This window comes from Pseudomonas sp. 21615526 (assembly GCF_013386245.1).
GTDB lineage: Bacteria > Pseudomonadota > Gammaproteobacteria > Pseudomonadales > Pseudomonadaceae > Aquipseudomonas.
In genome coordinates this window covers 1-56459 of the sequence record NZ_JACAOM010000072.1, presented here as the reverse complement: position 1 = coordinate 56459, position 56459 = coordinate 1, and the positions used below count along the sequence as shown (strand labels likewise).

The window sequence follows — 56459 nt, the reverse complement described above, 5'->3', positions numbered from 1 at the left end:
TAGCTCTTCAGGCCCTGGTTGAACACCTGTACGTGGCACGGGCAGTTCATCGGCTTGATGGCGTAGTCGCGGTTTTCCGACTGGGTGGTGAACATGTTGTCGGCGTAGTTGGCCCAGTGCCCGGATTTCTCCCACAGGCTGCGGTCAACGACTTGCGGCGTCTTGATCTCCAGGTAGCCGTTGTCGCGCTGAACCTTGCGCATGTACTGCTCGAGCACCTGGTACAGGGTCCAGCCGTTCGGGTGCCAGAACACCATGCCCGGCGCTTCTTCCTGGAGGTGGAACAGGTTCAGGCGCTTGCCGATCTTGCGATGGTCGCGTTTTTCGGCTTCTTCGATGCGCTGGATGTAGGCCGCCAGCTGCTTCTTGTCAGCCCAGGCAGTGCCGTAGATCCGCTGCAGTTGTTCGTTCTTCGCGTCACCGCGCCAGTAGGCACCGGACAGCTTGGTCAGCTTGAACGACTTGAGGAAGCGTGTGTTCGGCACGTGCGGGCCACGGCACATGTCGACATATTCTTCGTGGTAATACAGGCCCATGGCCTGCTCGTCCGGCATGTCTTCCACCAGGCGCAGCTTGTAGTCTTCGCCGCGGGCGGTGAACACGTCGATCACTTCGGCACGCGGAGTGACTTTCTTGATGACGTCGTAATCTTTTTCGATCAGCGCGTGCATGCGCTGCTCGATGGCCGCCAGGTCGTCCGGGGTGAAAGGACGCTCGTAGGCGATGTCGTAATAGAAGCCTTCGTCGATGACCGGGCCGATGACCATCTTCGCGGTTGGGTACAGTTGCTTGACCGCATGGCCAATCAGGTGCGCGCAAGAGTGGCGAATGATCTCCAGCCCCTCTTGATCCTTGGGCGTAATGATTTGCAGGCTGGCATCGCCGGTGATCAGGTCGCTGGCGTCAACCAGCTTGCCGTCGACCTTGCCGGCCACGGTGGCCTTGGCCAGGCCGGCACCAATGGATGCGGCGACCTCGGCTACGGAAACCGAATGATCGAATGAACGTTGACTGCCGTCGGGAAGAGTAATAGTTGGCATGGCGCCTCCTCTCCTAGTGGTGACCCCTACCAAAGGTCACGTGGGTTGGGATGAGCCAGTACAAGATCCAATACCAGGCCGTTCAGTGATGAACGCCTGCCTTACAGCGGCAGGAGCCTTTCGGCCAACCGATAATCGAACCAGAGTGACTGGAGTTAAACAAAAAAGACCTTGGCAAGGCGGCATAGGGCGCGCCGGAAAATAGCCAAGCGAAAGATGCTAGCACAGATGAACGGTCATGGCGCCGAAGCCGCTTCACGAAATGAAAATTCCCGGCTTTTAAGGGCAAAAGTGAACTTGAACTGTACGGCAACCCTCAAACACACCGAGAATCGCCGTTCGTCCACGACTCCAGGAGCATTTGATTATGCGTTTTACCTCGACTTTCGCCCTTGCTGCATCCCTGACCCTCATGTCCCTGGGTGCGCACGCCGCAGCCCCGTCGAACTGGCCTGCCGGTGCGCGGGACAGCTTCATCAAGGATTGCAGCGCAGCCGCCCAGCAAAGTGTTGATGCCAAAACCGCCAAAGACCATTGTGAATGTGGCGCGGACAAAATCAATGCCGAATTGAGCAGTGCCGAAATCAAGGAACTCATGACCAACCAGAACGCAGATCCCGCGCTCAAGACCAAAGCTGTGACGGCTATTTCGTCCTGCAAAGTCGTGAAGAAAAAGTAATTTTTACACCCTGCCAGACCGGCTGAAGGACCAGAAATCGCCATGAAAACTGCCATTTCTCACAAATTACGCAGCTTTTACGGCTTTTTTTAACAGCTGATATTTCGCCTGAAAGCCCCGTAGATCGGGGCTTTCAGCCAGCCAAGGCATGAAACACAACGCGATTGATTAGCAAACAATGCCTTGGGGGGGCTCCCAAGCCGAACATTTCGACTATGATAGCTCGGTGTGCCCAGTTGGCCTGAGCAGCACAGCACTACTGAAAATATATGTTTCTTGGAGATACACCATGTCTAATCGCCAAACCGGCACCGTTAAATGGTTCAACGATGAAAAAGGCTTCGGCTTCATCACTCCTCAAGGTGGCGGTGACGACCTGTTCGTACACTTCAAAGCTATCGAAAGCGACGGTTTCAAAAGCCTGAAAGAAGGCCAAACCGTTTCCTTCGTGGCTGAGAAAGGCCAAAAGGGTATGCAAGCTGCACAGGTTCGCCCAGAGTAATTCTGCGCCGAACTAAAAAAACCCCGTCCATGTGACGGGGTTTTTTATGGCCTGGAGAAAAGCGCTGGAGCAATCAGCCGCAATTGACCCGATTGATCACAAGATTGTCATCGGTATTGAGGTTCAGGCGATCGGAGCGGTATTCCAGCGTGACCATGTCATCTGGCTTGAGAATGCGTGCGTTCTGCGCTCCGGCGCGGCTACGGGCCTGTTCCAGCAATTGTGGCGAAGCTTTCTGGCCGATTGCGAACTCGGCAGCCTTCGCCTCACAGCGGCTATGACCAGCATCGGTCACAGCAGTGTCTTTGGCTGGCTCAGAGGTACCCGGGGTGCTGCAACCCGACAAGGCGAGCGCAGCCAACAAAGTACCGAATGATGCGAGCTTCCAAGGCATGAAGCCTCCTTTGAGAAAAAATGGACAGAGATCGTGCGACCGTGGTTTGGCCGATTGGTTTCAGAATTGTCACAATTGGCTGTGGGCCAGTCTGCCTGAGTCGACACCGGGCGCTGGCGAATCAATCGTCACCAGATATGAACGCACTCAGTAGATGTCGATGTAATCAAACGGCGGGGTTGGCCAATTCTGCTTGAGCGCGTTGAAAATCTGCATCACCCACACCTCGTCGCTGGCTGCGACGTTGCCGACATAACCCGAACCCGCCGCCCAGGTCTCCAGGCGAAACAGAAGGCCGTCGATATCGACGCCACCCACCACGCCCGAAGAAATGTAGGCAATGCCGGCCTTGGTAACGCGCAATTGGGTGTGAACGTTGTCACTGGCGGACGCAAGCAGCTGCCGCACAGCGTCCAGCGTCAGGTTGACGGGGTTGTTCAAGTCGATCTGCACGCGGTTTGCCCTGGCAATTAAACAAGCGGACAGTGTCGCACAGCCCTCCCCTCATGCCTAAGTAGCAGTGCCAAACACGGCGCAAAATGGTTAACTCCACACGCAGAACGCACTAACCGCCTTTCAGCCTCGCGAGACACCCATGACCATCGTCACGATCCACGCCGACATCAAAGCCAAGTGGCCCCAAGGGCAAAGCTCCTATAGCCCGGGCAGCCCGGAGGAGTTGGCAATCATCGGTATCGACCTGCTGGTCAAGGAACTGGGCACACAGGCCGCGCAGGCATTCATCGGCCAGGTATTCGAGAAATACCCGGCCGATCACATGGGGGCGCCAGACCCCGAGCGCGAATAAGACCCGGCCGACGAACGTCGACCGGCAGGCTGTTTACTTCAGGCGACCAAGGCGTTCGGTCAGCAGATCGAAGAAGCCCTGGGCATCGCCATTTTCAACCCAGAACGCGTTCTTCGGTTGTTTCAGGCCATCGTACCAGTCGACGATGGTCTGGCCGAAGGTCGGGCCTTCACGGCTGTCCACCACCACGTTGACCTCACGGCCGCTGAACAGCGCAGGCTTGAGCAGGTAGGCAATGACGGTAGCGTCATGCACCGGGCCGCCCGGGATGCCGTAGTGCTCCATGTCGCCCTTGACGTATTCATTGAGAATATCGCCCACCACCTTGCTCGCGTTGTTGTTCAGCGCAGCGATTTGCTTCAGGCGTGCGTCGCTGGTCAGGACCTTGTGGGTCACGTCCAACGGCAGGTAGGTCAGCTTGACGCCGCTCTTGAGCACGATCTCGGCCGCGATCGGGTCGGCGAACAGGTTGAACTCGGCCACCGGCGTGATATTGCCGCCGTTGAAGTGCGCGCCGCCCATCACCACCACTTCCTTGATGCCTTGAGTGATCTCCGGCGCCTGGGTCAATGCCAGCGCCAGGTTGGTCTGCGGACCGAGCATGGCGATGGTGATGCTGTGGGGCTTGGCGGTGCTGAGGGTCTTGATCAGGTAATCAACGGCATTGCCTTCGGCCAGGCCTTTTTTCGGCTCATGCACGGTGACGCCGGAGATGCCTTCCTTGCCATGGATGTTTTCAGCGTAGATCGGCGTGCGCAGCATCGGTTTCGGTGCACCGGCATATACCGGGATGTCCTCGCGCCCTGCCCATTCGCGGGCCAGGCGTGCGTTGCGGGAGGTCTTGTCGAGGCGCACGTTACCGGCAACGGTGGTCAGCGCGCGGATCTGCAGTTCATCGGGCGAAGCCATGGCGAACAGCAAGGCAACCACGTCGTCGGCACCGGGGTCGGTGTCGATGATCAGGTCGATTTTTTCCGCCGCGTGGGCGCTTGCAGCAGTTAGCACGGACAAAAGCAGCACACTCCGGAACAGGTGTCGCAGGGTTTGGGTACCACGTTGCATGACGCACTCCTTGTCGTTGGGGAATTCTAGAACGTTACGCCGGAAACCAGCGCGATATTGCAGTAGGGCTGGCACTCGCCGGTGCGCACCACCGCCCTCGCCTTGCGGCTGAGCTGCTTGAACTCTTCATGGCTGACCAGGCGGCGCTCGCCGAGGGCGGCCTGTTCGGTCAGGGTATTGAGATCCGCCAGGGCCGGCGGTTGCTTGAGCAGGATTTCTTCCGCGAGCACGTGGCTTTCCACCTGCATCTCGCTGAGGACGATGCGCAAGGTACTGACGAAATCCGGAATGCCTTTGGTCAGCGCCAGGTCGATCAGCTCGACACCCGGCGGCACCGGCAAGCCGGCATCACCGATCACCAGAATGTCGCCATGGCCAAGGGATGCGATCACCCGCGACAGCGCGATATTGAGCAAGGGAGTCTTTTTCATGAGGGCACAAAACCTTGGACGTCATGCAATGTGGGAATAGAGGGTTGCGCACCCGCGCGGGTCACGGACAGCGCGGCGGCTACCTGGCCGAAACGAATGGCCTCGGCCTCGCTCCTGCCGTTGGCCAGCGCGGCTGCGAAACCGCCGACGAAGGTGTCACCGGCAGCCGTGGTATCGACCGCCTTGACCTTGGGCGCGACCAGGTGCTCGAAGCCTTGGCCATCGGCAAACAACGCGCCTTCGGAGCCGAGGGTAATGATCACTTTGCCAGCACCGGCCTTGATCAGGCGTGTGGCGGCGGCCTTGGCGCTGTCCAGCGAGTCGACCACCACGCCGCTCAAGGCCGAGGCTTCGCTTTCATTGGGAATCAGGTAGTCGATGGCGGCGTACCAATCCTCGGGCAGCGGACCACTGGCCGGCGCCGGGTTCAGGATCACCGTCTTGCCCAGCTCGCGACCGCGCTTGAGGGCATGGCCGACAGTCTCCATCGGCGTTTCCAGCTGGCAGACAATCACGTCGGCAGCCTGCAGCACACTGTCAAATGCCTGTAATTTGGCTGGGGTCAGCTCGCCATTGCTACCGGCGACAATAACGATCGCATTCTGGCTGCTGTCATCCACCACGATCAGCGCCACGCCGCTGGAACCGTCGACGGTGCTGACGGCCTGGCAATCAATGCCCTCCACCAGCAACGCGTCGCGCAATTGCGCGCCATAGGCATCGGTGCCCACGCAGCCGACCATGGCGACCTCAGCCCCGAGGCGCGCCGAAGCGACCGCCTGGTTCGCGCCCTTGCCGCCGGGAACGGTGGAAAACGATTGGCCGATCAGGGTTTCACCGGCGCGGGGCAGCCGACTGGCCCGGGTGACCAGGTCCATGTTCAGGCTGCCTATTACCACTACTTTTGCTGGCATACATCAGTACTCATCAATTCGGTTCAGCGGTATTGGGCAAACACACCGGCCAACGGCGCCGTCGACTCGCGCAGGACAATACTCGGCGTCACGATGCGTTGATCGATCGGCAATTGGGGTGTCGCAATTCGTCGCAGTAAAAGCTCGGCCGCCATCTCTCCCAGCTGCAGGATCGACTGGCCCACGGTGGTCAGCGCCGGGTACACGTACTGGCTCATCTGGATATCATCAAACCCGATCACCGACAGCTCACCGGGCACCCGGATATTACGTTCGGCAGCGGCGCGCAAGACGCCGAAGCCAATCATGTCGTTGCCGGCAAAAATCGCGCTGGGGGGATTATCCGCCAGCAATTGCGCCGCGGCCGCGTAACCACCGGTACTGGTGAAATCACTTTCCAGCACACGGCCGGCCGGCACTTCGAGCCCCGCCTCGGCCAAGGCGCGGTAGTAGCCCGCCATCCGCATTTGCGCCACGCGGGTATGACTCGGGCCACCAATGCAGGCAATGTCGCGATGACCCAGATCGAGCAAGTGCCGGGTCGCCAGGTAAGCACCCTGTTCGTGGTCGATGCGCACCAGGTCGACATCGATCCCGTCCAGTGCACGGTCGACGATGACCATCGGCGTGCGCACCGCCTTGAGGCCTGTCGCCAGGCCGCTGTCGTCGCCGCCCACCGAGGTCACGATCAAGCCGTCGATGCGTTTTTCCAGCAGCACCCTCAGGTAGCTGCGCTGCTTTTCGGCATTATCGTCGGAGTTGCAGAGGATCACGCAATAGCCGTTACGCTCGCAGTAATCCTCGATGCCCCGGGCCAGTTCCGCAAAATACGGGTTGAGGCTGTTGGGCACCAACAGGCCGATGGTGGCTGTGGTCTTGGCCTTCAGCGAGCGCGCGACCGCACTGGGCACATAGTCGAGCTGCTTGATGGCCGCCTCGACCTTGATCCGTACCGGCTCGCTGACCGGGCGCGTCTTGTTCACCACATGAGACACCGTGGTGTAGGAAATCCCCGCCAGCGCGGCCACATCCTTGATCGTTGCCATGGCTCAGGCTCGCCGACTGGCGCGCTGGCTGCGGTAAGTATCGAGCACCACCGCGATCACGATCACGGCACCGGTGATGATACGTTTGGTCGGCTCGGTGGCGCCAATCTGCGCCAGCCCTGCCGCCAGTACCGAGATGATCAGCACGCCGAAGAAGGTACTGATGACCGAGCCACGCCCGCCCATCAGGCTGGTGCCGCCGATCACTACCGCAGCGATCACTTGCAGCTCCAGGCCGGAACCGGCGTTGGGATCGGCCGCTTCCAGGCGCGAAATCTGGAACAGCGCCGCCACACCCGCCAGCAGGCCCATCAGGCTGAACACCAGGATCTTGTAGGGCTTGGGATTGATACCCGCCAGGCGCACGGCCTCTTCGTTGGTGCCGATGCCGATCAGGTAGCGACCGAACACGGTACGGGTCAGCACCAGCTGCGCGGCGATGATCACCAGCAACGCGATGATGAACGAAGGTGAAATGCCGAAGGCCACCGGGTTGGACAGCCAGGCAAACGAATCACCGATGTATGCGGTACGCGAGCCGGTCATCTGGTACGCCACGCCGCGCGCCATTTCCAGCACGCCGAGGGACACGATGAACGACGGGATCCGCCAGGCCACTGTGATCGAACCGGTAATGGTCCCGGCCAACGCGGCGCAGCCCATGCCCAGTACGGCTGCCGGCAACACACTCCAGCCCCAGCCGAGAATCGCCACGCTGACGGCCGATGCGGCCAGGGCCAGCACGGAGCCTACCGACAGGTCGATGCCGCCGATGATCAGCACGAAGGTCATGCCGACTGCCAACACCATCAGGTCGGGAATCTGGTTGGCCAGGGTGCTGAAGGTGTCGTACGAGAGGAAGTGGTCGCTCAGGAACGAGAACAGCGCAATCATCGCCAGCAAGGCGCCGGCCAGGCCCAGGTAGGTGCCCAGGCCATAGAAGTTGCCGCCACGTTTTGCGGGGGAGGAAGTGGTTTTCATGGGGTATTCCTAGGCGCTGCGTCGTTGAGCAGCGCATCACGTTTCTGATAGCCGGCAAAAGCAGCGGCAAGCAATTCGTCCTGGGTCCAGCTGTCGCGCTCGAAGGTCTCGATCAGGCGCCCGGCGGAAAGTACGCCGATGCGGTCGCAGATAAGCATCAACTCACGCAGGTCGCTGGACACCACCACCAGCGCCTTGCCCTGGCGGGTCAGGTCGCCGAGCAACGCATAGATATCGAATTTGGCGCCGACGTCGATGCCTCGGGTCGGTTCATCGAACAGCATCACCGCGCAATCGCGCTCCAGCCAGCGGCCAATCACCACCTTCTGCTGGTTGCCACCCGACAGCTCGGACACCAGCTGCGCCGGACTGGAACTGCGGATACGCATGGCGTCGACCTGGCGCTTGGCCAAGGCCGTTTCGTCACGACTGTTCACCAGGCCACCGCTGGACACCTTCGGCATGTTGCCCAAGGCAATGTTGGCGCCGATGGATTGGGTCAGCAGCAGGCCTTCGCCCTTGCGGTCTTCGGTGATCAGGGCGATGCCATGGCCAACCGCGTCGACGGGCGAGCGAATGCTGACGACTTGCGCAGGTGTGCCCAGGGCAACGGTGCCGCTGTCGGCCAGGTCGGCGCCGAAGATCAGGCGCAGCAACTCCGTACGGCCCGCACCGATCAGGCCGGAGATGCCGTAGATTTCGCCGGCACGCACTTCAAACGACACGTCGCGGACCTTGTCCGAGCGGGTCAGGCCTTTTACCGTCAACAGCGGCGCGCCGATGGTGCGCGGGCCCAGGTCGATTTTCTCGCCCAGTTCGCGGCCCACCATCAGCGTGACCAGTTGCTCACTGTTGTAGTTGGCCATCGGCTCGACACACACCAGCTTGCCGTCACGCAGCACCGCAATGCGCTGGGCAACCCGGGCCAGTTCTTCGAGCCGGTGGGAAATATAGATAATCGCCACGCCCCGGGCCTGCAGGCGGGTGATTTGTTCGAACAGCATCTCGACTTCACGGGCGGTCAGCATCGCCGTAGGTTCATCGAGGATCAGTACGTGGCAGTCGCCAATCAGGTTGCGGGCGATCTCGACCATCTGTTGGTGGCCGATGCCGAGGCTGCCGACCAGGGTGTCCGGGTCGATAGCGTCCAGGCCGACCTGGGCCATGGCTTCAATGGCGGCCTTGCGCAGTTGCTTGCGGCTGATCCAGCCACCGTGGCTGGGCAGGTTATCGAGGAACAGGTTTTCAGCGACCGTCAGGGTTGGCAGCAGGTTAAGCTCCTGCATGACCATGCGGATGCCCTGCTCTTCAGCCTGGGTCCGGCTGCCTGGCGTGTAGGCCTGGCCATTGAACTGCATCTGGCCGTCGGTCGGGGTGACCAGCCCGCCGATGATTTTCGACAGGGTGCTTTTCCCCGCGCCATTCTCACCGGTAAGCGCCAACACTTCCCCACGATTGAGCGTCAGGGTGATGTCGGACAGAACCGGTTGGGCATAGGTCTTGCCGATACCGCTGACCGAGAGGACAGCGTTCGGTGCGGAAGATGACATAGGAACGTCTCCAGGCGTCCGCTCGGGTGAGCGGACGCTGTTTTGTGCTGCCGGGGAATTACTTCTTGAGGATGAGTTCGACCGGGGTTTCGATCATGCCATCCACGGCATCGACTTTTTCACCCTTGACCAGCTTCAGAGCGTTCTGGATACCGAAAACGGCTTGCTGGGCAGCAGCCTGGTCGGCGGTGGCCAGGACACGGCCGTCCTGCAGCATCGGCTTGATGGCCTCGATGTTGTCGTAGCCTACGACCAGCACCTTGCCAGCCTTGCCGGCGCCACGTACGGCGGATACTGCGCCCAGTGCCATGTTGTCGTTACCGGCCAGCAGTGCCTTGATGTTCGGGTTTGCCTGGAGCATGGCAGCGGCAATCGCGTTGCCCTTGTCGATTTCCCACTCACCGGATTGGGTGGAGACGATCTTCATGCCGGCGGCATCCATCGCGTCCTTGAAGCCAGCGGTACGCTGCTGGGCGTTGGTGGTGGTGGACACACCTTCGATGATGCCAACCTGGTCACCCTTGGTGAGGTGCTTGGCCAGTTCTTCACCGACCAGGCGCGCGCCCTTGCGGTTGTCTGGACCTACGAACGGGATATCAAGGTTTTTGCTTTTCAGTACATCCACATCAAGACGGTTGTCGATGTTGACGATCTTGATGCCTTTGTCGGAGGCCTTTTTCAGCACGGTGACCAGGGCTTTCGAATCGGCGGGAGCAATGACGATCGCGTCAACCTTGGACAGGATCATCTGATTGACGATATCGATCTGTGCACTGGTATCGGTTTCGTTCTTGATCCCGTTGGTGATCATGTCGAAATCGGCGGCGTGGGCCTTCTGGTATTCCTTGGCACCGTCCTGCATGGTGACGAAGAATTCGTTGGCGAGGGATTTCATGACCAGGCCGACCTTGGGTTTGGCGGCGGTCTCGGCAGCAAATGCAGAGGAAAGAGGCAGGGCAGCGGATGCGGCAGCAAGCACAGCGACAGCAAGAAGACGTCCAGCAAATGGCAGCTTCATGGGTTCACTCCGATCTTATGATTATTGTGAGCAACGCTTGCACCGAAGAACGCTTCGGCAGCCAACCCACCCGGGCGGCTGATACGAGCTTTCACGACACTCGAGGAGCACCCCGTGAAACATCTCGCAAACGTTTGCGTTAGGTCAAACTATGAGAAGCTTGTCGAGATTTGTCAACGGGAGAAAACAGCCTTTTGGTGAATCCGCTTTACGCCCTGCCCTCGAAGCCATCCGGTCCCCCCTTTAAACATCCGCGTTGCTGGATCGTTCTCTGAAACGACAGGTCGCGGCGTGCCTCCTGCGTTTAAAACCAAACTTTTCCGTCATCCTTTTCGGACAACCGAACACCCGTGCACCGCTTTGTTCGGAAAGCCGGACAGAAGACCAAGCCATTTACTTACAAATCAAACAAATATAGATATAAATCAATAGGTTAAATTCTATTGCCAAACAAAATCCCGCTGGTACAAATCCTGCTCTTACTCAGCACCTCGTGGCGCTCAGAACCGCCCGGGTGTTTCTAGATGAACCTGCATCAGCACTCATCAAAACTAGAGAGAAGAATAATGAAATCTGCGTTGAAAACTTTCGTACCGGGCGCGTTAGCCCTCCTGCTGTTGTTCCCCGTTGCCGCTCAGGCAAAAGAAGCTGAAACCCAGCAAAAACTGTCCAACGTGGTGATCCTTGCCACCGGCGGCACCATCGCCGGCGCCGGCGCCAGCGCGGCCAACAGTGCGACCTACCAGGCCGCCAAGGTCGGCATCGAACAATTGATCGCCGGTGTTCCTGAGCTTAGCCAGATCGCCAATGTCCGCGGCGAACAAGTATTGCAAATTGCCTCCGAAAGCATCACCAACGAAAACCTCCTGCAACTGGGTCGTCGTGTCGCCGAACTGGCCGACAGCAAGGACGTCGACGGCATCGTGATCACCCACGGTACCGACACCCTGGAAGAGACTGCCTACTTCCTCAACCTGGTGGAAAAGACCGACAAGCCAATCGTCGTGGTCGGCTCGATGCGCCCAGGCACTGCCATGTCGGCTGATGGCATGCTCAACCTGTACAACGCCGTTGCCGTCGCCGGCAGCAAGGACGCCCGCGGCAAAGGCGTACTGGTGACCATGAACGACGAGATCCAGTCGGGTCGCGACGTCAGCAAGATGATCAACATCAAGACTGAAGCGTTCAAGAGCCCATGGGGCCCGCTGGGCATGGTGGTAGAAGGCAAATCCTACTGGTTCCGCCTGCCAGCCAAGCGTCACACCATGAACTCGGAATTCGACATCAAGACCATCAAAAGCCTGCCGGACGTCGAAATCGCCTATTCCTATGGCAACGTAAGCGACACCGCCTACAAGGCCCTGGCCCAGGCCGGCGCGAAAGCCATCATCCACGCCGGTACCGGCAATGGTTCGGTGTCGTCCAAGGTGGTGCCTGCCCTGCAGGAACTGCGCAAGCAAGGCGTACAGATCATTCGCTCTTCCCACGTGAATGCCGGTGGTTTCGTTCTGCGTAACGCCGAACAACCAGACGACAAATACGACTGGGTAGTTGCCCATGACCTGAACCCGCAGAAAGCCCGCATCCTGGCCATGGTCGCCCTGACCAAGACCCAGGACAGCAAGGAACTGCAACGGATGTTCTGGGAATATTGATCGCTCCCGGGCCCGGCCGGCAACGGTTGGGCCATCCCGCTCGTGGCGTACCGCGAGCGGGTCTGATTTCCCCCGCTTTATCCCCCGCGCAAAAAAACCTTTGAAAAACAAAGCGTTCCTACACCAAATCGGCAAAACCACTGTCAGAGGAACTTCTTGAATTTTAAGCAGTTGCGAAATTGCCCACAGTTAAATACTGTATGCACGTACAGCCTAATAAGGAATACTCCGTGGCAAAGCCTTCTTCCGCAGCACCCGCAGCGCCTGACGCCTATCAACGCCTGGCCGTTCGCGTGCAAAAAATCATCAATTCCACCAACGCCCAGAAGAACAAGGCGGCGTTGATCTTCCGTTTGCCGGAGGAACCGGAAGACGAGTGGGCACGACTACTGGAGGAGATCGCAGAAAACGACAACGTCACCCTCGCCTATCGCGATGACGGCGGCGTGCAGATTTTCTGGGTTGTGCCGAAGGAAGATTGAGTCAATGAGTGTCCGTTTTATCAGTCTGTTGTGTGTGTTTTTTGCTGTTACCGCTCAAGCCCAAGCCCCCAGGACGTTCAGCGAAGCCAAGAAAATCGCCTGGAAACTGTATGAACCGCAATCCACAGAGTTCTATTGCGGCTGCAAATACAACGGCAACCGGGTAGACCTGAAAGCCTGCGGCTATATCCCGCGCAAAAACGCCAACCGGGCGGCACGTATTGAATGGGAACACATTGTTCCGGCCTGGCAGATCGGCCATCAGCGCCAGTGCTGGCAGGATGGCGGGCGCAAGAACTGCACCCGCAAGGACGCGGTCTACAAGCGGGCCGAAGCCGACCTGCACAACCTGGTGCCGAGCATCGGCGAGGTGAATGGCGACCGAAACAATTTCAGTTTTGGCTGGCTGCCGGTACAAAGCGGCCAATATGGATCATGCCTGACCCAGGTGGACTTCAAGGCCAAGAAGGTCATGCCCCGCCCTTCCATTCGCGGCATGATCGCCCGAACGTATTTCTATATGAGTAAGCAGTATGGCCTGCGCCTGTCGAAACAGGATCGCCAGCTGTATGAAGCCTGGAACAAGACCTACCCGGTACAGCCCTGGGAACGCCAGCGCAATCAAACCGTGGCGTGCGTGATGGGGCGCGGCAATGAATTTGTCGGCCCGGTGAACTTGAAAGCCTGCGGCTGAACGAAAAAAGCGGGAGCGCCATGGCCTCCCGCTTGTCGACTCTTTACTGCGCAACCTTGTGTTCGATGACCTCGGACACCGTGTCATTCTTCTTCGCAGTGGCCAGTTTCTCGGTCAACTGCGCTTGTTTCGCCTCGGCCTCGGCCTTGGTGCTGAATGGGCCCAGCAGCACCTGGTCCTTACCGTCTTCCTTCGCCAGATAGAAACTGAAGCCGTGTTCCAGCAACCACGCGGTCAGGTCAGTCATCGCCTGCAGCTTGTGATCCGGCGGCCCCACCCATACATCCCATTCTTGAGAGGCGATCGCGCCGACCGCAGGTTGCGCCTGGGCGGGCGCCTCGGCAACGGCAGGCCTGGCCTTGGGGGCGTCGACACTTTTACCTTCACCGCAACCGGCCAATGCCAACACCGCAATTGCCATCGCTACTTTACGCACTACCCTGCTCCTTAGAGGATCAAAGAGGCGACTTTATCATTCACTGTCTATTCTGGCCGTCATAAACGTTGGCTTAAACAATGCGAATGATGTATCGCAGACCTGTATGATGGCGGCATGGGAATTAATGCCGCCTCTATGCGTCCTAAAAGAGGCAGCCACAGGGAAGCGCTTCGCAGTAAGCTACACACATCCGACATCTGCCCTGTCTGAAACATGTGTCCTTCAAAGCAATCAAGGAGAAGTCCATGCTGATACTCACCCGCAAAGTCGGTGAAAGCATAAACATCGGTGATGACATCACGATCACCATCCTGGGCGTTAGCGGCCAGCAAGTAAGAATCGGCATCAATGCTCCAAAGGACGTTGCCGTGCATCGCGAGGAGATCTACCAACGTATCCAGGCGGGCCTGACGGCTCCGGATAAAAACCAGACACCTTGAAGCGCCTCCAGTAGCCAGCCCTTTCGTTCACTGTAACGGCTGGCGAAAACCTCTTTCAGCCTGTTCGCGGCTTCCCGCGGCCAGCGCGCCCTATTCCCTTGTTCCAGCGTCAGGCCAGCGTCATCCCAGGCCGACACCGCGTGCCATGCCACTCGCTGCAATCATCATCAGCACCAGCAGTAACGCCTGCACATGGCTGATGCGCGCAAAAAGACCTGCCTTGTGCAAATCGAGGCGCGTGCCACGCGCCAACGCGATGCGCCATTTGATAAAGCGAATCATCGGCGCGAGCTCCAGTAACAAAATTAATACAAGCAGCGTCATCTTCACGTGAAACAACGGCTGGTGCAGGTAATAATCACTGCCCTTTTCGTAGCCGCCGAAGGCCCGCAGGCCACCGGTTACCAATAACACCAGGGCACTGATTCCCCAGATGTTGTCCGCGATCAATACGCGGCGCAGGGTGGATGGGTCACTATCAGATACACCGCGCAATGCCTTGCCACGCGCAAGCACGGCCGACAAAGCCATGGCGAATGCCAGTAAATGGACTGCTGCAAGAAACCACTGAACCAACATAAGGCGTACTCCCTTTTGTATGACACATGGCAGGAACACTTCTCAGTAATAGTCGCTGGCTGCGTTCAACGCATGAAACAGCCTGCAAACAAAGGGAACTTGTGGAGTTTTCCAGGGCCGAATCTCGTGACAAATCCCCTACAGTCTGCAGCGCGCCAAGGAGCACGTTGATGAGGCGTACCGTTAAACAGCCTTACTTATCCAAGTCTTGGTTGATTGTCACGCTGATCAGCGTGGCGTTTGTGGCGCTGGAGTATGGCCTCAAGTTCGAAATCGAAGGCTCCTCCGACAAAGCCTACTCATGGCTGGACCTGACGCTGTTCCTGAGCGCGTACTTGTTTTTCTTCTGCCTCAAGCCCATTCAGGTCGCCGTCCATCGCAGACTGTGCCGGCGCGCGCCTCACAGTGATCGCCGCAAAGCCTCATCCTGACGGCTTTGGGTTTCATCTTGAAGTTCGTTGCCCCAGCGCGGTGTATCCCGCAAGCGGGTTGAAACCGCCGCCGCAGTTGCTATCAGATCGCCGGTATTTACAGCTGCGCGACACAACCTATGCTTGGGCATGCACGGTCGGTGAAAGGTTGTAGCGCTGATGGACACACTGAGTAAAAGCGAAATCGAATCAGCACTGGCAGCGCGCCTGCCGAGCTACAAAATCGTCTGCACCCTGCATGCCGATGGCACGCTTTCCGCGATTCTCAGCGGCCCGGAAGCTGATCACTTTGCGGTGACCGGCATCGTCCGCGCACACCATCGAGGGCCGGAGGCGATTGCCAGGCTTGCCAGCGAAATCCTCAAGGAAATGGTCTTGTCCCGCCAGGGGCTCAAGGGCAACCGCCTGCAGACGCTGACTGGAAACAGCTCCAACGTTGAACCGCCCCTTTACGAAGAAGGCCGATCCGGGTAACCGGGTCGGCCTTTTTTTTACGCCAGGCGCTGTAGATGCAACAGCCCGGCTTCGTCCCGCTGAACCTGTAGACGCTCATACCCGTCAATCGACGGATGCGCGGTGACCATGGGCACAAGGTGGGTCGACGTCACCACCATCACATCGGCCCCCGCCGCCTCGCCGGCGCGAATCCCGACGCTGGCATCCTCAAACACCAGGCAGTCCTGTACCGGTACTCCCAGCCGTTGCGCACCGAGCACATAACAGGCCGGATCCGGCTTGCCGCTGGCGACATCCTCCGCGGTGACCAGCACCGCCGGCGGGTTGATCCCGGCCGCCTGCATACGGCGCAGAGCCAGTGCCTTGGGGGCAGACGTAACCAGCGCCCATTGATCGCCGGGCAATGCGTTGAGGAATTCCACCGCGCCCGCAATCGCCACCACCCCTTCCACATCCTCAAGTTCAGCCTCGGTAATCCACTGCGCCTCAGCCTGCGCGTCCACACCGGGCAACGCCTGGCGGGTGATGGTATCGATGGCCCGGGCACCATGGATGGTCTTCAGAAAAGCCTCGACATCCAGCCCATGGCGTTCAGCCCAGGTGGCCCATACGCGCTCGGCGGCGGCAATGGAGTTCAGGAGTGTGCCATCCATATCGAACAGAAAGGCGCGGTAACGGTGGGCGAATACAGCTGAATCGCGGGTGGACACTGCTCGGCTTCCTCTTGCTTTCGTCACCCGGTCTTGGGTGCTGACGAACCACTTGCCTGGTGCAATCTACGGATCGGCCCAAACGCTGTAAACCTTCCCGTGGTTTGTATCGGACTGTATGGGAACCCCGCCTGGATACGCGAACCCGCATTTCGCCACGCCTGGGCACACATGGCAGATACACCCCGGCGATTAACTACGACCACCAGCCAATCCGGCTGACTCACGCGTAGGAGCCTCATCATGTTCAATCTCTCGAAAGCTTCGTCCCTGGTACTCGGCCTGACTGTCATCGCGAGCCTCGGGCTGTCATCCATGGCGTCGGCCGACACCCACGCTGGCGCGGTCAAAGACCAGTCATCCCACCTGCTCGCCGAGGGCGGCGCAGATCGCCTGCACGAACGCGGCCTGGCGGAAGGCGGCGCTGAACGCCTGCAAGCAGCCCGTACTGTCTGATGGGTCACCGTCCAACCAGGGCAGCCTTCCGGCTGCCCATTGCATTACAAACTTGTCATCAAGCTGTCAGTGTTGCCCGCACCCTCACTTCATACAGTGAAGTCGTCAGTCACCCACAGCGGGTGACCCAACTTCCCACTGAAAATGAAGCGAGCCCGCCCATGAAACCTGCAAGCAAACTCTGCCTGATCGCCGCCAGCCTGTTGATGCTGGGGACCGGCGCCGCCGTGGCCGGCCCGATTGCACCGGTGAAAGCCAATAACGTAGTGCTGGTACACGGCTCCTGGGCCGACGGTTCCAGCTGGTCCGAAGTGATTACCCGCCTGCAGGCCGCCGGCTTGCATGTAACCGCCGTGCAAAACCCGCTGACCTCGGTGGCGGATGACGTCGCTGCCACCAATCGCGTACTCGATCAACAGGACGGTCCTACCGTGCTGGTCGGCCATTCCTACGCCGGCACCGTGGTCAGCGACGCCGGGGCCAACCCCAAGGTCAGCTCCCTGGTATACGTCGCCGCCCGCGCTCCGGACGCCAACGAAGACTTCGTCGCCCTGTCCGCCAAGTACCCAAGCACTCCCGTGCGGGCCGGTGTGGTGGAGCACGACGGTTACCTGACCCTGAACCAGGACGCCTTCCTCAAGTACTTTGCCGCCGACGTACCCCACGCCAAGGCCATGGAGCTGTACGCCGTGCAACAACCGATCGCCAAGACCCTGTTCAGCGGTCGCACCGTCAACGCCGCGTGGCACACCAAGCCGTCCTGGTATGCGGTGTCCAGCAATGACCAGACCATCAACCCGGACCTGGAACGCTTTCTCGCCAAGCGCATGAACGCCACCACCATCGAGGTGCCATCGAGCCACTTGTCCCTGGTTTCCCACGCCAAGGAAATCACCGACCTGATCCTCGAAGCGTCCGGCCGCCAGCCTTAAGCCCTTCATTACGATCTTGTCATCATCCTGTTGGCTGGCTGTTTGTGTCGCCTGGTTACTGTGAACTCACTGCCGGATACCGGCAGCCAACCTTTAAAGAGAGATACCGCCATGAAACTGTTTATCCTCGGCTTTGCTGCCCTCCTCGCCACCGGCTCGGCCTTTGCCGATACCACCGCCACCACCTCGGTGATCCATGACACCCCCGGCTTCTTCATGCACATGGACGTGGCCAAAGTACTGTCGAGCACCGATACCTACGGCCAGTGCGGCATTGTCCCTGCGCGCCTCGACTACCTCGACAGCCAGGGCCGCGAACACGTGCTGGACTATCAAGTACAGGGCATCGGCTGCCCCAATGACAATTGATCGGGCTACACTTGCGCCACGCAAGAACTGCACATCACCAGGGCGAATCCCATGAATATCCTCGTAGTCGAAGACGAGCCCAAGGCGGGCAACTACCTGCTTAACGGCCTGCAGGAACTGGGTTACTCCGTGAGCCTTGCCCGCGATGGCGTGGACGGTTTGCACCAGGCCCTGGAAACCCCGTTCGACGTGATCGTGCTGGACGTGATGATGCCGAAGATGGACGGCTGGGAAGTGCTGCGTCGCCTGCGCAAGGAAGCCGACACGCCGGTGCTGTTCCTGACCGCCCGGGACGATATTGCCGACCGCATCAAGGGCCTGGAACTGGGCGCCGACGATTACCTGATCAAGCCGTTTTCCTTCGCCGAACTGGTGGCGCGCCTGCGCACCCTGACCCGGCGCGGGCCAAGCCGTGAAGAAGAACACTTGCAGATCGCCGACCTGCAGATCGACGTGCTCAAGCGCCGCGTCAGCCGTGGCGGCGTGCGCATCACCCTGACCAACAAGGAGTTCGCCTTGTTGCACTTGTTCGCCACCCATCAGGACCAGGTACTCTCGCGCTCGCTGATTGCCTCAAGGGTGTGGGACATGAACTTCGACAGCGACACCAATGTGGTCGACGTGGCCGTGCGCCGCCTGCGCCTGAAAATCGACGACCCGTTCCAGCTCAAGCTGATCCATAGCGTGCGCGGCATCGGCTATCGCTTCGATACGCAACCATGAGCAAGCCCCGGCATTACTCCCTGACGCTGCGCCTGGCGCTGATCTTCGCCCTGCTGGCGTTCGCCCTGCTGGCGACCCTCGGCGTGGCGCTGTACCGCGACCTTGAGCGCGAACTGATCCACCGCGACGACGCTGCGCTGATCTACCGCGTCGACCAACTGCGCAACCTGCTGAACGACAGCAACACCCTGGACCTGATCAAGACCAAGCCCGAACTGTTCCAGAACATGCTCGGCAACCGCGAATCGGTGCTGAGCATCGCCGCACCCGGGCAGAAACCGCTGCTGGAAGTGAACCCCGGCAACATCGACATGCCCGACGTTGCACCGGTGCCCCGGGACCACGCCCTGGAATTCGCCGACGTGCAGCATTTACCCGGCGTCAATGGCGTCCCCTTCTCCACCCTCGCCGCGACCATCGATTCAGGCGACCTGGGCAGCCTGCAAGTCACTACCGGGCGGTTGATGACCGAGCGCACCGCAGTGCTCGCCAGCTACCGGCTGAGTGTCTATATCCTCGCCAGCATCGCGGCATTGGTACTGGCGGTGGTCGGTTACCTGATGGTGCATCGCGGCCTGCTGCCATTGCGGCGCCTGGCCGTGCATGCCCAGGGCATCGGCGTCGGCAACCTCGCCGCGCGCCTCGACAGCCACGGCGCCCCCAAAGAACTGCTGCCGATGATTGATTCGTTCAACACCATGCTCGAACGCCTGGCCAAGGGTTTTGTGCAACTGGGCCAGGTCTCCACCGACATGGCCCACGAACTGCGCACGCCGATCAATAACTTGCTCGGGGAAACCCAGGTGGCGCTGCAGCAACACCGTAGCATCGAAGCCTACCAGCAACTGCTGGCCTCCAACGTCGAAGAACTCGAACGCCTGGCGCGCATGCTCGACAACATGCTGTTCCTAGCCCGCACCGACCCGGCCAGTGCGCTGCGCCAGCGCCAGGAACTGGACGCGGCCGACGAAGTGGAACGCATGGCCGACTACTTCGAAGGCCTGGCGGGCGATGTCGACATCAGCATCCTCGCCCAGGGCGCCGGTGTGATCTGGGCCGAGCCGATGCTGCTGCGCCGTGCCCTGGCCAACCTGTGCGCCAACGCCATCAAATATGGTGCGCCCGCCTCTGAACTGCTGATCCAGGCCACACCCTGCGCCGAAGGCATCAACCTGACAGTGACCAACCACGGCGCGACCATCCCGGCGGAGCACTTGCCCAGGTTGTTCGAGCGGTTTTATCGCGTGGATGAATCACGGGAGCGTTCGGCGCATTCCAATGGATTGGGGCTGTCGATTGTCGCGACCATCATGCAGTTGCATAACGGCCGATACAGCGTGAGCAGCGAGAACGGTGTGACCTGCTTCGCGTTGTTTTTCCCGGGACGCGAAGCCGAAAACCTCAGCTGACTTGCCCACCCGTTTCAGTGATATCCACCAGGGTATTCCAGGCCGTCAGCAGCGCAATCCGCAAGCCCTCGACCTGCATCGGCAACGCCATCGAGGCCGGCTCGGGTATTCGGCCCACCACCTGCTCGGGCAGCCACGGCACATGGATGAAACCGCTGCGTACCCCTGACCCGGCGAGCGCGTGCTGCAACAGATAGAACACCTGGTTGCATACGAAAGTGCCAGCGGTTTGCGACACGCTGGCCCCAATGCCGGCCTCGCGCACGGCCCTCACCATGGCCTTGCTCGGCAAGGTGCCGAAGTAGGCCGCAGGGCCGCCGGGCAGCACTTCCGTGTCGACAGGTTGCTCACCCAGGTTGTCCGGGATCCGCGCGTCGTTGAGGTTGATCGCGACCCGCTCGATGGAAATATCACTGCGCCCGGGGCCCAGCCCGACAGCAATGACCATCTGCGGGCGGTGTTCGGCCAACAGCTGAGCCAGGCGCTCGCCCGCCGTGGCAAAGGCACAGGGTAACTGCCGCGCGACAATCCGCACATCAGCGCCCAGCTGCACACCCTCCAACAGGCGTACCGCCTCCCAGGACGGGTTGACAAGGTCTTGGTCAAACGGTTCGAAACCCGTCAGCAATACAGTGCGCATTACAGCCTCACATCAGCAGGTAGAGCAGGACAATATTGACCACCAGCATCATCAACGCGGTCGGCATCTGTGCCTTGATGACCGCGTTTTTATCCGGCAGCTCCAGCAACGCTGCCGGGACAATATTAAAGTTGGCCGCCATGGGTGTCATCAGCGTACCGCAGTAACCGGAGAACATGCCGATGGCAGCCATCACCGCCGGGTTGCCGCCGTAGATGCCTACCAGCACCGGTACGCCAACGCCGCCGGTCATCACCGGGAAGGCGGCAAAGCCATTGCCCATGATCACGGTAAACAGTGCCATGCCCAACACATACACCATCACCGCTACCAGCTTGTAATCCAGGTTGATATAGGTGGTGGTGATGTGCGCCACCGCTGTGCCCACGCCCGCTTCGTTGAACAACAGCCCGAGCATCGCCAGCATCTGCGGCAGCACCATCGCCCAGCCCAGTGCTTCGGTGAGGCGCCGGGATTCGCGAAGGGCTTGCACCGGGGTGTCCCGCGTCAGCCAGCAGGCCAGTGCCAGTGCAATCAGGCAGCCGATACCCAGGGAAACAAAGGTGGTGTTCTTCGGGTCCAGCAGCGGCACGCCGCCGATCTCGGTGTGTTTGAGCAATACCGAGCCGATCACTGTGGTCAACGGAATGGCCAATGCCGGGATAAACAATTTATGCCCCAGGCGACCAGCGCTGGCCCGTGCGGCCTTGTCATGCAACTGGGCATGCGCGCCGCGGCCTACGCCGCCCAGGCCCGCGATGAGTGCCATCACCACCACGCCCACGCCGACCACCACCGAGGGCAGGCGCTCCCCCACCAGGAACGGAATGGCAAACAGCAGCCAGAACAACGAACTCGACCAGCGCTTGGGGTGGGTGCGATCCATCAGGATCATCCCGGCGGTGATCACCAGCAGAACGCCGGCCAGCCAGTACAGGTATTGAATGGAAATGATCATTGCGCCGCCTCCGCTGTGTTGGCCGGTAACAGCTCTCGGGTCAGCATTCGGTCAAAGCGGTGCAAGCGAATGGCGTGAATGATGAAGGCGCAGATCGCCGTCGGGATGCCCCAGACCGCAATGTGCAGAGGCTCGACATCAATCCCCGAACCCAGCAGGAAGGTGTGCATCAACGCAATCGCACCAAAGGCGACGAAGATATCCTCGCCAAAAAACAGCCCGACGTTGTCGGTCGCGGCACACATGGCCAGGACCTTGTGGCGAAGCTTGTCGGGGAGTTTGCCATAGCGTTTTTCCGCCGCACCTTCCGCCATCGGCGCCAGCAACGGGCGCACCATCTGCGGGTGCCCGCCCAGGCTCGTCAGGCCCATGGCCGCTGTGGATTCACGCACAAAGAGATAGATGATCAGCAAGCGCCCAACCGTGGCCCGCTCAAAGCGCGCGATCCAGTTTTGCGCATGCAGGCGCAAGCCATGGCGCTCCAGCAAGCCGATGACAGCCAGGGGCAACAACAGGATCAATTGCAAGGCGCGAGTCTGGAGAAAGCCGTCGCCCATGGTGGCGAGGATCTTTTCCAGTGGAAAGTGGGCGGCAAACCCGGTGGCAATCGCTGCCGCCGTGACGACCAGCAGCGGATTGAAGCGCAACACAAAGCCGACCACGATGACGAGTACGCCAATCAGCGGCCATAGGTTCACAACAGTTTGCATGGTGGTGAGGTCCTTAAGTGCGCGCTGCGGCGCCAGTAAAGCAGGTAGTGAACAAAGGGTTCACTGCAAGAAAACGGCGTGCAGCCCGGCTCGATTTTTTATTGTTGACCTGGAAGGTCGAGCGTCAGTGGCCGCATCTTTGCTGCTTGGGGAGGGAGGTGTCCAACAAGAAAAATTGTTGCTGCAATCCAATAAAGTTTGTGGGTGTTTGAAGCGTTAGAGGGCATTTGTCGGCCCGTTTGAAGAGAAGGCCCAGGCGCAGAACGTGCTCAGGTACTTGAAGTCCGATAAAGGGCTGGACGGCTTGGTCACGTGGCGGTCGGTGACCCGCTAGCCCTCAGCCCAGGTGCTTCTGGAAAAAGTGGCGCGTGTGTCCTGGCGGGTACTCGGCAATATGCCCGAACTCGCTGAAACCCAGCTTCCGGTAGAACCCGGGCGCCTGGAAGCTGAAGGTGTCCAGCCAGATCCCCGCACACCCTTTCTCCCGTGCCAGCTCCTCAGCCGCGCGCATCAGCCGCGAGCCCATGCCTTGAGTGCGCATTGACTCAGGCACGCTCAACAGCTCAATGAACATCCAGCCATAGGAAATTTTCCCGTACAGGCCGCCCACCACTTCCTGGCTGGCGGGATCACGCAGTAACAGCCCGAACGTTTCGAACGGGTTCTCGCCGCATTGGCTGATGTTGTATGCCCTCAGCGGCTGAAGGATGGCCTGGCGCTCTTGCTCCGTAACTTCAAAAGACAACTCTATCGCTGATGCCATCTCAATCTTCCTGATGTGAATGCCCAATTCTGCGGACACTACCAGCGATAGCCACCTGTCGCATACAGGACAGTCTTTGCGCCCTCAGCTACACACAGGTCGCAACCGCCCGCGGGCATGCACTTCACCGCCAGTACTCTTGGAGCACCACCCGGGAGATTTCCAATGACTCTACGCGCTTGCTTGGCCGCTCTATTGGTACTGACCGCCTCCACCGCCTTTGGCGCTCCCCGCTACGATCACCTCTATGCGTTCGGCGATAGCTACTCCGATAACGGTGCGGGTGAACGCTTCACCAAGACCCTGGCCACTCTGAAGGTCAAGGATGCCCAGGAACTGCCCGGCTCGTTGTACTGGAAGGGCCACTGGAGCAATGGCCCGACTGCCGTCGAGAACCTGGCCCACGCCTTGAAAACACCCTTGACCGACTACGCAGTGGGCGGCGCCAAGAGTGGCAATGGCAACTACTACGCCTGGATGGAGCCCGCCCGCGACACCGGCGTTTCAGGCCAGATCGCTGACTACCTGAAGTCCGCCAAGGCACACAAAGCCGACCCGAAGGCGCTATTTTTCATTTTCATCTCGGCCAACGACTTTTTTGAATGGGCCGACTTCTCGCACCCCGAGTCGGTTGCCGTACTCAGCCAGAACAGCGTGGCAAATATTCAGAAAGCCACCGAGACACTGATTACAGCGGGCGCAAAACACGTGATGATAGTGGGCACCACGGATTTGAGTCATGTGCCAGCCGTGGTGGTGCAGGGCAATCAAGTCGAGAACGCGAAAAACTACCAGCAGGTACTGGAACAAAAACTGCCGGTTGTGCTGAGCACATTGGCTAAGGCGCATCAGGTCAGCATCAGCTACTTCGACCACGTGGCGTTCAGCGACAAGCTGCGCGCAGCTCCCCAGGTGGCGGGGTTGAAAGACCTGGATACGCCCTGCCAACACACCTATCCGGACGTGAAGCCGGTGTGTGAAAACCCGGATGCGCATTACTACTGGGATGAATGGCATCCGACGCGCAAGGTGCATGCGCTGGCAGCACAGGCGATGCTTGAAACGTTGAAGGCCGGCCAGTGATTACCCAGGTGACGCCGTCCTACTGAGTCAAGGCGAACACCCACCGATAACCGCTTCTCTTCTGAACGAATCGGGAGAGCCCCCGGTGCTTTTGTCGGTGACATCCACCACGCAGCCACTCACCGGCACGGACTGGACGACTTGATAAGTCGCACCAACGGCAGGGATAAAACTGACCAGGTTTGCGCAACTGCGAAGAGCGTTGGCGCCCTCCTTGTTGGCGCCACCGCTGCTCATGACATTCACGTAGATCCAATTAGACATCACCGCACACTGGTCGCCTGCCGATACTGGCGCGGCGTAAACCCGGTCAACGCCTTGAACTGCCGGGTAAACGCACTGTGGTCGGTATACCCGCACTGCAACGCCACCTCAGTGATCGGCAGCTCGGTATGCAGCAGCCGGTGCGCATGTTCCAGGCGTACCTTCTGGATCATCTGGCGCGGTGTCAGGTGGAACACGCGCTTGCAGTAGCGCTCCAGTTGCGCCACGGAAATCCCGGCGATCCGCGTCAGTTCACCCAACGTGACCCGCCGATTGAAATGCGCCCGGATGTGCTCGTCCACCGCCGCCAGCCGTTGATAGGCCGGGTGGGTTTCGCTGGCGGTTTGCAGGTCGACCGAGATGCCCGCCAGGCCGATGATTGCACCGTCGCGGCTGTGCAGCGGCCATTTGTGGGTCAGGCACCAACCCGGCTCGCGGGTACCGTAGAGGTGCAGTTCCAACTGGTCTTCGAGGACAAATCCCTGCTCCAGCACCCGCCGATCCTGCTCGGTATAGCCGGGCCCCAACTGCGCGGGAAATACCTCGGCGCTGGTTTTTCCCAACAGCGGTTGCAAGTCCTTCAAGCCGCACCGCTGCACCAGGGTGCGGTTGGCCAATACGTAGCGCGCCTGCACGTCCTTGATAAAGATCGCGGCATTGGGAATCACGTCCAGCATCGGCAACAGCAACCCCACGCCGGCCAGTAATTCTTCGATGGTCTGTGGACGATTCGACTCGCTCCCTTGGCATAGGGTCGCGAACGCGCTCTGCATCATGACGCTCTCTCCTGCATTTTGCGGACAGGCCAGGCGCCCGGCGGGCGGTGCCTGGCGAGCAGATTGCCGCATGGCGGTAGCCCTGTCGAGCACTCGCAATTGTGCTGATTTCGTCATCGCAGCCTGCGCAAAACATCAATCGCGGCGCCGTTGATGGGTTCACTGTATGGCCACTGCATGCCTATCCAATAACCCACAAGAAGGCGCCGCCATGTCAGCCCAAGGCAAGTTCAAGAAACAGCTTTCATTGATCGACCTCACCTTTATCGGACTGGGAGCGATCTTCGGTTCGGGCTGGCTGTTCGCGGCCAGTCACGTCTCCGCCATCGCCGGACCGGCGGGGATTTTTTCCTGGTTGCTGGGCGGCTTCGCCGTGTTGCTGCTGGGCATTGTGTATTGCGAACTGGGGGCGGCATTGCCCCGCGCCGGCGGCGTGGTGCGCTACCCGGTCTATTCCCACGGCCCGCTGCTGGGCTACCTGATGGGCTTTATCACGCTGATCGCGTTTTCAAGCCTGGTGGCAATTGAAGTGGTCGCCTCGCGCCAATACGCCGCGGCGTGGTTTCCCGAGTTGACGCAGGCGGGTTCCAGCAACCCCACCGTCCTCGGCTGGTTCGTGCAGTTTGCGCTGCTCTCGCTGTTTTTCGCCCTCAACTACCGCAGCGTGAAGACCTTCGCCATGGCCAATAACCTGGTCAGCGTGTTCAAGTTCATCGTGCCGCTGCTGGTGATCGGCGTGCTGTTCACCTTTTTCAAGCCGGAGAATTTCCACGCCCAGGGCTTCGCGCCGTTCGGCCTGTCGGGGGTTGAAATGGCCGTGTCTGCCGGCGGGGTGATTTTCGCCTACCTGGGTCTGACGCCGATCATCTCGGTGGCCAGCGAAGTGAAGAACCCGCAACGCACCATTCCAATTGCACTGATCCTGTCGGTGCTGCTCTCCACTGCAATCTACGTGCTGTTGCAGACCGCTTTCCTCGGCGGCATTCCCACCGAAATGCTCGCCAACGGCTGGGCCGGCGTCGCCAAGGAACTGGCCCTGCCGTACCGCGACATCGCGCTCGCCCTGGGTGTGGGCTGGCTGGCGTACCTGGTAGTCGCCGACGCCGTAATCTCCCCCAGCGGCTGCGGCAATATCTACATGAACGCCACGCCACGGGTGATCTACGGCTGGGCGCAAACCGGAACCTTCTTCAAGATCTTCACCCGCATCGATGAAAAGTCCGGCATCCCGCGCCCGGCGCTGTGGCTGACCTTTGGCCTGTCGGTGTTCTGGACCCTGCCCTTCCCGTCGTGGGAAGCGCTGATCAACGTGGTGTCCGCCGCGCTGGTCTTGAGCTACGCCGTGGCGCCGGTATCCGTGGCCGCCCTGCGCCGCAATGCACCTGACCTGCCGCGCCCGTTCCGGGTCAAGTGGATGGGCTTGCTCGGCCCGCTGTCGTTCATCATCGCCGCGCTGATCGTCTACTGGTCCGGCTGGAGCACCGTGTCGTGGCTGCTCGGCCTGCAAATCCTGATGTTCGTGGTGTACCTGCTGTGCGGGCGCTTTGTGCCGACCCTGCACCTGAGCCTGGGCCGCCAGGTTCGCTCCTCCGCCTGGCTGATCGGCTTCTACGCCGTGACCATCATCCTGTCGAAGCTCGGCAGCTTCGGTGGCCTGGGCATCCTCGGCCATCCCTTCGACACCGTGGTCGTCGCCGCTTGCGCGCTGGGGATTTATTACTGGGGCGCGGCCACCGGCGTGCCGGCGCACCTGGTTCGCCTGGAAACCGAAGACGACGAAAGCGAAGCCCCTGAGCCCGACATCGGCCGAGTGCAGCTTGCTTCCTGAGCCTCAGCCAACCACTGGATGGATTGTTCTATGAAACGAGTGCACATCATTGATTCCCACACTGGCGGCGAACCCACCCGCCTGGTGATGACGGGGTTCCCGCCGCTGGCCGGCGAGACCATGGTCGACAAGCTCGACGACCTGCGCACCCGGCATGACCAATGGCGCAGGGCGTGCCTGCTGGAGCCCCGTGGCAACGATGTACTGGTGGGCGCGCTGTATTGCGCGCCGGTCTCGGCCGATGCCACCTGCGGCGTGATTTTCTTCAATAACGCCGGCTACCTCGGCATGTGCGGCCACGGCACCATCGGCCTGGTTGCCTCGCTGCATCACCTGGGGCAGATCGCGCCGGGGGTGCACAAGATCGACACGCCGGTCGGCCCGGTCAGCGCCACGTTGCACGCCAACGGCGCGGTCACTTTGCGCAATGTGCCCGCCTATCGCTATCGCCAGCATGTCTCGGTGCAAGTGCCTGGACATGGCTTGGTCTACGGCGATATCGCCTGGGGCGGCAATTGGTTCTTCCTGGTTTCCGATCATGGCCAAGCGCTGGAAATGAACAACGTCGAAGCACTGACCGACTACACCTGGACAATGCTCAAGGCCCTCGAAGCCCAGGGCATCCACGGCGAAGACGGTGCCCTGATCGACCATATCGAACTGTTCGCCGACGACCCCCAGGCCGACAGCCGCAACTTTGTCATGTGCCCAGGCAAGGCCTACGACCGCTCGCCCTGCGGCACCGGCACCAGCGCCAAGCTCGCATGCCTGGCGGCCGACGGGAAACTCGCCGCCGGTGAGCCGTGGATACAAGCCAGCATCACCGGCAGCCAATTCGAAGGCAGCTATGAATGGGAGGGCGAACGTGTGCGCCCTTCCATCACCGGCCGCGCCTACATGACCGCCGACAGCACCTTGCTGATCGACGAACAGGACCCCTTCGCGTGGGGCATCTGAACCACCCCCGCCCCTTCAATCAAACTGGAGCTGAAACAATGAATACCACTATCTTCACCGGTTGCATCCCTGCATTGATGACGCCGTGCACCGCCCAGCGCAAACCGGACTTTGACGCACTGGTCGCCAAGGGCCGCGAACTGATCGATATCGGCATGAGCGCGGTGGTGTACTGCGGCTCCATGGGCGACTGGCCGTTGCTGACCGAGGCCGAGCGCCAGGAAGGCGTGGCGCGCCTGGTGGCCGCCGGTGTGCCGACCATCGTCGGCACCGGCGCGGTCAACAGCCGTGAAGCCGTGGCCCATGCAGCGCATGCGGCGAAGGTCGGCGCCCATGGTTTGATGGTCATCCCGCGGGTGCTGTCCCGTGGCGCATCGGCGACGGCGCAAAAGGATCACTTTGCAGCCATCCTCAAGGCGGCGCCAAACCTGCCGGCGGTGATCTACAACAGCCCTTACTACGGCTTCGCCACCCGCGCCGACCTGTTCTTCGAACTGCGTCGCGAGTACCCGAACCTGATCGGCTTCAAGGAATTCGGCGGTGCTGCAGACCTGCGCTACGCGGCCGAACACATCACCTCCAAGGACGATGACGTGACCTTGATGGTCGGCGTGGATACCCAAGTGGTGCACGGCTTCGTCAACTGCAACGCCACCGGCGCAATCACCGGCATCGGCAATGCACTGCCACGGGAAGTCCTGCAACTGGTGGCCTTGAGCAAGAAAGCCGCCAAGGGCGACGCCACTGCACGTCGCCAGGCGCGGGAGTTGGAGTCGGCGCTGGCGGTGCTGTCGTCCTTCGACGAAGGCTGCGACCTGGTGCTGTTCTACAAACATCTGATGGTGCTCAACGGCGACAAGGAATACACCCTGCACTTCAACGAGACCGATGCCCTCAGCGATGCCCAGCGTCGTTATGCAGAGAACCAGTACGCGCTGTTCCGCCAGTGGTACGCCAACTGGTCGGCCGAGCAGAACGTCGCTTAACACTATTCAAGGCAGCAAAAATCAAATGTGGGAGCTGTCGAGCTCCGGCGAGGCTGCGATGGGATCACTGCGGTGTACCTGCCAGACCGCAGCGCCTGCATCGCAGCCTCGCTGGGGCTCGACAGCTCCCACAGTGGATTCTCTTCGCCAAGCCAATCTTTACTTTCCAGGACTACGCCATGACTCTGACGGGCACCATGCTGATTGGTCAGCACTCCATTCCAGGCAGCCGCGAGGCCATCCGGGCGATCAATCCTGCCACCAACCTTGCGTTGGAACCCGCCTACGCCGGCGGCACCGCCGAACATGTCGAACACGCCTGTGCGTTGGCCTGGAGCGCCTTCGATAGCTATCGCGAAACGCCGTTGGCGGCTCGCGCCGAATTCCTTGAAACCATCGCCAACGAAATCGAAGCCCTGGGCGATGAACTGATTGAACGGGCGATGGCCGAGACCGGCCTGCCCCGCCCACGCATCCAGGGCGAACGCGGGCGCACCTGCCAGCAATTGCGCACCTTTGCCCGCACCGTGCGCGCGGGTGAATGGCTGGATGTGCGGGTGGATACTGCACAACCGGACCGCCAGCCGCTGCCTCGCTCGGACCTGCGTCAACGCCACGTACCGCTGGGGCCGGTGGCCGTGTTCGGCGCGAGCAATTTTCCGTTGGCATTCTCGGTGGCGGGCGGTGATACCGCGTCGGCACTGGCGGCCGGTTGCCCGGTGATCGTGAAGGCACACGGCGCGCATCCTGGCACCAGCGAACTGGTGGGCCGCGCGGTGGCCAGGGCCGTTCAGCAATGTGGCCTGCCTGAGGGTGTGTTTTCGCTGTTGTATGGCTCGGGCCGCGAGGTCGGTATCGCGCTGGTGTGCGATCCGCGCATCAAGGCCGTGGGTTTCACCGGTTCGCGCAGCGGCGGTATTGCCTTGTGCCAGGCGGCCCAGGCGCGCCCCGAGCCGATCCCGGTGTATGCAGAGATGAGCTCGATCAATCCGGTCTACCTGTTTCCCGCTGCGTTGAGCGCACGCGGTGAAGCATTGGCACAAGGTTTTGTCGCGTCCCTGACCCAGGGTGCCGGCCAGTTCTGCACCAACCCCGGGCTGGTGATTGCCGCTGCAGGGCAAGCGCTGGACCACTTCGTCGGCACGGCTGCCAACCTGCTTCGATACAGCACTGCCCAGACCATGCTGACACCGGGGATCTTCAAGGCTTACGAAGACGGCGTCAGCGCCCTGACCCGGCATGCTCAGCTCGCAGGTACCGGTCTGCCGGCAGAAGGGCCGAACCAGGGACAGGCCCATTTGTTCGTGACCCAGGCCCGGGACTTTCTCGCCAATCACAGCCTGCAAGCCGAGATATTCGGCGCCGCGTCATTGATCGTGCAATGTGCCAACGTCGATGAGGTCCGCCGGGTCAGCGAACACCTGGAGGGCCAACTGACCGCCACACTGCATCTGGATGACGACGACCTGGCAACTGCCCGCGCGCTGCTGCCGACCCTGGAACGCAAGGCCGGTCGCCTGCTGGTCAACGGCTGGCCGACCGGCGTTGAAGTGTGTGATGCGATGGTGCACGGAGGACCATTCCCGGCCACCTCGGACTCACGCACCACCTCGGTGGGCACCGCCGCGATCCTGCGATTCCTGCGGCCGGTGTGCTACCAGGATTTCCCGGATAGCTTGCTGCCGACGGCCCTGCAACACGGCAACCCATTGCTGCTGCGGCGCTTGCTCGACGGTCAGAGGGAAGCCTAGAACATGTCCGATAACGTCATGCCAGACGTCGCCGTAGTGGGCGCCGGCATCATCGGCGTCGCCTGCGCGCTGCAACTGGCGCGCCAGGGCCGGCGGGTGGTCATCATCGATCAGCAGGAACCCGGCCACGGCGCCTCGTTCGGCAATGCCGGCCACCTGGCGACCGAGCAAGTGTTCCCCATCGCGGATGCGTCGATCCTGACGCGTTTGCCCGCCATGCTCATGGACCCGATGGGCCCGCTGCGCCTGGACTGGAAATACCTGCCGCGTGCACTGCCGTGGTTTACCCGGCTGCTGCTGAACCTGCGCCCGGCGCCCTTCCAGCGCACCGTCGCCGGGATCCGCGCGCTCAATGAAGGCAGCCTGGGCGCCTGGCACCGGCTGCTGGGCAGCATCGAGCGCCCGCACCTGATGCGCGAAGACGGCTCGTTGCTGGTCTTCGAGCGCGCCGAGTCGCGACAGGCCATTGATGCATTGCAGGCACGCATGAGTCAGCAGGAAGTGCCGGTGGACCACTGGCACGCCAGCGGGGTGCAGGACGCGGCGCCACAACTCAGCAAAGGGATTCAGGGCGGGTTGTTCTTTCCTCGCACCGGGCATTTTCTCGATCCCTATGGGGTGGTTTGCGAGCTGATGGAAGCGGCCAAAGCCAGCGGGGTGCAATTTCTCAAGCGCCAGGTCGTGGGCGGGAAGCTGGACGAGCACGGTGTTTCATTGCGGACCGACCAAGGCACCGTGGCCGCGCGCCAGGTGTTGATCGCATGCGGTGCGCACTCAGCCAGCCTGACCGGCGCACTGACTGGCAAAAAGGTCCCGCTGGATACAGAGCGCGGCTATCACCTGATGTTGCCCCATGAGCATGGACGGTTGCCGTTTGCGGTCACGTCATTGGAGCGCAAGTTCATCATGACGCCCATGGACGGCGGATTGCGGCTGGCAGGTACCGTGGAGTTCGCCGGCCTTGATCGCCCACCGAACATGGAACGCGCGTGGCAGTTGCATCGGCTGAGCCAGGGGCTGTTTCGTCGTGACTTGAGTGCCGAGGACGCGACGCCGTGGATGGGGTTTCGCCCTTCCCTGCCGGACTCGCTGCCGATTATCGACAAGGTGTGCAAGGGCAAGGTGCTGCTTGCCTTTGGGCATCAGCATCTGGGCCTGACGCAGGCTGCGGTGACGGCGGAGTTGATTGCACGGCTGGCATCGCCTGCGGCCGCGTCCAACGGGCTGCCGGCGCTTGAGCCCTACCGGCTGGATCGTTTCTGAGATCATCGGAAACGTCTTGCTACTGTTTCGCACTTTCGGCGATACAAGGCAGGTCATTATCGTGCATGACCTTACGGTTACGCTCCGTTGAGAACCTGCCTTGAACAACCACACCTGTATGCAGCCCCGTCCATCGATGCGCAGAACGCTCCGAAGCGTTGCTTGCGGCATGCTCGCCCTATTGCTCTGCACGACAGCCCTGGCAGAACCGGGCATGCCGCTTGGCCAGAAGTCATTCGAAGCGTATCGCGCCGCTACCTTGCAATGGCTGCGGGACCATCGTGACTTCCAGGGCACCGACAAGGATGCCGAACTCAACTGGAACGCCCCGCAGGAATGGCGCCCGGCGGGTGCCCCCAAGCGCGGGATCATTCTCGTGCATGGCCTGGGTGACTCACCCTGGTCTTTCCACGATATCGGCAGCGCACTGGCCGCCCGCGGCTTTCTGGTCAGGACCGTGCTGCTGCCCGGCCACGGCACGCAACCGGCCGACATGCTGCAGGTACGCATGGAAGACTGGCGCCGGGTGGTGGACGAACAGGCTGCGATCCTTCGCGCAGAGGTAGGAGAAATCTACCTCGGCGGCTTTTCCACCGGCGCCAACCTGGTACTCGACTACGCCTACAAACACGACGACGTCGCGGGGCTGCTGCTGTTCTCTCCCGCGTTCCAGTCCAGCATGACCTACGACTGGCTGACACCCCTGATCAGTTGGGCGCGCCCCTGGCTGCTGGCGCCAGACGCCAGCCGGCCACAACAGAGCCTGGTGCGCTACATGACAGTGCCCACCAACGGTTTTGCCCAGTTCTACCGCAGCAGCCGGCTAGCCCGCCAGGACCTGGAGCGGCGCCCCTATGACAAGCCGGTGTTCATTGCCGTCGCAGCCCACGACTCAGTACTCGATACGCACTACGTGCTGGAGACCTTCCAGCAACGCTTCAGCAACCCCCATAGCCGCCTCGCCTGGTACGGCACATTGCCAGAGAGCGCCTGGGATACCCGCCGTGTAAAAGCGCGTACCGACTACCTGCCGGAGTTGCGGATCAGCCAGTTCTCCCACATGGGGTTGCTGTTCTCACCCGACAACGCTCTGTATGGCGAACAGGGCAGCCTGCGATTTTGCTGGAACGGCCAGACGGACGACGCAACCCGCGCCTGCGAACAGGGGGCCGACGTGTGGTATTCGGACTGGGGCTACCGTGAGCCGGGCAAGATGCACGCGCGGTTGACGTTCAATCCGTATTTCACCTGGCAGCTTGGGGTGATTGACGAGGTCCTGGGCAAGCAGGACCTGGCGAGTCATTAAACGGCAAATCCGGTAAACCGCGTTTATCCCGCGACGCCCAGGAACGGCAGCGCCAGGTACAACTTGATCACGATCGCATTGGTGATATCGATGAAAAAGGCGCCCACCATCGGCACCACCAGAAATGCAATCTGCGATGGCCCGAAACGCTGGGTCACCGCCTGCATGTTCGCAATGGCAGTTGGCGTGGCACCGAGCCCGAAACCGCAGTGCCCCGCAGCCAGGACCGCCGCGTCATAGTTGCTCCCCATCACCCGGAACGTCACGAAAATCGCAAACAGCGCCATCATCAACGCCTGCGCAGCCAGCAGGATGAAAATCGGCAGGGCCAGCGCGGCGAGGTCCCAGAGCTTGAGCGACATCAATGCAATCGCCAGGAACAACGACAGGCTGACATTCCCTAGCACCGAGACTTCGCGCTCGAATACCTGGTGCCAGCCCAGCGCCGACAGGCCATTACGCAACACCACACCGACAAACAAGACACACACAAACGTCGGCAGCTCAAAGGCCGTGCCCTGGATAAAACCGCTGAGGAATGTGCCCACTTGCAGGCTGATGGCGAGCAGCGCCAGGGTCTCGATAAACGAGAAGGAGGTGATCATGCGCTCTTGATTCGGCTGCTCGAACCCTTTTGGCCCTAGCGGTTGTACCGGCGCCAGGGCGGGCGTCTGGACGCGCTTGATCAGCAGGCGAGCGACCGGGCCGCCAATCAGGCCGCCGAGCACCAGGCCAAAGGTCGCGGAAGCAATGGCCAGTTCGGACGCCGACGCCACGCCATACTTCTCGCTGAACACCGCGCCCCAGGCCGCGCCGGTCCCGTGCCCACCCGACAGCGTAATGGAGCCCGCCAACAACCCCATCAATGGATCGAGCCCCAGCGCCTTGGCCAGCGCAATCCCCATCGCGTTCTGGACCACCAGGAGCGCCGTCACCACCAGCAGGAAAATCCCCAGCACCCGCCCGCCTTTCTTCAGGCTGGCGAAATCCGCATTCAAACCAATGGTGGCAAAGAAAGCCAACATCAGTGGCGTCTGCAGCGACGAATCAAACCGGACCTCAATGCCAGCGAGCATACGCAGGACCAGGAGCAGCACCGCCACCACTAAACCGCCGGCCACCGGCTCCGGAATATTGTAAGTGCGCAGGAAACCGACTCGAGCGACCAGCCCGCGCCCAAGTAAAAGCACCAGGGAGGCGGCGACCAGCGTTGAATAGAAGTCGAGTTGAAGCATGGGGCAGCTCTCTGTAGTTATTTATGACGAATCGGGGCAGGCCTATCGATCCTTCGGAACAACACAGGAAGAGTAGTAGTACGACGCCATCTTTAACCTCGGAAAAGTCCTAACGTTGCCGAACGGAATCCCCAGGACATTCAGGCGAAAGACTTGCGAAGCGCAATCTGAAGGGGCAAGACGAGAAAATCGAGTGCATGACAATGGCTGCAGAACTGCGTCTGGACGGGCGCTTTACAGGTTCCGCGGCATCCTGGCGATTCAGCGCCCATTCGAATCGGCCCTACCTGGCCCTGCTTCTGTGTTGGCCAATGATTACCAAGGGACAATTGCGGCCGCTCTGTTGCTGAGCGTCGCAACGGCGCTGGCCGCGAACCTATACCCTGGGAATAAATATTCCCAATAAAAAAGCCCGCTCAATGCGGGCTTTTTTTCCATGATTATCCGGAAAAAGGTATGGGTTCAACCATATAGCAATCAACGCAGTCTGAAGTGATGACGTTATCCAGGATCAGAGGGAATTCGGTCGCAGGTCGAAGGAACCCCGTACGAATGGATGCGGTATAGACCCCAACGTTTACTGTATTGAGGCGAGCCCTTGCGTTAATCGACACACAATCAATGCTGTAATTCATCCCCATCCCCAAGCCGCAATTTTCACCACCTGAATTAATCACGCGGGTAGAGTCCTGCCCCTCGATGACGACACCCCAGGCGGTCTGTTCAGGATCGACACCTGGCTCTGTAGCCGTGCAATAACTATCAAGAATGGTGTTGTACTCACCACCGTTGTCCAGCAGCAGCATGCAGCGCCCAGTCCAGTCGACCGACGTGATGTTCTCGATCACACAGTGTTGTGCGTAGTGCAGATGCAGCCCTACCGCAGCGTCCCCGGTGAATTCAAGGTTGCGGATGTACACGTTTTTAATCGGGTCACATAAAGCCACGATTGCGCCCTGGGGATGATCACGTTTGATTACGCGATTAACAATCAATGAGTTAGCCAGCACATAAATAACCTGGCGAACCTCCAGCGGGCCGTCGAGTGGCATCGGGTAGGTTGCAAAATCGGTTGAAGCATCCGAGATGACGATCCAGGAACCGTTTGTGTACGGAGTGGTATCAGCCACGGAGATTTCGGTCGTATTGACGTAGGCCGGCGCGGTCAGATAACTGCCCGGGCGAACATTCCCCTGGTAGTCGATGGCGGCATAACTCGGATCTGTTGGGTCCAGCGGGTTACGACCGATCCCTGAAACGTCGATAGTGACCTTATCGATCCCTGGTGCTGGCTCGATGATCTGCCCACTGTAGGGCCAATTGTCATCACGGTTTAGCAGGACTGTTGTCCCGATCGGGCAGTCAGTGCCATTGATTTGAATCCAGCGGTATCCGGCCTTCATCACCGACTGAAGTTGAGGGCCGTTATCCGCAGAGGGATCCGGCGTAAAAACATAAGGGGTATCGCTGTAAATTGACATATGACTTCTCCTGATTTCCCATGGCCATTTTTTGGCGAAACAACTGTACATGCATACAGCTAAAAATTCTACGAAAGCAGCACCCTCTAGCTGTTGCCCACCGACGCCGACATACGCATCACGCGTATCGGGCGCGTGATCTACGTTGTGGCGTTCAGGGAGGCTCATGGGAGACGGGAAAAGAAGATGCCGAAGCACGCTCGAAAGAAGCACAACGGGATAAATCGACAAGCCAGGAAGGGACGCCGAATTGTCATTTTGAGGAGGTAGGTTGAAAAGGCTTCGCAAATCGCAACAAAAAAGGGCGCTACTTTCGGTGAGCCCTTCCAGACCGCCCAGCAAAGCGGATTCTGTTTGGTCGGCGCGATAGGACTCGAGCCAGCGCCCCCCACCATTTGAAGGTGATCCCGAGAAATCTGCAACCGATTGATCCATAGGGGAAAATTCGCCCTTTGAAAGGCTACGAATTTCCCGTTTAACCTTATAAAAATCATTAACTTAGCGTTGTCTATTCCTACAGTAATCAACCATTCACAGTGTCCTGCCGAACCGAGCAACTCGAAATCCTCTCACTACACCGAAACACGTCTACAATTTCAGCAATTCGAACGGATCTTCGATTACCGCGATACAAAGGAACCATCATGCCACTTATCAATTTTCGAACACGTTTCGCGCTTTCGGCAAGCTTGCCATGACAAGTTAACTATTCTGGCGCGCAGATGGGCGGCATGACGCTGCCTCAAAAGGCGCTCAAGACAATAAAGAATGCATGAAGTGTGCTTTTTTAAGTTTTGTTACTACAGGGATAGTCGAACATGCTTTTATTTTTATCATCTGTTTTACTGTGCATTCCACTAAGAATATTCGTGCCTGCTCTTGGCGTTGAAATTGCCCCATCTGACTTGCTATGCCTACTTATCCTCCCTTACATACTAATCATTCACCACAAGATAAATAAGTGGCTTCTGCTCAGCATAATTTTCTCTTTCATCTCACTTATATACATACAATTATTTATCCAGCCGGGAAACATCGCCAGATCTATTTTCTCCATAGCGTTTTTCTTCAAGCCATACCTGGTCTATTTGCTGGGTAGAAACATTGGAGAGTCAAGCATTCACCCTGACAGGTTCAACAAGACATTAATCTATCTACTCACGGCAACCGCGCTTGCAGCAACGGTTGACGCGATTTTCATGAAGGGCCACGTTACTATATTTACTGAATTTGAGCGTATCCCAGGCGAAGTCATTTACGGCGCCGTCTTCGATCCTACATTTTTCGGCATGAAATTTCATGGTAGCAATGGAATAAATGGAATAGCTGTATTTTTTTCGACGGCATTCATGATTTGTCTAGCGCTAGGCGTAATCATGAAACCCAAAAAAAGCATACGGATTATTTCGTACACTGGAATGTTGTGCAGCTTAATACTCGTCCTAGGCAGTGGATCTAGACAAGCTGCATTTGGTTTAATCGTTAGTTGCTTATGTTGCTTCTTCGCGGGAAAAATGACAGTCGGCAGGATATTTAGAGCTGCTCTATACATCACGCTTGCCATCGTTACATCTGCAACCATAATAGCGATTTTTTCAGACTACTTTATTGAATTATTCGCCAAAATACTTTTGATGACAGACAACATCTACTCTGGAAATTGGGATGGGGTTTCATCAGGAAGATTAGGCCTGTACATGATAATTATTGATGACTTAATAAGCAGCCCGATATTTGGTACTGGCTTTGGTGGCTATGGGCTTTTTAACTCTGAGCTTGGCTACTTCGATAACGATGTGAGCACATCAGGTTATACGCCACACAATCAATATTTAGGTGCCATTTGGAAAATGGGAGGTCTTGCTGGATTGTTCTATCTGATATTCCTGTGGAGCATCGTAAAACCTTTCTTCAAAATCCCTCAAAGCGATGAATTTCAAAAGAGATTTTACATTGCAATGATGGCAATGGTTATACCATTCTTTACTGTATTCAATGTATTTCAAGATGGTCTTTCTTCCCCATCTACAGGCCCTATATTTCTGCTGATACTGGGTTTCTACTGGCGACGCGCATTCAACTTAAGCTCAAAAAATAATTCAACAATGCCTGCCCAACCTCACGCTGCACTCCATCCGTTAAATTAAAATAAAAGCATAAGCGGTACTATGCGAACGTATAGTCTTTTTAGAGCGCCTCGCGAGAAGTTATGACTGCCAGTCTTAGGCAGCCTTCGTGTCGGGGGAAATAGAAAGCCATTCAGGGGTTATTTTTTGAGAGAAGAAGGCCAAGACTCGGCCTTCTTCGCACTACCTCTTAAATGACATTAAAACATTGAGAGGCGAACAAACTCATAACACAGCTAGAGCTTATGATAAACCCCGCTTGCTAAAGATAAAGCAATCAACGTTCTCTGGACTCTCGTATGTGTCAAGAATTAGAGGACGTTCCGTTCTCGGCCGGATATAACCACTTCGGATAGAGTGAGTATATACGCCGACATTTACATTATTCCTGCGGGCTCTTGCATCGACAGCTACGCTATCAATACAGTAATTCATTGCACTGCCATTACCGCAAAATTCACCGCCGCTATTCACCATCCGGGATGAATCCTGACCTTCCATGACTACACCCCAGGCATTTTGTGTTGGCCCACCACCAGCCTCTGTCCCGGTACAGTAGCAATCAATGACTGAGTTATTGCTACCGCCGTTATCAATGAGAACAAGCGACCGCCCAGTCCAGTTAACAGAGGTAATATCTTGAATAGTACAATGCTGGCCGTAGTGAATATGAACTCCGACAGCAGAGTTCCCAGTGAACTCCAGGCCTCGAATTATAACGTTACGAATCGGCACGCACGTAGCAACAATGGCTCCATCCGGATGTCCTTTTTTGAGAACATTGTTGATCACCAGCGACCCGCTGAATACTCGAATAACCTGCCGAACTTCCATAGGACCATCAAGTGGAAGCGGCTGCTTATGGAAGTCTGTTGAAGCATCGGAAATTACAATCCAGTCCCCAGCTACATATTTTGTCGGATCATCGACAAAAATTTCATTCTGATTCAGAAAAGCTTCCCGCGTTAAAAAACTTGCAGGCCGGACCTTCCCTTGATAATCAAACGCTGCATAGCTCGGATCGGTAGGTACTTCCGGATTTCGACCAATTCCGCTTGAGTCAATAAGCACCTTCTCGATGCCTGGTGCGGGCTCAATGACCAGACCGTGAACCGGGGTTAGGTCGGCCTTATTCAAGGGCACGGTAGTCTTGATCGGGCATACGTCGCGGTTAATTTGAATCCAGCGATATCCGGCTTGAATAATTGATCTGAGCTGAGGCCCATTGTCGAGCGTGGCGCTTGGCGTGAATACATATGGTGTCGCGTAGTACATAGACATTACTTCTCCTGATTAGTGGCTATCCTTAACCACTCGATATACTGTACATACATACAGCACAAAATCAAAGCAAAGCAGCCATATTTTTGTTTCGAGATTTCTCTGGCGTACGCCTGACAAGCCCGCAGCGCGATCACGACGCTCCCCCATTCGTGGGTGATGGCGATAATTCGTTGAGCATGCGCTGAGTAACGTTTGGCTCTACGGACTGCATGAAATCCTGTGGTCGCTCAGGCAGAAGCGCCGCCCTCAAGATCCCGTTGACCCGCTCTGCCAAAGCATTTTGGTAGCAGTCAGTCATAGCCGCCCGTCATGGAACACCGGATGCCGTGTTTCGCGTGCTGTTCCTGGTACATTCCCAAGCGATACTGGCCGGCTCTGTCCGAGTGATGAACCAGTGGCTGCGCGGTTTGATCCTGATTCACGGCTCGACGTAACCTGCACTACCGACTCGGTGTGCAGACTTTCATGGACCTGGTAACCACGACCTTTCGCGAAAAAGCATCCGTCACAAGTCTCAGATAGGCCACACCTTTCTGAACGGGCAGTTAGGTGATGTCAGCTACCCGGATTTTTTCCGGACCGATTGGAACAACCTGATCAGGACCCGGTTTAAGTAGGTGCGGATGGCGCAGAAAGCGATGATGACTGTCGGTCGTCTTGTGCTACGCCCGCTTGCGGACCACCAGTAAACGCCTTCGGTGCAGGATCGAAAACAGCCGATCTCGCCCCACTTGCAGTTCAAGTTGAGGCTGGCAACGCAGCAAGTGGTGCAGCTTTCGGGTACCCAGACGCGGCCGACGCTGACTTTTTTGTTGAACGAAGTCGGCAACTTTCTGATCCAGAACCAGACGAGTTGCATCGGTGCGATTGCGTTTGCAGTAAGCCTGTCGGCTTATCCCCAAGCACTGGCAAGCCCTGCTGATGCTCAGGTTCTGGATTGGTTTATGCGCGAGGAATTGCCGGGACGCTTTTTTACGACAGAGAGACCGTAGGCGTTTTTCAAGACATACACGACCGCCTCGAAAAACTGCGCTTTCTGATTGGAAAACGCCAACTGTTCTTCAAGCATCTTTGATGCGTTGCCATGGCGTTAGTGGTCGGTTTCTGTCGGGCACAGACCCCATCCCCGGCGAGCCAATCTATGTGCCGGGGCTCCACTCTTGCCGACCACGCTTGCGTAACCACGTCAGAACGGTGGTTTTGCCTTGAATCCGGTAGCGCTCTTGAGCCTATTTGCAGCCCAGCTCGCCGTTTCGACTTGGTCGACGACCGACAATTTAAAGGTCAGCGTGTAGTCTCGATGGCTACGCCTTTTTCCTGTCTCCATTACGCCCTCCTGGAAATAGATCAGAAGGTGTAGACCTCATTCAGGACGAAACACAGGCAACAAAAAAGGGCCCACCTTTCGGTGAGCCCTTCTAGACCGCCCAGCAGAGCGGATTTTGTTTGGTAGGCGCGATTGGACTCGAACCAACGACCCCCACCATGTCAAGGTGGTGCTCTAACCAACTGAGCTACGTGCCTGCTGTGAGGCGGCATTCTACGGAATTCCCGAGGGGTGTCAACACCTTTTTTGCAGCTAAGCCTATGAATATGCGAATTTTTTATTTGTGGCCAGCGCAACGGTATTTTTCCGGTGGCTGGCAGCGGATTTTCAACTCAGGTAGGATCGGCGCACTCGTAAAAAATATAAAACAGAGGTTCCAGGATGGCGAACACCCCCTACCCCCAGTCGTATTACGCCGCGTCTGCGAATGCGGTACCTCCTCGCCCAGAGCTGCAAGGTGAAGTCGAAACCGATGTGTGCGTGATTGGCGCCGGTTATACCGGCCTGTCCAGTGCGCTGTTCCTGCTGGAAAACGGCTTTCGCGTGACAGTGCTGGAAGCTGCCAAGGTAGGCTTTGGCGCGTCGGGCCGCAATGGTGGGCAGATCGTCAACAGCTACAGCCGTGATATCGATGTGATCGAGCGCAGTGTCGGCCCCCAGCAGGCGAAATTACTCGGCGACATGGCATTTGAAGGCGGCAGGATCATTCGGGAGCGGGTGGCCAAGTATCAGATCCAGTGCGACCTGAAGGACGGCGGTGTATTTGCGGCACTGAACAGCAAGCACATGGGCCACCTGGAGTCGCAGAAGCGCCTGTGGGAGCGCTACGGCCACACCCAGCTGGAGCTGCTGGACGAGCGGCGCATTCGAGAAGTGGTCGCCTGTGACAACTATGTGGGCGGCCTGCTCGACATGAGCGGCGGGCACATTCACCCGCTGAACCTGGCGCTGGGCGAAGCGGCAGCCGTGGAGTCCCTGGGCGGCACCATTTATGAGCAGTCGGCGGCGACTCGCATCGAGCGCGGCGCCAATCCGGTGGTGCATACGGCGCACGGCAAGGTCAGGGCCAAGTTCATTATTGTCGCGGGCAACGCCTATCTGGGGAACCTGGTTCCGGAACTGGCGGCCAAGTCGATGCCGTGTGGTACGCAGGTGATTACCACCGCACCACTGGGCGATGAACTGGCGAAGACGCTGCTGCCACAGGATTACTGCGTCGAGGACTGCAATTACCTGCTGGACTACTACCGCCTGACGAGCGACAAGCGCCTGATCTTCGGCGGTGGCGTGGTGTACGGCGCGCGTGACCCGGCGAATATCGAGGCGATCATCCGGCCGAAGATGCTCAAGGCCTTCCCGCAGCTCAAGGACGTGAAGATCGACTACGCCTGGACCGGCAATTTCCTGCTGACCTTGTCGCGCCTGCCGCAGGTCGGTCGCCTGGGGGATAACATCTACTACTCCCAGGGCTGTAGCGGCCATGGCGTGACGTATACCCACTTGGCGGGCAAGGTACTGGCGGAAGCGCTGAGGGGCCAGGCAGAACGTTTTGATGCGTTTGCCGGCCTGCCGCACTACCCCTTCCCCGGCGGACAACTGTTGCGCACGCCGTTTGCGGCGCTGGGAGCCTGGTATTACGGGTTGCGGGACAAGCTGGGATTCTGACCCCGGACCACGGGGCTGGCTTGCCGGCCCCTGTACTTGTCGCGCCGGCACCAAATTGCAGACACAAAAAACCCCGGTCTTTCGACCAGGGTCTTTGCTATCGATCCAACCAAGCCGGCGGCTTGCTTTGGCGTCTCAGGGCGTTCAGTGGGCCCTGGAACAGATATGGCGCAGCGGACGGGACTCGAACCCGCGACCCCCGGCGTGACAGGCCGGTATTCTAACCGACTGAACTACCGCTGCGTATCGCTCAGACTGCTGAAGTGTCACCTTCAACCGCCTTCAAACATCTGACTGACCAACCTTGGCTGTTCAATCTCAAATCTGAAACATCAGACCTGGAAAATATGGCGCAGCGGACGGGACTCGAACCCGCGACCCCCGGCGTGACAGGCCGGTATTCTAACCGACTGAACTACCGCTGCGCGTCGGTGCAACCTTTAACGTTGCGTCTTGCCCTAGGGCAAAACTCTCAAGAAGTGGTGGGTGATGACGGGATCGAACCGCCGACCCTCTGCTTGTAAGGCAGATGCTCTCCCAGCTGAGCTAATCACCCTTTGCTTCGTTGAGGCCGCGAAATTTACGCAGGTAGCGGACCTAAGTCAATAGCCTGCTTGAAGTTTTTCTGAAAAAGACAAAATGGCTTCAGGACCGCGACCCGCCCTACTCGGTGTAAATCATCTTCTTGCTCATGCCGCCGTCGACGACGAACTCTTGCCCGGTGACAAACCCGGCATTGCGCGACAGCAACCACGCCACCATCGCCGCTACGTCTTCCACAGTGCCTACCCTGCCCGCCGGGTGCTGGGCGTGATCCGCATCCGTCAGCGGCTCGGCACGGCGTGCAGCCGGGTCACGGGCATCGATCCAGCCCGGGCTGACGGCATTGACCCGTACTTCCGGCCCGAGGCTGATAGCCAACGCGTGGGTCAGGGCCAGCAAACCGCCCTTGCTCGCCGCATAGGCTTCGGTGTCCGGTTCCGACTGGCGTGCCCGGGTCGACGCCAGGTTGACGATGGCGCCGCCGTGGGCCCGCAGGTAGGGCGCACAGTGCTTGGCCAGCAACATGGGACCACTGAGGTTCACCGCCAGTACACGATTCCAGTAAGCCAGGTCGAGACTTTCCAGGGTGATGTTGCGCGGGTCGGCCACGGCGGCATTGCACACCAGCGCATCCAGGCGCCCGAACTGGCCAAGTACCTCGGCCACGCCCTGGGCAACCTGCCGCTCATCGGCCACGTCCATGGTAATAAACCAGGCGTTGTCGCCGAGCACCTTGGACACCTTGGAACCGCGCTCACGGTCCAGGTCCGTCAATACCACCTGCCAGCCTTCGCTGATCAACCAGGCGGCAATCCCCAGGCCGATGCCCCGCGCCGCGCCGGTCACCAGCGCGACCCGCCCGTTACTGGCGCTCGCCGCCTCCATGGACCACTCGATCACAGGGCAGCCAACCCACGGGCCAGGTCGGCCTGCAGGTCAGCGACGTCTTCCAGGCCCACGGCAATGCGGATCAGGCTGTCACGAATCCCGGCAGCTTCACGCTCCTGCGGCGCCAGGCGACCGTGAGAGGTGGTGCTTGGGTGAGTGATAGTGGTCTTGCTGTCACCCAGGTTGGCGGTGATGGAGATCAGGCGAGTCGCATCGATAAAGCGCCAGGCGCCCTCTTTGCCGCCCTTGACCTCGAAACTCACCACGGCGCCGAAACCACGTTGCTGGCGCTGGGCCAACTCGTGTTGCGGGTGGCTCTTGAGGCCGGCGTAGTGGACTTTCTCGATGCCGTCCTGCTGCTCCAGCCACTCGGCCAGGGCCTGGGCGTTGGCACAATGGGCCTTCATCCGCAGGCTCAGGGTCTCCAGGCCTTTAAGGAAGATCCAGGCGTTGAACGGACTCAGGGTCGGGCCGGCGGTGCGCAAGAAGCCCACCACTTCCTTCATCTGCTCGCTGCGGCCGGCAACCACACCCCCCATGCAACGGCCCTGGCCGTCGATGAACTTGGTGGCCGAGTGCACAACGATGTCTGCGCCCAGCTTCAGCGGCTGCTGCAATGCAGGGGTGCAGAAGCAGTTGTCGACGATCAGCATCGCGCCCTTGGCGTGGGCCACTTCGGACAATGCGGCAATGTCCACCAGCTCGGCCAACGGATTGGACGGCGACTCGACGAACAGCAATTTGGTGTTGGCCTTGATGGCCGCGTCCCAGCCGGACAGGTCCGCCAGCGGCACGTAGTCGACTTCAATACCAAAACGCTTGAAGTACTTTTCGAACAGGCTGATGGTCGAACCAAACACGCTGCGCGATACCAGGACGTGGTCGCCGGCGCTGCACAGGCTCATGACTACCGCGAGAATCGCAGCCATGCCCGTGGCAGTGGCGACAGCCTGCTCGGCGCCTTCCAGCGCGGCGATACGCTCTTCGAACGCGCGCACGGTCGGGTTGGTGTAACGCGAATAAACGTTGCCCGGTACTTCACCGGCAAAACGCGCAGCGGCGTCGGCCGCAGTGCGGAACACATAGCTGGAGGTAAAGAACATCGGGTCACCGTGCTCACCTTCCGGGGTGCGGTGCTGGCCGGCGCGCACAGCCAGGGTATCGAAAGCTACGCCATCGAGGTCGCTGTCCAAGCGACCGGCATCCCATTCCTGACTCATGCTCTACTCCTCAACTCGAATGCTTTATCAAAGATACAAAACCGGCCCCTCAGGGCCGGTGTCTACTCAGTTGTTGTACAGGTCGATGATCGCGCTGACCGCCTGGGTCTTGATCTTCGAGGAATCGTTACGGGCCTGCTCGATCTTGTTCAGGTAGGCCTCGTCGACATCGCCGGTGACGTACTTGCCGTCGAACACCGCGCAATCGAACTCCTCGATCTTGATCTTGCCACCACCGACGGCTTCGATCAGGTCCGGCAGGTCCTGGTAGATCAGCCAGTCGGCGCCGATCAGGTCCGCAACGTCCTGGGTCGAACGGTTGTGGGCGATCAGTTCGTGGGCGCTCGGCATGTCGATGCCGTACACGTTCGGGTAACGCACGGCAGGCGCGGCGGAACAGAAGTAAACGTTCTTCGCACCGGCTTCGCGGGCCATCTGGATGATCTGCTTGCAGGTGGTGCCGCGTACGATGGAGTCATCCACCAGCATCACGTTCTTGCCGCGGAACTCCAGCTCGATCGCGTTGAGCTTCTGGCGCACCGACTTCTTGCGCGCAGCCTGGCCAGGCATGATGAAGGTACGGCCGATGTAACGGTTCTTGACGAAGCCTTCGCGGAATTTCACGCCCAGGTGGTTCGCCAACTCCAGCGCAGCGGTGCGGCTGGTGTCCGGGATCGGGATAACCACGTCGATGTCGTGATCCGGGCGCTCGCGCAGGATCTTGTCCGCCAGCTTCTCGCCCATGCGCAGGCGCGCCTTGTACACCGAAACACCGTCGATGATCGAATCCGGACGCGCCAGGTAGACGTGTTCGAAGATGCACGGGGTAAGTTTCGGGTTCAGTGCGCACTGACGGGTGTGCAGCTTGCCGTCTTCCGTGATGTAGACCGCTTCGCCCGGCGCCAGGTCGCGAATCAGGGTAAAGCCCAGCACGTCCAGGGACACGCTTTCGGAAGCGATCATGTACTCGACGCCTTCGTCGGTATGACGCTGGCCGAACACGATCGGGCGGATGCCGTGGGGGTCGCGGAAACCGACGATACCGTAGCCGGTCACCATCGCCACTACCGCATAGCCACCGACGCAGCGGTTGTGCACGTCAGTCACGGCAGCGAACACGTCTTCTTCGGTCGGCTGCAGCTTGCCGCGCTGGGCCAGCTCGTGGGCGAACACGTTCAGCAGTACTTCGGAGTCCGAGTTGGTGTTGACGTGGCGCAGGTCAGATTCGTAAATCTCCTTGGCCAGTTGTTCAACGTTGGTCAGGTTGCCGTTGTGCGCCAGGGTGATGCCATAGGGCGAGTTGACGTAGAACGGCTGGGCTTCGGCCGAGGTCGAGCTGCCCGCTGTCGGGTAGCGCACGTGGCCAATGCCCATGTGCCCGACCAGGCGCTGCATGTGGCGCTGATGGAACACGTCACGCACCAGACCATTGTCCTTGCGCAGGAATAACCGGCCGTCGTGGCTGGTCACAATACCGGCAGCATCCTGGCCGCGGTGCTGGAGGACGGTTAGCGCGTCATACAGCGCCTGATTCACGTTCGACTTACCGACGATACCGACGATGCCACACATGCGACGCAACCCCTACTTAATGAATCTTGACTGAACACAACTTACTGAGGCGTTTTGGCCGGCAAGAGGTGTTCCTTGAACGGAAGATCAGCGGGTACGCTGATCCCGCTGGCCAGCCACTGACTGCTCCACCCCAAAATGAGGTTTTTGGACCAATCTGCAACCAATAGAAATTTTGGCACGAGTACCGACTCCTGCCACCACGAATCCTGCTGTACCGGCCCCAGGCTCAACAGCCCGACCGCCACGACCACCAGCAAGCCGCCACGCGCGGCGCCGAAGGCCATGCCGAGAAATCGATCGGTCCCGGAGAGGCCGGTGACGCGTATCAATTCGCCGATAAGATAATTGACCATTGCCCCCACCAACAACGTGGCGATGAACATGATGGCGCAGCCCGCGATGACGCGAGCCGAAGGTGTCTCGATGTATCCGGCCAGGTAGACAGACAATGAACCGCCGAACATCCAGGCTACAACTCCTGCGATGATCCATGTCAGCAGCGACAATGCTTCTTTGACGAAGCCGCGGCTCAGACTGATCAAAGCGGAGATGGCGACGATTGCAACGATCGCCCAATCAACCCAGGTAAATGGCACAGTTCAGCCTACAGACGGATAAGGCGGCGCATTTTAGCAGAGCGCTGGGCTATCGGTAAGCTGTGATTGGCAGTGCATTTGAAATCAATGAGTTATAGGGGAAACCGGCCTGTTGCGGCACACCCAAAACACTTGTGGGAGCGGGCCTGCTCGCGAAGGCGGTGGGGCAGCCAATAAATCTGCTGACTGATACACCGCTTCGCGAGCAAGCCCGCTCCCACATTGACCGCATCCCAGCTTGAATCCTTGCAGCCTCAGCCTTTTTCGGGCTGGAAGCGAACCACAAAACCCTTGAGGTTCTGCTGGCGATCCAACAGGTCCCGCAAGCGATCGGCTTCAGCCCGCTCGATCAGCGGCCCGATGAATACCCGGTTCTTGCCATCGGCGCTGCGGATATAGGCGTTGTAACCCTGGGTGCGCAGCTTCTTCTGCAACGCATCAGCACTTTCGCGGTTAGCCAGGCTGGCCAGCTGGATCGACCAACTGATCGGCAAGCCATTCGGGTCAATACGGCTCTGGCCCACGTCCGGCTTGCCTGGTGCCGCAGGTTGCGGGGCCACAGGTTTTGGCGCTGGCGCCGGCGCCGCAGGCTTCGCAGCAACTGCAGGAGCAGCAGGCGCAGGCTTAACCACCGGCACGCTCGGCTGCACCGGCATCGACGGCGCTTGCTGTGCAGCCACTTCGTCATCGGTCGGCACCGGCTCTTCTTCCGGCAGCGCTTGCGGCTCGGGAACCACCACCGGCTCAACCTGAACCTGAGGCACCGCAGGCGCCTGGGGCGCAGCTGGCGCTTCAACGGTCACTTGGCGCTGCTCATCCTGACGGGAAAACAGCATCGGCAGGAAAATCACCGCCAACGCCACCAGGACCAGGGCTCCAACCATTCGCTGCTTGTATGCGCTATCCAGTAATGCCATGTGCAGCTTCCTCCGTGGAGCGCCGGGCCAACCATTCGAGCGCCTCGGCAACACAATAAAATGATCCGAACAACAGAATCTCATCCTCAGGCGTCGCAACCGCGCACTGGGCTTCCAGGGCGGCTGTCACGCTTGCATGGGACGTCACGGACGCGCCAAGGTTCTGCAAGGCAACCTGCAACTCGATGGCAGGACGACTGCGGGACGTATCCAGCGGTGCAACCGCCCAGGCCTGGACGTCACCCAACAAGGGTGCAACCACGCCGTCCAGGTCCTTGTCGGACAACAACCCGAACACCGCGAGGCGGCGACCGGCGGGCGGCGTGCGTGCCAGGCGCCTGGCCAGGTATTCAGCGGCGTGAGGGTTATGCCCCACGTCCAGCAGCAAGTTCAGGCGCTTGCCCTCCCAGTCGAACGTGCGCCGGTCAAGGCGCCCCACCACGCGAGTAGCCTGCAACGTAGCGGCAATCTGCTCGGCATGCCAGGGCAAATCCAGCAACAGGTAGGCTTGCAGCGCGAGCGCGGCGTTTTCCATCGGCAGGTTCAGCAGTGGCAAGTCGCGCAACTCGACGGTTTGACCGCGCGCGTCAAGCCCGCGCCATTGCCAGAATTGGTCGCCAATCTCGAGATTGAAATCACGCCCACGCAGGAAGAACGGGCAATCCAGCTCGCGCACCTTGTCCAGCAAGGTATGCGGCGGATCCAGGTCGCCGCACAGTGCAGGCTTGCCCTGGCGGAAGATCCCGGCTTTTTCATAGGCCACGGACTCACGGGTGTTACCCAGGTAGTCCGCATGGTCGACGCCAATACTGGTAATCAGCGCCAGGTCGGCATCCACCACGTTGACCGTGTCCAGACGCCCGCCCAGACCGACTTCCAGCACCACTACATCCAGCTGCGCACGCTCGAACAGCCAGAACGCCGCCAGGGTGCCCATCTCGAAATAGGTCAGGGAAATCTCGCCACGCCCGGCATCAAGTGCGGCGAAGGCTTCGCAGAGTTGCTCGTCAGTGGCTTCGACGCCATTGAGCTGCACCCGCTCGTTGTAGCGCAGCAGGTGCGGCGAGTTGTACACGCCGACCTTCAGGCCCTGGGCTTGCAGCAAGGCCGCGACAAAGGCGCAGGTAGAGCCCTTGCCGTTGGTGCCGGTCACCGTGATCACACGCGGCGCCGGCCGGCCCAACCCGAGGCGGGCCGCTACCTGTTGCGAGCGCTCCAGGCCCATGTCGATGGCTGACGGATGCAACTGCTCAAGGTAGGCGAGCCATTCGCCCAGGGTACGTTGGGTCATATGTTTGCAGGCACCGGTGGCACGACAATCGGCTCGATTTTAGGCGCGACGTACACAGGTGTCGGCAGGCCCATCATTTGCGCCAGCAGGCTACCCAGGCGCGGACGCAGTTCGCCGCGCGGAATGATCAGGTCGATCGCGCCGTGCTCCAGCAGGAACTCGCTGCGCTGGAAACCTTCCGGCAGTTTTTCGCGAACGGTCTGCTCGATAACACGCGGGCCGGCAAAGCCGATCAGCGCCTTCGGCTCACCGACGATCACGTCACCCAGCATCGCCAGGCTGGCGGAAACACCGCCGTAGACCGGGTCGGTCAGCACGGAGATGAACGGAATACCTTCTTCGCGCAGACGCGCCAGTACCGCGGAGGTCTTGGCCATTTGCATCAGCGAGATCAGTGCTTCCTGCATCCGCGCACCGCCGGAGGCGGCGAAGCAGATCATCGGGCAACGGTTTTCCAGCGCGTAGTTGGCGGCACGTACGAAACGCTCACCGACGATGGCGCCCATCGAGCCGCCCATGAAGGAGAATTCGAAGGCCGAAACCACCACCGGCATGCCCAGCAGCTTGCCGCTGACGGAAATCAGCGCGTCCTTTTCACCGGTCTGCTTCTGGGCCGCGGTCAGGCGGTCCTTGTACTTCTTGCCGTCGCGGAACTTCAAACGGTCAACCGGCTCCAGGTCAGCGCCCAGTTCGGAGCGACCATCGGCGTCGAGGAAAATATCAATGCGGGCGCGGGCGCCGATACGCATGTGGTGATTGCACTTGGGGCAAACGTCCAGGGTCTTTTCCAGCTCCGGGCGGTACAGCACCGCGTCGCAGGATGGGCACTTGTGCCAAAGACCTTCAGGAACCGAGCTTTTCTTCACCTCGGAACGCATGATCGAAGGGATCAGTTTGTCTACTAACCAGTTGCTCATGCTTTCTTTCTCCAGTACCGGTGGCTTGAACACAGCCCCGCGTATGCCCTTGAGCTAAATTCATATGTGGCGATGACACAAACTGGACGGGGTCAGACGTTCGACCAGCCATTTCCTGCCTGTGCCCTCAGCCTTCCAGACAACCTGCCGTGCAGAGTTGCCACTTCATTTCCGGGCCTCCCACAGGCGGCGCCGGGCTGTTTTACACAGTGGTAGTTATGGACGGCGGCAGACTGCCAGCCGTCACATCGTCCCGCTGCTGTCGCGCACGGCCTGCATGAATGCGCGAATCCTTGCGTGATCCTTGATGCCCTTGCCCTGCTCTACCCCGCCGCTGACGTCCACGGCATACGGCCGAACCTGCTGGATGGCACTGGCCACGTTGTCCGGATTCAGGCCGCCCGCGAGGATAATCGGCTTGCTCAACCCTTCGGGAATCAACGACCAGTCAAACGCCTCGCCCGTACCACCGGGAACGCCTTCGACGTAGGTGTCGAGAAGAATCCCGCGAGCCCCGCCATAGGCAGCGCATGCCGCAGCAATATCGTCCCCGGCCTTGACCCGCAGCGCCTTGATGTACGGGCGCTGGCAGCTCTCGCACTCGTCCGGACTCTCATCGCCATGGAACTGCAGCATGTCCAGTTGCACGGCGTCGAGGGTTTCATTGAGCTCGCAGCGGCTGGCGTTGACGAACAACCCCACGGTGGTCACGAACGGCGGCAACGCGGCGATGATCGCCCGCGCCTGCAACACATTCACCGCCCGCGGGCTTTTGGCATAAAACACGAAACCGATGGCATCGGCCCCCGCCTCGACCGCCGCCAACGCGTCTTCTATGCGGGTAATCCCGCAAATCTTGCTGCGAACGGCAGACATGTCGATGAAACCTCAGGGCGTGTCCGGGAAAGTCCCGGATGGTAACAAATGCTTTTGAGGGCGTCAGCCGCCAAGTTCGCTGAAACCTGTGAGGAAGTGTGGCCCGATGAATCGCTGGGGCAATTCGAACTCGTCGCGGTACTCCACATCCACCAGGTACAGGCCGAACGGATGCGCCGTGACGCCGCCGGTACGGCGAATCCGGCTTTCCAGCACTTCCCTGGCCCATTCCACCGGGCGTTCGCCGGTACCGATGGTCATCAGCACCCCGGCGATATTGCGCACCATATGGTGCAGGAAGGCGCCGGCGCGGATATCCAGCACGATCATCTTGCCGTGGCGCGTCACCCGCAGGTGGTGGACTTCCTTGATCGGCGACTTGGCCTGGCACTGCCCGGCACGGAACGCGCTGAAATCGTGGATACCTACAAGATGCTGGGCCGCCTCGGCCATGCGCTCGGCGTCCAGCGGGCGGTGGTTCCAGGTGATTTCTTCGTTGAGATGGGCCGGGCGGATCTGATCGTTGTAGATCACATAGCGATAACGCCGGGCGATGGCCTTGAAGCGCGCGTGAAAGTCCGCCGGCATCACCTTGGCCCAACTGACGCTGACGTCGTGGGGCAAGTTGATATTGGCGCCCATCACCCATGCCTTCATCGAGCGCTCGGCCTGAGTGTCAAAGTGCACCACTTGCCCGCAAGCGTGCACGCCGGCGTCAGTACGTCCGGCACACATCAGCGACACCGGTGAGTCGGCGACTTTCGACAGGGCCTTCTCCAGGGTTTCCTGCACCGTCGGCACACCGGAGGCCTGGCGTTGCCAGCCACGATAGCGCGAGCCTTTGTATTCCACGCCCAGGGCGATTCTGAAAAAGCCTGCGGCCGCCATTTCGGCGGCCGCGTTATCTATATTTGCCAAGAACTGAGAGCCTGATGAGTTGCGCAAAGGCGGCCATTATAAGGCCGCGCGCCTGGGACGCCATGGGTTTGGTGCCTGGATGGCAAAACGGCAGCCCGAAGGCTGCCGTTGTATTTACCGCGCGTATCAAGCCAGCCGGCTGAGCATTTCCTTGGCCTCGCCCTTCTGACCGTCATCGCCTTCCTTGAGCACCTCGCCAAGAATGTCCCGCGCACCGTCGGCATCGCCCATGTCGATGTAGGCCTGCGCCAGGTCGAGCTTGGTGGCCACTTCGTCGGTACCGGAGAGGAAGTCGAATTCCGGCTCATCGCCACCCAACGCCGCGTCGTCGGCGGTGAAGGACGGTTCGATTGGCGGATGCTCCAAGCTTTGCGACAGGCGATCCAGCTCGGCGTTGACATCATCAAGCTCCGACGCAAACGCGTCCGGCTTGGCCGCTGCGGGCGCCTCGGGTTCGTCGGCCAGGGACAGGTCGAAATCCTCCGGCAGGTCGAGGTCGTCCAGGTCGGCCGGCGTCAGTGTCGGCGGCTCTACCGGCGGCAGGTCCTTCATCTGGTCTTCAAGGCCGGAGAGGAAGTCGTCGTCTGACTGGGTCGACGAGGGTGGATCGAGTTGCAGGTCCAGGTCGAAATCCGAGAGGTCTTCCGCGCTGGCCTTGGCCTCGGCCTGCTGTTGCAGCACCGATTCAAAGCTCAGGTCGTCGTCCGACGTCGGGCGGACCACGGCTGGCGAAGCAGCCTCCAGATCGTCCAGGCTGAGGTCGAAGTCTGTGTCAAACGCGTCCGGCGCAGGCTCAGGTGCAGGCGGTGCCGGGTCGTCCTTGAGCAGGTCCTTGACGTATTGGGCGTCGAGAGCGGCAGCGGCAACGGCAGCGCTGACGCCTGCTGCGAACACGGCCATGGCCGGGAAGCGGCTTTTCAGCTGTTCGACCTGGGCATGGTTGTCGCCATTGGCGACCAACTGGCGCTCCTGGGTGACAAACCCGTCCTTGTTGCCCTGCAAGCCGTGGACTTCCATCAGCTTGAGACGCAGGTCACTGCGGGCGGGCTCTTGCTTGATTGCATCTTCCAGCACTTCCGCAGCCTGGTTCAGGTGGCCACGGTCGATATGCGACTGGGCTTGCGCCAGGGCGTCGGTCGGACGCTGCACAGCAACAGGTGCGACCACCGGCGCAATCACCGGGGCAACCACCGCCGCCGGAGCTGGAGCTGGAGCTGGAGCTGGAGCTGGAGCCAGCTTGACGTTCGGCGGCGGCACATCAAGACCTTCGAAACTGTCAGATGGCAGGTCGTGATCAATGTTCGGCGCAAATTCCGGCTCTTCAGCCAGGGCCCGTGCCATGCGCAGGTGCTTTTCTTCTTCAAGCCGCGCATTGCGATGACGGGCCCACAGCAGCAGAAGCAACAGCACCAGCAAACCCGCTGCGCCGCCGATCACCCCCAGCACGATCGGGTTGGTCAGCAGGTCATTGAATTTACCTTCAGTGCTGGCAGGCGCCGCATCCGGCTTGACCGGGGTCTCGACCGGCGCAGCCGCAGGGGTTGCTGCCGGAGCTGCCGTTGCCGGCGCCGCCGGTTGTGCAGCCAGCTCGGCCGGCATCGCCGCCGTTGCAGCAGGCTGCGCCGCAGCGCCACCCGGGGTCTGCAACTTGGCCAGCTGGTTGTTCTTGAGCTCGATCAGCCGCTGCAGCTTGTCCAGCTGACTTTGCAGGTCAGCCATGCGGCTTTTCAGTTCTTCGTTCTCGCGACGGGTCGAATCCAGGCTTTCCTGGGTCACCGCCAGCTTGTTGTTCAAGGCCCGGCTGTCGCCCGCCGCGCCCTTCCCGCCTTTCCTGGCCGCTTCGGCCGAGACCAGGCTCAAATTGTCCTTGGTATTGGTCTGCGACGGTGCATTACCCGCCTGGGTACGCTTGGTCGCATCCAGCTGCGCCTTGCCGGCGAGCTGATTGCCGCCACGGCGGCCCTCGCGCCACGCCGCGTTTTGCGCCGTCACTTCAGCAATCGCCTCGGGCTGCGGCAGGCTGGTGCTTTGCCCCGAATCCGGCAGGCGCAGGACCTGGCCGGTTTTCATGCGGTTGATGTTGCCGTCGATAAAGGCGTCAGGGTTCAGCGCCTGAATGGCCAGCATGGTCTGCTGCACCGAGGCGCCATTGCGGTTTTTCGCGGCGATTTCCCACAAGGTGTCACGGGAAGTCGTGGTGTGTTCCTTGGCCTTGGTGACTGCCGGAGCCGTCGTCGCAGGCGCACTCAAGCGTGGCGCGGGTGCAGGTGCACCAGCGGCCGGGGTCGACTGGTCGAACTTGGCCGGGTCCAGCAACACGCTGTAGTCGCGCATCAGACGGCCGTTGGGCCATTGCACCTGCAGCAGGAAACGCACATAGGAATCCGGCAGCGGCTTGCTGGAGGTGACACGCACCACACTGCGGCCGTTGGGATTGACCACCGGGGTAAAGGTCAGGTCGTTCAGGAACGCCTGGCGATCGACGCCCGCATCCACAAAGGCCTGGGACGACGCGAGGCTGGGGGTGATCTCGGAGGCGGTCAGGCCACCGACATCGAGCAACTCGATTTCCACCGACAGCGGCTGGTTCAGCTTCGACTTGAGGGTCATCTCCCCAAGCTGCAGTGCTTGCGCCATACCGGAGGACAGCGCCGAGGCGGCCGCTATTGCTAACACCAGTTTGCGAACTTGAACCATAGCCTCATCCTTTTTGAACACTCCCCGGCCGGCGAGAAGGTGGGTAACCGCTGCCATTAGGCATGGCGAGCCGATAGGTCACCGACGCGCAATTTTTCCAGCTTGGGGCCAAGCATAGCGCTTGGCTAGAATCAATCTACAAATTGCCGCCAAGTATCTTTTACACAAGGCCTTTTATCAACAACTGCGCCAGCTGTACGGCGTTCAGTGCCGCCCCTTTGCGTACGTTATCTGACGCCAGCCACATATTTAGTTCCGCGGGGTCATCAACACCGGCACGAACCCGGCCCACGTAGACCACGTCCTGACCGACCGCATCGCCCACAGCCGTGGGGTAATCGCCCTCTTCCACCAATTCGACACCCGGTGCCGAGTCCAGGGCACGGTTGACGGCAGCGAGATCCACCGCTGCCCCCAATTGCAGTGACACAGTCAGGCTATCGCCAAAAAACACCGGGGCTTGAACGCAAGTGACGGAAATCTTTAGCAAAGGCATTTCCAGCACGGCGCGCAATTCGTGCACCAGGCGTTTTTCCAGGGCAGTGTGGCCTTGCGCGTCAGGCTTGCCGACCTGGGCCAGCAGGTTAAAGGCCATTTGCCGGTCGAAGAACTTCGGCTCCAGCGGGCGCACATTCAGCAACTCGGCGGTCTGCCGGGCGAGTTCGCTGACAGCCTCACGGCCCTGGGCGGAAACGGCGAGGTTGGCGGTGACGTTGACGCGCTGAATGTCCAGCAAGCCGCGCAGTGGCGCCAGCACCACGGCCAGGGCAGTGGCCGACGGGCTTGGGCTGCTGACCTGATAAGGTTTTTTCAGGCCATCGAGGATCTGTGCGTTGGCTTCCGGCACTACCTGCGGCGCCTGATCGGCCGGCAAGGCGCCGGACAAGTCGATCAGGGTGCAGCCCGCAGCGGTGGCGCGCGGGGCAAAACTCAAGGTGACCGCAGGGCCGGCGGCGAAGAACACCAGTTGGACTTTGCTGAAATCGAATTCATCGACTTCCCGCACCCGCACGTTCTTGCCACGAAACGGCACCGAATGCCCGGCCGACTCGCTGCTGGCCAACAGGTGCAGGCTGCCTACCGGGAAGTCCTGCTCTTCGAGGATCTGCACCAGGGTTTCGCCAACGGTGCCGGTGGCGCCGATCACGGCAATATCAAAGGTCTGGGTCATGGGGGCTGCCTCGGGCATTGCGGGGGGAGCGGCACTTTACCGGGTGGCTGGGGGTGAGGCAATTAACCTGGGGGTTGTGGTGTGGCTGATGGCCTCTTCGCGAGCAAGCCCGCTCCCACATTTGATCGCATTTCAACTGAAGAAACTCGCTCGAATGTGGGAGCGGGCTTGCTCGCGAAGAGGCCCGAGCGCGCAATAATAAACCCGCGCCTGTCACCAGAACGCGGGTTTCTTATTACCAGCAGCG

At 59.9% G+C, this 56459-nt stretch carries 55 protein-coding genes, 4 tRNA genes and 1 pseudogene (1 of these 60 running past the window's edge); 23 read left to right on the top strand and 37 right to left on the bottom strand.

The window, feature by feature from the left end:
* Positions 1 to 1040, bottom strand: partial view of a threonine--tRNA ligase gene (gene thrS / locus HX786_RS20760; protein ID WP_003219944.1) — the 5' portion only. The gene continues 883 nt to the left of window position 1, outside the view; 1040 of the gene's 1923 nt are visible here — the first part of the coding sequence; it begins with the start codon at positions 1038 to 1040; the stop codon falls past the left edge of the window.
* 364 nt (positions 1041 to 1404) lie between these two features.
* On the opposite strand from thrS, the gene HX786_RS20755 reads away from it, so the two are divergent.
* Complete coding sequence (locus HX786_RS20755) at positions 1405 to 1719, top strand: hypothetical protein (RefSeq protein ID WP_080673250.1); 315 nt, start codon at positions 1405 to 1407, stop codon at positions 1717 to 1719.
* Positions 1720 to 2008: 289 nt separating this feature from the next.
* On the top strand, positions 2009 to 2221 hold the full coding sequence (locus HX786_RS20750; RefSeq protein WP_003179963.1) for a cold-shock protein: 213 nt from the start codon (positions 2009 to 2011) through the stop codon (positions 2219 to 2221).
* 73 nt (positions 2222 to 2294) lie between these two features.
* Here the strand turns inward: HX786_RS20750 and HX786_RS20745 are convergent, their stop codons facing one another.
* Both HX786_RS20745 and HX786_RS20740 read right to left on the bottom strand, forming a co-directional pair.
* The gene (locus tag HX786_RS20745) at positions 2295 to 2615 is read right to left on the bottom strand and encodes an I78 family peptidase inhibitor (RefSeq protein ID WP_008438688.1); all 321 of its coding nucleotides are present in this window, start codon (positions 2613 to 2615) and stop codon (positions 2295 to 2297) included.
* A gap of 147 nt (positions 2616 to 2762) precedes the next feature.
* Positions 2763 to 3068 carry a hypothetical protein gene (locus HX786_RS20740; protein ID WP_177040466.1) on the bottom strand — a complete coding sequence of 102 codons (306 nt, stop codon included), beginning with the start codon at positions 3066 to 3068 and terminating at the stop codon, positions 2763 to 2765.
* A 142-nt stretch (positions 3069 to 3210) separates the two neighbouring features.
* Here HX786_RS20740 and HX786_RS20735 point away from each other — a divergent pair, with 142 nt between their 5' ends.
* Positions 3211 to 3423 carry a hypothetical protein gene (locus tag HX786_RS20735; RefSeq protein ID WP_076014608.1) on the top strand — a complete coding sequence of 71 codons (213 nt, stop codon included), beginning with the start codon at positions 3211 to 3213 and terminating at the stop codon, positions 3421 to 3423.
* A 33-nt stretch (positions 3424 to 3456) separates the two neighbouring features.
* On the opposite strand, the gene HX786_RS20730 is transcribed toward HX786_RS20735, so the two are convergent.
* Genes HX786_RS20730 through HX786_RS20700 form a run of 7 tightly spaced genes read right to left on the bottom strand, consistent with a single transcriptional unit; the run spans position 3457 to position 10425 of the window.
* The gene (locus tag HX786_RS20730) at positions 3457 to 4485 is read right to left on the bottom strand and encodes a nucleoside hydrolase (protein WP_003219953.1); all 1029 of its coding nucleotides are present in this window, start codon (positions 4483 to 4485) and stop codon (positions 3457 to 3459) included.
* Positions 4486 to 4511: 26 nt separating this feature from the next.
* Complete coding sequence (gene rbsD / locus HX786_RS20725; RefSeq protein ID WP_008438690.1) at positions 4512 to 4916, bottom strand: D-ribose pyranase; 405 nt, start codon at positions 4914 to 4916, stop codon at positions 4512 to 4514.
* Positions 4913 to 5830, bottom strand: coding sequence for a ribokinase (rbsK, locus tag HX786_RS20720; protein ID WP_008438691.1), 918 nt, complete (start codon positions 5828 to 5830; stop codon positions 4913 to 4915). The genes rbsD and rbsK overlap by 4 nt, the downstream gene beginning before the upstream one ends.
* 23 nt (positions 5831 to 5853) lie before the next feature.
* Positions 5854 to 6876 carry a LacI family DNA-binding transcriptional regulator gene (locus HX786_RS20715; RefSeq protein WP_003219958.1) on the bottom strand — a complete coding sequence of 341 codons (1023 nt, stop codon included), beginning with the start codon at positions 6874 to 6876 and terminating at the stop codon, positions 5854 to 5856.
* Between the two features lie 3 nt (positions 6877 to 6879).
* Entirely contained in the window at positions 6880 to 7857 is a 978-nt protein-coding gene (locus tag HX786_RS20710; RefSeq protein WP_003219960.1) for an ABC transporter permease, read from the bottom strand.
* Positions 7854 to 9407: a sugar ABC transporter ATP-binding protein gene (locus tag HX786_RS20705; RefSeq protein WP_008438693.1), complete on the bottom strand. Its 1554-nt coding sequence runs from the start codon at positions 9405 to 9407 to the stop codon at positions 7854 to 7856. The genes HX786_RS20710 and HX786_RS20705 overlap by 4 nt, the downstream gene beginning before the upstream one ends.
* A gap of 58 nt (positions 9408 to 9465) precedes the next feature.
* Entirely contained in the window at positions 9466 to 10425 is a 960-nt protein-coding gene (locus tag HX786_RS20700) for a sugar ABC transporter substrate-binding protein (RefSeq protein WP_003219963.1), read from the bottom strand.
* 566 nt (positions 10426 to 10991) lie between these two features.
* On the opposite strand from HX786_RS20700, the gene HX786_RS20695 reads away from it, so the two are divergent.
* From HX786_RS20695 to HX786_RS20685, 3 genes are all read left to right on the top strand, one after another.
* Positions 10992 to 12080, top strand: a complete 1089-nt coding sequence (locus tag HX786_RS20695) for an asparaginase (RefSeq protein ID WP_003219965.1) — start codon at positions 10992 to 10994, stop codon at positions 12078 to 12080.
* 230 nt (positions 12081 to 12310) lie between these two features.
* Positions 12311 to 12562 (top strand): DUF1654 domain-containing protein, encoded by a 252-nt coding sequence (locus HX786_RS20690; protein ID WP_008438695.1) that lies wholly within the window; start codon positions 12311 to 12313, stop codon positions 12560 to 12562.
* A gap of 4 nt (positions 12563 to 12566) precedes the next feature.
* Positions 12567 to 13256: an endonuclease gene (locus HX786_RS20685; protein ID WP_008438696.1), complete on the top strand. Its 690-nt coding sequence runs from the start codon at positions 12567 to 12569 to the stop codon at positions 13254 to 13256.
* Between the two features lie 43 nt (positions 13257 to 13299).
* Here the strand turns inward: HX786_RS20685 and HX786_RS20680 are convergent, their stop codons facing one another.
* Positions 13300 to 13677 carry a hypothetical protein gene (locus HX786_RS20680; RefSeq protein ID WP_032899812.1) on the bottom strand — a complete coding sequence of 126 codons (378 nt, stop codon included), beginning with the start codon at positions 13675 to 13677 and terminating at the stop codon, positions 13300 to 13302.
* Positions 13678 to 13940: 263 nt separating this feature from the next.
* On the opposite strand from HX786_RS20680, the gene csrA reads away from it, so the two are divergent.
* Positions 13941 to 14135, top strand: coding sequence for a carbon storage regulator CsrA (csrA, locus tag HX786_RS20675; protein ID WP_003192511.1), 195 nt, complete (start codon positions 13941 to 13943; stop codon positions 14133 to 14135).
* Between the two features lie 120 nt (positions 14136 to 14255).
* On the opposite strand, the gene HX786_RS20670 is transcribed toward csrA, so the two are convergent.
* A complete protein-coding gene (locus tag HX786_RS20670) occupies positions 14256 to 14714 on the bottom strand; it encodes a DUF2214 family protein (RefSeq protein WP_003219974.1) in 459 nt (152 codons plus the stop codon).
* Positions 14715 to 14884: 170 nt separating this feature from the next.
* On the opposite strand from HX786_RS20670, the gene HX786_RS20665 reads away from it, so the two are divergent.
* Together HX786_RS20665 and HX786_RS20660 are read left to right on the top strand one after the other, a co-directional pair.
* Positions 14885 to 15145 (top strand): hypothetical protein, encoded by a 261-nt coding sequence (locus HX786_RS20665; protein WP_003219977.1) that lies wholly within the window; start codon positions 14885 to 14887, stop codon positions 15143 to 15145.
* Between the two features lie 159 nt (positions 15146 to 15304).
* Positions 15305 to 15619 carry a hypothetical protein gene (locus HX786_RS20660; protein ID WP_003219980.1) on the top strand — a complete coding sequence of 105 codons (315 nt, stop codon included), beginning with the start codon at positions 15305 to 15307 and terminating at the stop codon, positions 15617 to 15619.
* A 17-nt stretch (positions 15620 to 15636) separates the two neighbouring features.
* Here the strand turns inward: HX786_RS20660 and HX786_RS20655 are convergent, their stop codons facing one another.
* On the bottom strand, positions 15637 to 16311 hold the full coding sequence (locus HX786_RS20655; RefSeq protein WP_003219982.1) for an HAD-IA family hydrolase: 675 nt from the start codon (positions 16309 to 16311) through the stop codon (positions 15637 to 15639).
* 243 nt (positions 16312 to 16554) lie between these two features.
* Between HX786_RS20655 and HX786_RS20650 the strand changes: the two genes are divergently transcribed.
* The 5 genes from HX786_RS20650 (at position 16555) to HX786_RS20630 (ending at position 20200) form a co-directional block, all read left to right on the top strand.
* Positions 16555 to 16767: a phage infection protein gene (locus HX786_RS20650; protein ID WP_087693963.1), complete on the top strand. Its 213-nt coding sequence runs from the start codon at positions 16555 to 16557 to the stop codon at positions 16765 to 16767.
* A 161-nt stretch (positions 16768 to 16928) separates the two neighbouring features.
* Positions 16929 to 17699 (top strand): alpha/beta fold hydrolase, encoded by a 771-nt coding sequence (locus tag HX786_RS20645; protein WP_008438701.1) that lies wholly within the window; start codon positions 16929 to 16931, stop codon positions 17697 to 17699.
* A 111-nt stretch (positions 17700 to 17810) separates the two neighbouring features.
* Complete coding sequence (locus HX786_RS20640; RefSeq protein WP_003219985.1) at positions 17811 to 18068, top strand: DUF2790 domain-containing protein; 258 nt, start codon at positions 17811 to 17813, stop codon at positions 18066 to 18068.
* A 51-nt stretch (positions 18069 to 18119) separates the two neighbouring features.
* Positions 18120 to 18791 (top strand): heavy metal response regulator transcription factor, encoded by a 672-nt coding sequence (locus HX786_RS20635; protein ID WP_003219986.1) that lies wholly within the window; start codon positions 18120 to 18122, stop codon positions 18789 to 18791.
* Positions 18788 to 20200 (top strand): heavy metal sensor histidine kinase, encoded by a 1413-nt coding sequence (locus HX786_RS20630; RefSeq protein ID WP_003219987.1) that lies wholly within the window; start codon positions 18788 to 18790, stop codon positions 20198 to 20200. The genes HX786_RS20635 and HX786_RS20630 overlap by 4 nt, the downstream gene beginning before the upstream one ends.
* Here HX786_RS20630 and pcp read toward each other — a convergent pair.
* The 4 genes from pcp to HX786_RS20610 form a co-directional block, all read right to left on the bottom strand.
* Positions 20193 to 20840: a pyroglutamyl-peptidase I gene (gene pcp / locus HX786_RS20625; protein WP_008438704.1), complete on the bottom strand. Its 648-nt coding sequence runs from the start codon at positions 20838 to 20840 to the stop codon at positions 20193 to 20195. The two genes, HX786_RS20630 and pcp, sit on opposite strands and share 8 nt — an antisense overlap.
* A 7-nt stretch (positions 20841 to 20847) precedes the next feature.
* Positions 20848 to 21798 carry a DUF979 domain-containing protein gene (locus tag HX786_RS20620; RefSeq protein ID WP_003219989.1) on the bottom strand — a complete coding sequence of 317 codons (951 nt, stop codon included), beginning with the start codon at positions 21796 to 21798 and terminating at the stop codon, positions 20848 to 20850.
* Positions 21795 to 22508, bottom strand: coding sequence for a DUF969 domain-containing protein (locus HX786_RS20615; RefSeq protein WP_003219990.1), 714 nt, complete (start codon positions 22506 to 22508; stop codon positions 21795 to 21797). The genes HX786_RS20620 and HX786_RS20615 overlap by 4 nt, the downstream gene beginning before the upstream one ends.
* 337 nt (positions 22509 to 22845) lie before the next feature.
* Positions 22846 to 23271: a GNAT family N-acetyltransferase gene (locus HX786_RS20610; protein ID WP_177021776.1), complete on the bottom strand. Its 426-nt coding sequence runs from the start codon at positions 23269 to 23271 to the stop codon at positions 22846 to 22848.
* Positions 23272 to 23436: 165 nt separating this feature from the next.
* On the opposite strand from HX786_RS20610, the gene HX786_RS20605 reads away from it, so the two are divergent.
* On the top strand, positions 23437 to 24354 hold the full coding sequence (locus HX786_RS20605; protein WP_178912536.1) for an SGNH/GDSL hydrolase family protein: 918 nt from the start codon (positions 23437 to 23439) through the stop codon (positions 24352 to 24354).
* Positions 24355 to 24617: 263 nt separating this feature from the next.
* Here HX786_RS20605 and HX786_RS20600 read toward each other — a convergent pair whose 3' ends face one another.
* A complete protein-coding gene (locus HX786_RS20600) occupies positions 24618 to 25394 on the bottom strand; it encodes an AraC family transcriptional regulator (RefSeq protein ID WP_178912535.1) in 777 nt (258 codons plus the stop codon).
* Between the two features lie 211 nt (positions 25395 to 25605).
* Between HX786_RS20600 and HX786_RS20595 the strand changes: the two genes are divergently transcribed.
* The 6 genes from HX786_RS20595 (at position 25606) to HX786_RS20570 (ending at position 33485) form a co-directional block, all read left to right on the top strand.
* Entirely contained in the window at positions 25606 to 27222 is a 1617-nt protein-coding gene (locus HX786_RS20595) for an APC family permease (protein WP_178912534.1), read from the top strand.
* Positions 27223 to 27252: 30 nt separating this feature from the next.
* Positions 27253 to 28179 (top strand): 4-hydroxyproline epimerase, encoded by a 927-nt coding sequence (locus tag HX786_RS20590; protein WP_178912533.1) that lies wholly within the window; start codon positions 27253 to 27255, stop codon positions 28177 to 28179.
* Positions 28180 to 28217: 38 nt separating this feature from the next.
* The gene (locus HX786_RS20585; protein ID WP_087693960.1) at positions 28218 to 29165 is read left to right on the top strand and encodes a dihydrodipicolinate synthase family protein; all 948 of its coding nucleotides are present in this window, start codon (positions 28218 to 28220) and stop codon (positions 29163 to 29165) included.
* Between the two features lie 179 nt (positions 29166 to 29344).
* Positions 29345 to 30916, top strand: a complete 1572-nt coding sequence (locus tag HX786_RS20580; RefSeq protein WP_178912532.1) for an aldehyde dehydrogenase (NADP(+)) — start codon at positions 29345 to 29347, stop codon at positions 30914 to 30916.
* A gap of 3 nt (positions 30917 to 30919) precedes the next feature.
* Positions 30920 to 32179: an FAD-binding oxidoreductase gene (locus HX786_RS20575; protein ID WP_178902979.1), complete on the top strand. Its 1260-nt coding sequence runs from the start codon at positions 30920 to 30922 to the stop codon at positions 32177 to 32179.
* Positions 32180 to 32393: 214 nt separating this feature from the next.
* Complete coding sequence (locus HX786_RS20570) at positions 32394 to 33485, top strand: carboxylesterase (RefSeq protein ID WP_250884727.1); 1092 nt, start codon at positions 32394 to 32396, stop codon at positions 33483 to 33485.
* Between the two features lie 23 nt (positions 33486 to 33508).
* Here the strand turns inward: HX786_RS20570 and gltS are convergent, their stop codons facing one another.
* Positions 33509 to 34720: a sodium/glutamate symporter gene (gene gltS, locus HX786_RS20565; protein ID WP_102368526.1), complete on the bottom strand. Its 1212-nt coding sequence runs from the start codon at positions 34718 to 34720 to the stop codon at positions 33509 to 33511.
* 440 nt (positions 34721 to 35160) lie between these two features.
* Positions 35161 to 36636, bottom strand: coding sequence for a hypothetical protein (locus HX786_RS20560; protein ID WP_256735314.1), 1476 nt, complete (start codon positions 36634 to 36636; stop codon positions 35161 to 35163).
* A gap of 434 nt (positions 36637 to 37070) precedes the next feature.
* Here HX786_RS20560 and HX786_RS32195 point away from each other — a divergent pair, with 434 nt between their 5' ends.
* A complete protein-coding gene (locus HX786_RS32195) occupies positions 37071 to 38348 on the top strand; it encodes an O-antigen ligase family protein (protein WP_177028859.1) in 1278 nt (425 codons plus the stop codon).
* Positions 38349 to 38570: 222 nt separating this feature from the next.
* Here the strand turns inward: HX786_RS32195 and HX786_RS20550 are convergent, their stop codons facing one another.
* From HX786_RS20550 to HX786_RS20540, 3 genes and pseudogenes are all read right to left on the bottom strand, one after another.
* Positions 38571 to 39608, bottom strand: coding sequence for a right-handed parallel beta-helix repeat-containing protein (locus HX786_RS20550; protein ID WP_177020880.1), 1038 nt, complete (start codon positions 39606 to 39608; stop codon positions 38571 to 38573).
* Positions 39609 to 39813: 205 nt separating this feature from the next.
* Positions 39814 to 40938, bottom strand: a pseudogene (locus HX786_RS31960) (IS3 family transposase); the annotation flags it as partial.
* A 120-nt stretch (positions 40939 to 41058) separates the two neighbouring features.
* Positions 41059 to 41135, bottom strand: a tRNA-Val gene (locus HX786_RS20540).
* Between the two features lie 184 nt (positions 41136 to 41319).
* On the opposite strand from HX786_RS20540, the gene HX786_RS20535 reads away from it, so the two are divergent.
* Positions 41320 to 42603, top strand: coding sequence for an FAD-binding oxidoreductase (locus tag HX786_RS20535; RefSeq protein WP_003212689.1), 1284 nt, complete (start codon positions 41320 to 41322; stop codon positions 42601 to 42603).
* A gap of 166 nt (positions 42604 to 42769) precedes the next feature.
* Here HX786_RS20535 and HX786_RS20530 read toward each other — a convergent pair.
* The 14 genes from HX786_RS20530 to HX786_RS20465 all read right to left on the bottom strand — a co-directional run bounded on the left by HX786_RS20530 (position 42770) and on the right by HX786_RS20465 (position 56212).
* Positions 42770 to 42846, bottom strand: a tRNA-Asp gene (locus HX786_RS20530).
* A 105-nt stretch (positions 42847 to 42951) separates the two neighbouring features.
* Positions 42952 to 43028, bottom strand: a tRNA-Asp gene (locus HX786_RS20525).
* Between the two features lie 55 nt (positions 43029 to 43083).
* Positions 43084 to 43159 (bottom strand) — tRNA-Val (locus HX786_RS20520).
* A gap of 107 nt (positions 43160 to 43266) precedes the next feature.
* Positions 43267 to 44031: an SDR family oxidoreductase gene (locus tag HX786_RS20515; protein ID WP_003212687.1), complete on the bottom strand. Its 765-nt coding sequence runs from the start codon at positions 44029 to 44031 to the stop codon at positions 43267 to 43269.
* An 11-nt stretch (positions 44032 to 44042) separates the two neighbouring features.
* Entirely contained in the window at positions 44043 to 45254 is a 1212-nt protein-coding gene (locus HX786_RS20510; RefSeq protein ID WP_008438742.1) for an O-succinylhomoserine sulfhydrylase, read from the bottom strand.
* A 66-nt stretch (positions 45255 to 45320) separates the two neighbouring features.
* Positions 45321 to 46826: an amidophosphoribosyltransferase gene (purF, locus tag HX786_RS20505; protein ID WP_003212683.1), complete on the bottom strand. Its 1506-nt coding sequence runs from the start codon at positions 46824 to 46826 to the stop codon at positions 45321 to 45323.
* A 41-nt stretch (positions 46827 to 46867) separates the two neighbouring features.
* Positions 46868 to 47425 carry a CvpA family protein gene (locus HX786_RS20500; protein ID WP_003212681.1) on the bottom strand — a complete coding sequence of 186 codons (558 nt, stop codon included), beginning with the start codon at positions 47423 to 47425 and terminating at the stop codon, positions 46868 to 46870.
* Positions 47426 to 47679: 254 nt separating this feature from the next.
* Positions 47680 to 48342, bottom strand: coding sequence for an SPOR domain-containing protein (locus tag HX786_RS20495; RefSeq protein ID WP_087693954.1), 663 nt, complete (start codon positions 48340 to 48342; stop codon positions 47680 to 47682).
* Positions 48326 to 49633 (bottom strand): bifunctional tetrahydrofolate synthase/dihydrofolate synthase, encoded by a 1308-nt coding sequence (gene folC / locus HX786_RS20490; protein WP_008438745.1) that lies wholly within the window; start codon positions 49631 to 49633, stop codon positions 48326 to 48328. Before folC ends, HX786_RS20495 begins: the two co-directional genes overlap by 17 nt.
* A complete protein-coding gene (gene accD, locus HX786_RS20485) occupies positions 49630 to 50550 on the bottom strand; it encodes an acetyl-CoA carboxylase, carboxyltransferase subunit beta (RefSeq protein ID WP_003212675.1) in 921 nt (306 codons plus the stop codon). Before accD ends, folC begins: the two co-directional genes overlap by 4 nt.
* Positions 50551 to 50793: 243 nt before the next feature.
* Positions 50794 to 51426, bottom strand: coding sequence for a phosphoribosylanthranilate isomerase (locus HX786_RS20480; RefSeq protein WP_178902976.1), 633 nt, complete (start codon positions 51424 to 51426; stop codon positions 50794 to 50796).
* Between the two features lie 63 nt (positions 51427 to 51489).
* Positions 51490 to 52314: a tRNA pseudouridine(38-40) synthase TruA gene (truA, locus tag HX786_RS20475; RefSeq protein WP_003212671.1), complete on the bottom strand. Its 825-nt coding sequence runs from the start codon at positions 52312 to 52314 to the stop codon at positions 51490 to 51492.
* A gap of 156 nt (positions 52315 to 52470) precedes the next feature.
* A complete protein-coding gene (locus tag HX786_RS20470; protein WP_178912531.1) occupies positions 52471 to 55041 on the bottom strand; it encodes a FimV family protein in 2571 nt (856 codons plus the stop codon).
* Between the two features lie 160 nt (positions 55042 to 55201).
* On the bottom strand, positions 55202 to 56212 hold the full coding sequence (locus HX786_RS20465) for an aspartate-semialdehyde dehydrogenase (protein WP_003212668.1): 1011 nt from the start codon (positions 56210 to 56212) through the stop codon (positions 55202 to 55204).
* Between the last annotated feature and the right edge of the window lie 247 nt (positions 56213 to 56459).

Bases quoted from the DNA above. Each gene is read 5' to 3' on its own strand.
- HX786_RS20560 (WP_256735314.1), bottom strand. From the start codon at position 36,636: ATGGATCAATCGGTTGCAGATTTCTCGGGATCACCTTCAAATGGTGGG.
- purF (WP_003212683.1), bottom strand. From the start codon at position 46,826: ATGTGTGGCATCGTCGGTATCGTCGGTAAGTCGAACGTGAATCAGGCG.
- HX786_RS20610 (WP_177021776.1), bottom strand. From the start codon at position 23,271: ATGGCATCAGCGATAGAGTTGTCTTTTGAAGTTACGGAGCAAGAGCGC.
- HX786_RS20695 (WP_003219965.1), top strand. From the start codon at position 10,992: ATGAAATCTGCGTTGAAAACTTTCGTACCGGGCGCGTTAGCCCTCCTG.
- truA (WP_003212671.1), bottom strand. From the start codon at position 52,314: ATGGCGGCCGCAGGCTTTTTCAGAATCGCCCTGGGCGTGGAATACAAA.
- HX786_RS20680 (WP_032899812.1), bottom strand. From the start codon at position 13,677: ATGGCAATTGCGGTGTTGGCATTGGCCGGTTGCGGTGAAGGTAAAAGT.
- HX786_RS20745 (WP_008438688.1), bottom strand. From the start codon at position 2,615: ATGCCTTGGAAGCTCGCATCATTCGGTACTTTGTTGGCTGCGCTCGCC.
- folC (WP_008438745.1), bottom strand. From the start codon at position 49,633: ATGACCCAACGTACCCTGGGCGAATGGCTCGCCTACCTTGAGCAGTTG.
- HX786_RS20630 (WP_003219987.1), top strand. From the start codon at position 18,788: ATGAGCAAGCCCCGGCATTACTCCCTGACGCTGCGCCTGGCGCTGATC.
- HX786_RS20615 (WP_003219990.1), bottom strand. From the start codon at position 22,508: ATGCAAACTGTTGTGAACCTATGGCCGCTGATTGGCGTACTCGTCATC.
- rbsK (WP_008438691.1), bottom strand. From the start codon at position 5,830: ATGCCAGCAAAAGTAGTGGTAATAGGCAGCCTGAACATGGACCTGGTC.
- HX786_RS20640 (WP_003219985.1), top strand. From the start codon at position 17,811: ATGAAACTGTTTATCCTCGGCTTTGCTGCCCTCCTCGCCACCGGCTCG.
- HX786_RS20645 (WP_008438701.1), top strand. From the start codon at position 16,929: ATGAAACCTGCAAGCAAACTCTGCCTGATCGCCGCCAGCCTGTTGATG.
- HX786_RS20730 (WP_003219953.1), bottom strand. From the start codon at position 4,485: ATGCAACGTGGTACCCAAACCCTGCGACACCTGTTCCGGAGTGTGCTG.
- HX786_RS20605 (WP_178912536.1), top strand. From the start codon at position 23,437: ATGACTCTACGCGCTTGCTTGGCCGCTCTATTGGTACTGACCGCCTCC.
- HX786_RS20480 (WP_178902976.1), bottom strand. From the start codon at position 51,426: ATGTCTGCCGTTCGCAGCAAGATTTGCGGGATTACCCGCATAGAAGAC.
- HX786_RS20685 (WP_008438696.1), top strand. From the start codon at position 12,567: ATGAGTGTCCGTTTTATCAGTCTGTTGTGTGTGTTTTTTGCTGTTACC.
- gltS (WP_102368526.1), bottom strand. From the start codon at position 34,720: ATGCTTCAACTCGACTTCTATTCAACGCTGGTCGCCGCCTCCCTGGTG.
- HX786_RS20550 (WP_177020880.1), bottom strand. From the start codon at position 39,608: ATGTCTATGTACTACGCGACACCATATGTATTCACGCCAAGCGCCACG.
- HX786_RS20575 (WP_178902979.1), top strand. From the start codon at position 30,920: ATGTCCGATAACGTCATGCCAGACGTCGCCGTAGTGGGCGCCGGCATC.
- HX786_RS20735 (WP_076014608.1), top strand. From the start codon at position 3,211: ATGACCATCGTCACGATCCACGCCGACATCAAAGCCAAGTGGCCCCAA.
- HX786_RS20515 (WP_003212687.1), bottom strand. From the start codon at position 44,031: ATGGAGGCGGCGAGCGCCAGTAACGGGCGGGTCGCGCTGGTGACCGGC.
- HX786_RS20700 (WP_003219963.1), bottom strand. From the start codon at position 10,425: ATGAAGCTGCCATTTGCTGGACGTCTTCTTGCTGTCGCTGTGCTTGCT.
- csrA (WP_003192511.1), top strand. From the start codon at position 13,941: ATGCTGATACTCACCCGCAAAGTCGGTGAAAGCATAAACATCGGTGAT.
- HX786_RS20570 (WP_250884727.1), top strand. From the start codon at position 32,394: ATGCCGCTTGGCCAGAAGTCATTCGAAGCGTATCGCGCCGCTACCTTG.
- HX786_RS20750 (WP_003179963.1), top strand. From the start codon at position 2,009: ATGTCTAATCGCCAAACCGGCACCGTTAAATGGTTCAACGATGAAAAA.
- rbsD (WP_008438690.1), bottom strand. From the start codon at position 4,916: ATGAAAAAGACTCCCTTGCTCAATATCGCGCTGTCGCGGGTGATCGCA.
- pcp (WP_008438704.1), bottom strand. From the start codon at position 20,840: ATGCGCACTGTATTGCTGACGGGTTTCGAACCGTTTGACCAAGACCTT.
- HX786_RS20585 (WP_087693960.1), top strand. From the start codon at position 28,218: ATGAATACCACTATCTTCACCGGTTGCATCCCTGCATTGATGACGCCG.
- HX786_RS20590 (WP_178912533.1), top strand. From the start codon at position 27,253: ATGAAACGAGTGCACATCATTGATTCCCACACTGGCGGCGAACCCACC.
- HX786_RS20470 (WP_178912531.1), bottom strand. From the start codon at position 55,041: ATGGTTCAAGTTCGCAAACTGGTGTTAGCAATAGCGGCCGCCTCGGCG.
- HX786_RS20705 (WP_008438693.1), bottom strand. From the start codon at position 9,407: ATGTCATCTTCCGCACCGAACGCTGTCCTCTCGGTCAGCGGTATCGGC.
- HX786_RS20510 (WP_008438742.1), bottom strand. From the start codon at position 45,254: ATGAGTCAGGAATGGGATGCCGGTCGCTTGGACAGCGACCTCGATGGC.
- accD (WP_003212675.1), bottom strand. From the start codon at position 50,550: ATGAGCAACTGGTTAGTAGACAAACTGATCCCTTCGATCATGCGTTCC.
- HX786_RS20660 (WP_003219980.1), top strand. From the start codon at position 15,305: ATGGACACACTGAGTAAAAGCGAAATCGAATCAGCACTGGCAGCGCGC.
- HX786_RS20535 (WP_003212689.1), top strand. From the start codon at position 41,320: ATGGCGAACACCCCCTACCCCCAGTCGTATTACGCCGCGTCTGCGAAT.
- HX786_RS20665 (WP_003219977.1), top strand. From the start codon at position 14,885: ATGAGGCGTACCGTTAAACAGCCTTACTTATCCAAGTCTTGGTTGATT.
- HX786_RS20715 (WP_003219958.1), bottom strand. From the start codon at position 6,876: ATGGCAACGATCAAGGATGTGGCCGCGCTGGCGGGGATTTCCTACACC.
- HX786_RS20580 (WP_178912532.1), top strand. From the start codon at position 29,345: ATGACTCTGACGGGCACCATGCTGATTGGTCAGCACTCCATTCCAGGC.
- HX786_RS20600 (WP_178912535.1), bottom strand. From the start codon at position 25,394: ATGATGCAGAGCGCGTTCGCGACCCTATGCCAAGGGAGCGAGTCGAAT.
- HX786_RS20495 (WP_087693954.1), bottom strand. From the start codon at position 48,342: ATGGCATTACTGGATAGCGCATACAAGCAGCGAATGGTTGGAGCCCTG.
- HX786_RS20620 (WP_003219989.1), bottom strand. From the start codon at position 21,798: ATGATCATTTCCATTCAATACCTGTACTGGCTGGCCGGCGTTCTGCTG.
- HX786_RS20465 (WP_003212668.1), bottom strand. From the start codon at position 56,212: ATGACCCAGACCTTTGATATTGCCGTGATCGGCGCCACCGGCACCGTT.
- HX786_RS20595 (WP_178912534.1), top strand. From the start codon at position 25,606: ATGTCAGCCCAAGGCAAGTTCAAGAAACAGCTTTCATTGATCGACCTC.
- HX786_RS20635 (WP_003219986.1), top strand. From the start codon at position 18,120: ATGAATATCCTCGTAGTCGAAGACGAGCCCAAGGCGGGCAACTACCTG.
- HX786_RS20650 (WP_087693963.1), top strand. From the start codon at position 16,555: ATGTTCAATCTCTCGAAAGCTTCGTCCCTGGTACTCGGCCTGACTGTC.
- HX786_RS20670 (WP_003219974.1), bottom strand. From the start codon at position 14,714: ATGTTGGTTCAGTGGTTTCTTGCAGCAGTCCATTTACTGGCATTCGCC.
- HX786_RS20710 (WP_003219960.1), bottom strand. From the start codon at position 7,857: ATGAAAACCACTTCCTCCCCCGCAAAACGTGGCGGCAACTTCTATGGC.